Raw genomic sequence first — 57103 nt, forward strand, 5'->3', positions numbered from 1 at the left:
GTTCAGGGCTGGTTTTCAGCGACGCCGCCGGACGGCCCTCCACCTCTTTCACCATCGCAAACAGCACATCCCCCACCTTAACCTGCGTGGCTTTCCAGTCGCTATGGACGCTCTGCTCCGCGCCGGGCTTGCTCATGCAGTACTGAAGTATCTCCGAAATTGTCATCTTTATTCCCCTTGTAGCGTGGCGATAATTTTACGCGAACCACCGTGAATGCGATGCTCTCCCAGCCAGATCCCCTGCCACGTGCCCAGCAGCAGCCGCCCGTTGTGGACCGGCAGCATCAACGATACGCCCAGCAAAGAGGATTTAATATGCGAAGGCATATCGTCCGCCCCCTCATAGTCATGCTCGTAAGGGGCGTTGTCCGGGACGCTCTTCAGAAAATGCCGCTCCATGTCAGACCGGACGGTGGGATCGCAATTTTCATTCAGCGTCAGAGAGGCAGACGTATGCTGAAGCAGCAGATGCAGTAAACCCGTTCTGACGCGCGACAGGTCGCGGAGTTGCCCGATGACTTCATCCGTCACCAGGTGAAATCCGCGTGGCTTCGCGCTTAAGGTCAGGGTCTGTTGGTACCACATAGGCTGCTCCGTGATGAAAGATGAATCTTTCTAAGTGTGCAGCAAGAAGACGAAAGGTAAAACCCGCAGCAGCGAGATTTGATTAAAAAAGAGTCAAACTCGCTGCCAGGGACTCAGTACTCCGAGTTGACGATCACCTCTTCGCCAAACTTTCCGGCCATCGGCAGCGGTCGATAGGTAGAGTTAGACGCGCGTAACACCCTGATCCCTCTGGCTCCTGCATCCTGCGCGGCGGTAATGTCGTTATCCGAATCGCCATAAAACACTTTGATGTTTTTCTTTTCCAGCCACTGGATTTTGGTGTTTTGCCCCTCTTTGTCACCGGCAAAAATGACCGGGTTCATGTTGGCTGCCGGGATCTGGAAATCGTCCTGCAGTGTTCTGGAGACGGTTTCCGTTTTGGTCTGGCTACGACCGGTGACGAAATAAATACTGTCGCCACGCTTAACATGCATAGCAATTACCGCCCGGGCGACCTCTTTCGGAATGCTGTATTCGTCCCAGCCGTTATTCATTTTTTCCCAGAACTCCGGGTTCTTCAGATACGCTTCGCTGTCGGGAGAATACATTTTTTTGCCGCGCCAGAATCCTGGGCTTGAGAACAACACGGTATCGTCAATATCGAAGCCCACGGCCATTGGTGGGCGCCCCATCAGGCTGTTTTCGATTTGGGCCACGGAAACCCAGTGAATGGGTGCCTGCTCGGCGAGAATGGCGGCGGTAGTGCCGGTGTAAAGCGGCGTCGGGGCGGAAGCTCGCGCGACGACGGCGCTGTTAAGTGAGAACAATAAGCAGGCGGCGCTGAGCGCCAGTGTGATCTTGCGCATATTTTCCCCTGAATATTCAGCTTGTTATCGTTTTATTTTGAGTGAATGGTCAAAAAACTATCCGACCATAACCCCAGCGGGAGGTGAAGGGAAGGAGTTTTTGCTTATGAAGCGGAATAAAAAGAAGACGATCACAAAGCGCAGCGCCACCGGGCAATGACTGGCACCGGCGCGAACAAAAAAGCCGGGTGGCGGCTGCGCCTTACCCGGCCTACATATAGCATGCAAGTAAGTGAATACTTACATTACGGAGGCAAACGCCTGCGCCACGCGGTGAACGTTGCCGGCATTCAGGCCCGCCACGCACATACGGCCGCTGGCGATCAGGTAGACGCCGAACTCTTCGCGCAGGCGATCGACCTGCGCCGCGCTCAGTCCGGTATAGCTGAACATCCCGCGCTGCTTGAGCAGATAATCAAAGTTATGCCCAGGCACGGCCTCTTTCAGGACATTAACCAGCTCCTGACGCATCGACAGGATGCGCTTACGCATCGCCTCCACTTCGCCAAGCCAGGACGCTTTCAGCGTTTCGTCACCGAGAACCGTTGCCACCACCTGCGCACCAAAGTTTGGCGGGCTGGAGTAGATACGGCGCACCGTCGCTTTCAGCTGACCCAGCACGCGGCTGGCTGCTTCGGCGTCTTCACATACCACGGAAAGACCACCAACGCGTTCACCGTACAGGGAGAAGATTTTAGAGAAGGAGTTACTCACCAGAACAGGCAGCCCCGCGCTGGCAGCGGCGCGGATGGCATAGGCGTCTTCTTCCATACCCGCGCCAAAGCCCTGATAGGCAATATCGAGGAATGGGATCAGGTTACGGGCCTTCAGCACCTCGATCACCGCATCCCACTGGGTATTGGTGAGATCGGCACCGGTCGGGTTATGGCAGCACGGATGCAGCAGCACAATACTGCGCTCCGGCAGGGTGTTCAGTTTTTCCAGCAGCGCGTCAACGCGCACGCCGTTAGTTTCACTATCAAACCACGGATAGGTCGCCACCTTAAAGCCCGCGCCCTCGAAGATCGCAACGTGGTTTTCCCACGTCGGGTCGCTGACCCACACACCTGAATCCGGGAAATATTTTTTCAGGAAGTCTGCGCCCACTTTCAGCGCACCCGAGCCGCCCAGCGTCTGGATGGTCGCCACGCGTTTTTGCGCGAGCACCGCGTGATCGGCGCCGAACAGCAGCGGTGCGATGGTGTTGCGATAAGCGTTTAGCCCTTCCATCGGCAGATACAGAGAAGCGCCGTGTGGAACAGCGTTCAGACGCGTTTCGGCTTCAGCTACGGCTTTTAATTGAGGGATAATGCCATCCTCGTTGTAATACAGACCGATGCTGAGGTTCACTTTGTCGCTGCGAGGATCTTCTTTGAAACGCTCCATTAAGGAGAGGATAGGGTCGCCGGCATAGGCGTCAACTTTCTGAAACACGCGATGGTTCTCCGGAATTCGATGAGGCAGGGATTTCAACAATAAACCGGAAGCAGGTGAAGGTCGAGTGCGATATCAGGCCAGACACTCGATATATCGGCAAATGCAATCGATTCGCTCAGGCACCGAGCCCTGCACGCGCAGAAAAGGAATGTTTCGTTGTGATAGCTCTGCTTCATACCATACCTGCTGTCTGTGGCGAAACGCCTCCCCCTGCCGGGTGCCATCCTGCACAAACGGAAAATCATCTCCGCAAAGCACGACCAGTGCATAGTCTCGTTCAGCAAGCGCCATTAACGCCTGCGGCGCGCTGCCAAACTGATCGAGCGCGTAAAACAGGGTCGTTAAAGGTGACGTATCACAGACCAGATAAGGCGCCGTGCAGGCTGATTCTTCCCGACGCACCTGCTCGCGGGCAATATGCAGCAAATCCTCCAGATCAAGGATGCCGTTCTTCTTTTCCCAGTGTTCACGACCATACTCTGCAACGAACGGAACGTTTAGCGTTTGCGCCAGTGCCTTTGCAAGCGTGCTTTTGCCCGTCGATTCTCCACCTAATAAGCAGATACGAAAAACAAAGCTGCGATACACCTCAGGGGACATCATCTTGCGATAACGATGAACATCAGAACGGATGAGCGTTCCCGATGGAGCCTCTGGTCCCTGTTGACGCTGGAGACGCACGTGCGCAACCGGTCGTCCGAAACGCTGGCTCAGGACAGTGGCAAACCCGTCTCCATAGTCTTCGGCAGTAAATACCGCCTCTGGCTGACAATGCAGAATGTCCTCACATAGCGTTGCAACATAATGCCGGTGAAGATCGTCATCAGCGTCATTCGGTGGCGGTGGCGCAAGGCCATATGAAGCCAACACTTGCGGCGAAAGCACGAGGTGGCGACATTGTGGGAAGCGCGTTATTAACCAGTTAAGCCGCTTTTCAGGTTCGTAACCGCGTATTTCCGGCGACGAATAGCTGATGATACAGACCGTCTCGCACTGCTCAAGTGCCGTATTGATGAGCGCTTCATGGCCCGCATGTAATGGTGCGAATTTGCCGACCACCAGACCGTTGGCATACAGCGTCATTGCGCACGGATCTCCTTGCGCCACTGATACAGTCCGTGCCACGCATTAAACCAAAACACCAGATATAAACCGGCGGTCAGATACAGTTCTCTCGTCGCGTACAGCGGTACTGCCAGCGTGTTAACGGCAAGCCAGATGTACCAGTTTTCCAGACGCCGTCCCATCAACATAAACTGAGCAAGAATGCTGAATGTCAAAATGATGGAGTCCAGCCAGGGGGCCCATGCATTGGTATAGAGATGCAATATCCACCCGTACGCCGCTGCTACGCTTACGGCGCAGGCTAAAAGCATAAAAAAATGTCCCGGTCTGGTACGACGAACAGGCAAGACCTCTCCATGATTGCCTTTAAGCCAATGCAGCCAACCGGTTATGCTCGTTATGATGAAAAAGAACTGAAGGGTAACGTCAGCATAAAGCTGCACAGAATAGAAGACCCAGGCATAAAGCCCGCTACCAATGATACCTATCCACCACGTATGGATATTGTTTCTGGCGGCCAGCCAGACGGAGAGAGCATAGGCCAGACACGCAGCGATTTCTGAAGGGGACATTATCCTTCCCTGGAATAAAATGTTAGTCGACGTACTTCATCGCCACCCGAGACGTCAGGCGGGTAATAAGTTCGTAAGCACTCACTTTCGTGATTTCAGCAATACGTTCAACGGGTAAACCTTCCCCCCACATCACCACATCGTCGCCGGGTTTATCCTGGGCTTCAGGACCCAGATCGACACAAATCATGTCCATCGCCACGCGGCCAACGATCTTTACTTCGCGACCGTTGACCAGCACCGGCGTACCCGTGGGTGCAGCGCGCGGATAACCGTCGCCATAGCCCATCGCCACGACGCCGAGACGGGTATCACGCTCGCTGATCCAGGTGCCGCCGTAGCCCACCGGCTCACCGGCTTTGTGTTCGCGCACGGCAATCAGAGTAGACACCAGAGACATGACCGGCTGAAAACCCATGTCCGGCCCCCAGGGTTTATTCTCCAGCGGCGACACGCCGTAAAGAATGATGCCCGGTCGCGCCCAGTCGAAATGCGACTGCGGCCACAGCAGGATCCCGCCGGATGCGGCGATCGAGCGCATCCCCGGCTTGCCTTCGCAGAAGGTATTAAAGATATCCAGCTGCCGCTCGGTCGCCCCGCACTCAGGCTCATCGGCACGGGCGAAGTGGCTGACAATATTCACCGGCTGGCGCACGTTTTTACACCGGCATAAACGCTGATAAAACGCTTCCGCGCTTTCCGGACGCACGCCCAAACGATGCATGCCCGTATCAAGCTTCATCCACACGGTCACCGGCTCGCTCAGCTCAGCGGTTTCCAGTGCGGCCAGCTGTTCTTCGTTGTGTACCGCCGTGTGCAGATGCTGATCCGCGATAGTTGGCAGATCGGCGGCTTCGAAAAAGCCTTCGAGGAGCAGAATCGGTTGGGTAATCCCCCCCGCGCGCAGGCGGAGAGCTTCTTCAAGACGGGCGACGCCAAAGGCGTCGGCATCGGGGAGCGTTCGCGCGGTCTCAAGAAGACCGTGTCCGTAAGCGTTCGCTTTCACGACTGCAACGAGCTTGCTGGCGGGGGCCAGTTCACGCAGACGTTGCAGGTTGTGTCGCAGAGCGCGGCGGTTAATCACAACAGTTGCCGCTTGCATTTGAATTCCTTAGAAATTACTCATCATCATATTGAGGACCGGCATAGTTGTCGAAACGCGACCACTGTCCGTTAAAGGTCAGACGTACCGTCCCGATTGGGCCGTTACGTTGTTTACCAATAATAATTTCGGCGATCCCTTTCAGGTCGCTGTTCTCGTGATAAACCTCATCACGGTAGATAAACATGATTAAGTCGGCATCCTGCTCGATGGAGCCGGATTCACGCAGGTCGGAGTTGACCGGGCGCTTGTCGGCACGTTGTTCCAGAGAGCGGTTAAGCTGCGACAGCGCCACCACCGGCACGTGCAGCTCTTTAGCTAACGCCTTGAGCGAGCGGGAAATTTCGGCGATCTCCAGCGTACGGTTGTCGGAGAGCGACGGGACGCGCATCAGCTGAAGGTAGTCGATCATGATAAGGCCGATACCGCCGTGTTCACGGGCGATACGACGCGCGCGGGAACGGACTTCCGTCGGCGTCAGGCCGGAAGAGTCATCAATATAGATGTTACGTTTTTCCAGCAGAATGCCCATGGTGCCGGAGATGCGCGCCCAGTCCTCATCGTCGAGCTGGCCGGTACGGATGCGGGTCTGGTCCACGCGCGACAGCGATGCCAGAGAACGCATCATGATCTGCTCAGAGGGCATCTCAAGACTGAAAATGAGTACCGGCTTATCCTGCAACATCGCCGCGTTTTCGACGAGGTTCATCGCAAAGGTCGTTTTACCCATCGACGGACGCGCCGCGACGATAATCAAATCCGACGGCTGCAGACCGGCGGTTTTCTTGTTGAGATCGTCATAACCGGTGTTCACCCCAGTCACACCGTCGTGCGGCTGCTGGAACAGCTGTTCGATACGGGCAACGGTGGCGTCGAGGACGTCGGCGATATTTTTGGGGCCTTCGTCTTTGTTGGCGCGGCTTTCAGCGATTTTGAAGACGCGGGACTCGGCAAGGTCGAGCAGGTCTTCACTGGTGCGACCCTGCGGATCAAAACCGGCTTCGGCGATCTCATTCGCCACCGAGATCATCTCGCGGACAACGGCACGTTCACGCACGATGTCGGCATAAGCGCTGATGTTTGCCGCACTTGGCGTGTTTTTTGACAGTTCTGCCAGATAGGCAAACCCGCCGACGCTGTCCAGCTGTCCCTGACGCTCCAGCGATTCCGCGAGCGTGATCAGGTCAATTGGGCTACCCGACTCCTGCAGGCGCGCCATTTCGGTAAAGATATGACGGTGCGGACGGGTGTAGAAATCCTCAGACACCACGCGCTCGGCGACGTCGTCCCAGCGTTCGTTATCCAGCATTAAACCGCCCAACACCGACTGTTCCGCTTCAATCGAGTGCGGCGGGACTTTTAACCCTGCGACCTGGAAATCACGCTCGCGAGGTTCAGTCTGTTTGTTGAAGGGTTTGTTTCCTGCCATAGTGAATGGAGTTACCGAGATCGAATAATTAAATAAATATTTAATTATATATTAGGGACCACAAAGGTTACCACAACTCTGCCTCGGAGGAATCATGGCATTACGAATAGAATTTGCTAAGCACGGCGGTCCAGAAGTACTCAACGCGGTGGAGTTCACCCCCACCGCGCCTGGCGAAAACGAAGTGCAGGTTGAAAACAAAGCCATCGGCATAAACTACATCGACACCTATATTCGCGGCGGGCTCTACCCGCCTCCGTCGATGCCGAGCGGACTGGGCACCGAGGCAGCCGGTCTCGTCATCAAAGTGGGCAGCGCGGTTAAGCATCTTAAAGAGGGCGACCGCGTGGTGTATGCACAATCTGCGCTGGGCGCTTACAGCTCCGTCCACAACGTCCCGGCGGATAAAGCCGCCCTGCTGCCTAATGCCATCTCCTTTGAGCAGGCGGCAGCCTCCTTCCTGAAAGGGTTAACCGTTTACTACCTGCTGCGTAAAACCTATGAAATTAAACCCGATGAGCAGTTCCTGTTTCATGCCGCGGCGGGTGGTGTCGGGCTCATCGCCTGTCAGTGGGCAAAAGCGCTGGGCGCAAAACTGATCGGCACCGTGGGCAATGCCCAAAAAGCGCAGCGCGCACTGCAGGCGGGCGCCTGGCAGGTGATTAACTACCGTGAAGAGAGCATTGTCGAACGGCTGAAGGAGATCACCAGCGGCAAAAAGGTGCGTGTCGTGTATGACTCGGTTGGGAAAGACACCTGGGAGGCATCGCTGGACTGCCTGCAGCGTCGTGGGCTGATGGTGAGCTTCGGAAACGCCTCAGGTGCTGTCACCGGCGTGAATCTCGGCATCCTGAACCAGAAAGGCTCGCTGTACGTCACGCGCCCTTCCCTGCAGGGTTACATCACCAACCGGGAAGAACTTGAGGAAGCCAGCAATGAGCTGTTCTCTCTGATCGCCAGCGGCGTCATTAAGGTGGATGTGGCAGAAGCGCAGAAATACCCGCTAGCCGATGCGCAGCGTGCGCATGAGGTGCTGGAGAGCCGGGCAACGCAGGGGTCGAGTTTGTTGATTCCCTGAGCCCCAAAAAGAAATTGGGCTTCCCGTGGGAAGCCCTTTCTTTTTTTAGTTCGGCTGTATGTAGGGTACAGCGCGATGAATTCTTTAACGGCAGTCATAGTGACAGATTCGATAAGTAAATCCTATTCTGTTCTAAGCCATGCTGCCGGAAAAGTTACAACTCTGTGACGAACCCCTCAATACCTTAGTAACGGAAGCGGTTATTGCTCTGATAACTGGGCACTTTTGGCGATTTAATCGCCCGTATCACCCACACCACCGCCACGGCCAGCAGTAGCCACGGCAGCAGTTTGATCGTCAGCGCAAACAATCCGCCAATAAACATGACGACCGTCGCCACCACGATAGCCGCCAGAATGCCGAGCAGCGAAATGCCCGTTGCTAACAGCATGACAAAAAAGCCAATCACAAAAAGTAGTTCCAGCATGGTGCTCTCCCACGAGTTCCCGAATGATACTGCAAACATTACAAGAATCATGCCAGACATAACGTGTTGTTCTTAAAGCAAAACGCCCCGCGAGAATTCGCAGGGCGTGGTGAATTTGACGAACTTTTAGCGAAAGTTATCGCCTGTCTGCCACCAGTCGCAGCGCATGTTCCAGCACCTCGATATCGGCACCGGCTTTATGCGCGTTTTCGCTCAGGTAGCGACGCCACTGACGCGCGCCCGGAATGCCCTGGAACAGCCCAAGCATATGGCGGGTGATATGGCCGAGATACGTACCGTTGCTCAGCTCGCGCTCAATGTAAGGATACATCGCCCGCACGACGGCAACCGGATCGGTGTCTGCACCTTCGATGCCAAAGATTTCGCGATCGACCGTCGCCAGAATGCCCGGATTCTGATACGCCTCGCGCCCAACCATCACCCCATCCATATGTTCAAGGTGCGCTTTGGCCTCTTCCAGCGACTTGATGCCGCCGTTAATGGACATGGTCAGGTGCGGGAAGTCACGCTTCAGCTGATACACGCGCGGGTAGTCCAGCGGCGGGATTTCACGGTTCTCTTTCGGGCTCAGGCCGGAGAGCCAGGCCTTTCGCGCATGGATGATGAATATCTCGCATTCACCCTTTCCGGAGACCGTATTGATGAAATCGCACAGGAATTCGTAGCTGTCCTGGTCGTCAATCCCGATACGGGTTTTGACCGTCACCGGAATGGAAACGACATCACGCATCGCCTTGATACAGTCCGCCACCAACTGGGCATTCCCCATCAGGCAGGCACCGAACATACCGTTTTGCACACGGTCGGACGGACAGCCAACGTTCAGGTTGATCTCGTCGTAGCCGCGCGCTTCTGCCAGCTTCGCACACTGCGCCAGCGCGGCCGGATCGCTGCCGCCCAGCTGCAGGGCAACCGGATGCTCTTCTTCGCTATAGGCCAGATAGTCGCCCTTCCCGTGGATGATTGCGCCCGTGGTCACCATTTCGGTGTACAGCAGCGTATGGCGGGAGAGCTGGCGCAGGAAATAGCGGCAGTGTCTGTCCGTCCAGTCGAGCATCGGCGCAATGGAAAAACGGTGTGCAGGGAAAGCGGTCTGTAATTCTGACGACATGGCGAAGTTTTAAGCATCTGGTGGAAAAGGGGCGCTACTATAGCACAAAGAAAAGCCGGAGGCGCAGCGCCTCCGGTTGACTTTAGAACGTCATGCTCAGCTGAGCCCCTGCGCCCCAGGTTTCGTCTTCACCGTACAGGCCCATCAGGTCAACATGCACGGTGCTAAACGGCGCGAAACCGACACCGCCGGTAAAGACATTACTGTCGTTACCCTTCACGTCGGCACGATAACCCGCACGCACCGCCAGCCAGCTCAGCGGTGTCACCTCGGCACCGACACCCACGTACTGCGACGTATCTTCACTCTTGAAGCCTTTGGTTTCCGTCAGATCGCCATCGGCGGTCAGCGTCACCAGATCGTTGTGCCAGGCGGCACCGGCGGTCACCAGCGGACGGATCTGGTAGGTGTCTTTATAGCTCACCACTTCTCCCGTACGGCCATTGCGGATACGGATATCTTTGGTGTCGATATCACGCGACATCAGGTTTTGTCCGCTTACGCCAACGGTCCAGTTTTCGCCGAAATCGGCCGCAATACCGGCATCCACGTTGAAGCCCGTATCGTCAGTACGGTAGCGGCTGTCGTTCCACTTGTTACTGTCGTAATCGTAGATTGACGTGGTGTAGTTATAGACCCAGGTTTTTTGCAGTTTTGGTGTTACGCCCACGGAAACCGGGACGCCGCCGAGATCAAACTGACGGGCAACGGCAACACCGTAGTCGGAGACAATCGCCGCCCGGCCGGACGCCGTTGAGTTGAGGTTCTTAGTGATCTGATCCGTACCGTTCAGCGCAGCATCCAGCGCAACACCGGCCGCCACCACATTACTTCGTTGAATACCACGCAGATAATCAATGTCTTGCTGATCGATAGACGAGCTCACCCGGCCATGTGCATAACCTTTCGCCATGAAGGCGACGGAAAGGACATCGTTAGGGATACTCACCGCAAGCCCTGCACCAGCCGTTGCGCGTGCGGTTTTGCCTTTGAGATAGTCCAGCTCATCGGCCAGATCTTTGGCCGCGCCCTGGAATTGATTAATGGAACCTAACGGATTGGTGATAATTTCTCGTGGCGTGAGATTATCAACCACATCCTTGTAGTGATTGATTTTGTCATTGATGTTATCAATCTCGTCCTGAAGATTGTCTTCATCCGTCACCTGCACCCCAACGGCTGGCAAGATGACCGTCACATCATCGTCCGGTTTTGCCTTTGCCAGCAGCGCCGGGTTGATTAACGCCCCACTGCCATAGCTTCCCGACGCCACGCCGGTGCCACCCATGGCGTCGCTGCGTGATTCTGTCCAGGTATTGGCTGCTCCCGCCTGATTTGCCATAAACAAGGAGACAGCAATGCTAACCACCGAAAATTTAAAATTTTTTTTCACAGTATGCCCGTTATAGTCTGTTATGAAATAACCCCTGTCTGTTATCACCCAAACAGGAACGAACTATTGCTGTGAATAAGTAGTAAAAGACCCGCTATTTCTTTCCCTAAGTAAAACTCCCTTACGGCCTGTTATATTTTGTGACGGCCCTCAATATTTATAGAAGAGGAAATTATTTTTTCCCAGGTTTTCCATCATGCGGCCCAAAAAACTGTGGGGGATGGTCTACCCAGCGATCTTCCCGCGTGGCGGCATACTCAGGGTTGAGCGGATAGTAGATGCGGTTGTGCTTCTTGTTGGCCTCGCCAACGACCAGTAACCGAACCTCGTCGTCCGTGTTGTTGATAAAGGTATGACAGATGCCGGTTCCGGCGGGAAAACCTACACTGTCGCCAGGCTCCAGCTTCCACAAGTAGCCGTTAATCCAGGCTTCAGGGTAACCTTCGAGCACGTAAATAAACTCTTCTTCGTCGCTCTCCGCATGCGGATAGGACGTTCTGCGCCCCGGCGGCAGGCGCTCATGATGGATGCCAATACGCCCGAGCCCAAGCCTGCGAGCCAGCGGTGCGCCGATAGAGAACAGCTCATCGCTGTCGGGGTAGGTCGAGTCATCCGCGCCTTCCACGTCGCGCCAGTGCCGAATACAGTCAGGTCTTTTCATTTTGGTTCTCCCGGTTTTCGATGGGTCAGGTATAGCACAGACTGGCGGATCTCGGTGTTTTTAGCAGAACATGATAAAGTGGGGGTTTTCCGTCCTATAACATCCGGGGTGCTACATGGATAAGTCCACAAAAGAGCTGTTAGCGCAGGCCGAAAAGCTGTGTGCGCAACGCAATGTGCGCCTGACTCCGCAGCGCCTTGAAGTCTTACGCCTGATGAGCCTGCAGCAGGGTGCCATCAGCGCCTACGATCTGCTGGATCTGCTGCGCGAAAGCGAGCCGCAGGCAAAGCCGCCGACGGTCTATCGCGCACTGGATTTCCTGCTTGAACAAGGGTTTGTGCACAAGGTGGAATCCACTAACAGCTATGTGCTGTGCCATCTGTTCGATCAGCCCACCCACACATCGGCGATGTTTATCTGTGACCGCTGCGGCGTGGTGAAAGAAGAGGCTGCGGAAGGCGTGGAAGATATTATGCATACGCTGGCAGCGAAAATGGGTTTTGCCCTGCGTCATAACGTGATTGAGGCGCACGGGCTCTGTTCCGCGTGCGTGGAGGTGGAAGCCTGTCGTCATCAGGACGCGTGTCAGCACGACCACTCTATTCTGGTGAAGAAAAAGCCGCGTTAACGGCAAAAGAAAAGGCGGCTTAGAGCCGCCCTGTGGGTTATTCAGCGTTACCAGCGGTAGTCGTTGCGTTTTTCCCAGTCGCCCACTTCTTTTTCCGCCTGGTCTTTTGCGTAGCCGTAACGTTCCTGAATTTTACCGACAAGCTGATCGCGTTTACCTTCGATGACGGTCATGTCGTCATCCGTCAGCTTACCCCACTGTTCTTTCGCTTTACCTTTGAACTGCTTCCAGTTGCCGCCGATTTCGTCTTTATTCATCATCGTGTCCTCTTCGTTAAGCGTCGGGTCGTAACGTCCGTTACGTTCTTTTCTGCTGGACGTGATAATTATTGTAGTTAAGGATTCCGTGGTTAATTTCATATTCGGAATCTTTAACCGTCACGATATATCGGAGCGCGAGGGAAACCAGGTATTGTTTTGCCAGTGTCGATGCCAGATAAACGCCAGCGATAACCCGCGCAGTGAGAGGAAGACGGCCAGGGCCAGCCACAAACCATGATTACCCAGCCAGGGGAGCGTCAGCAGCGTCAGACCAAACCCAGCCGCCGCGACGGCCATGCTGTTGCGCATTTCGGCCCCGCGCGTCGCACCAATAAACATGCCGTCCAGCAGATAACACCAGACGCCAACCACCGGTAAGACGACTTGCCAGATGAGATAGTGGCTCGCCAGCTCGCGCAGCGCAGGGAGAGAGGTAAGCAATGCAACGATCTGCTCACCAAAGCAGGCGTAAACCAGGCCAAATGCCAGCGCCACCAGTCCCGACTGACGGCAGGCAGCCCGCCAGACATCCCGTAGCTGACCGCTTTCGCGCGCCCCGTACGCCTGCCCGGAATGCGCTTCAACCGCATAGGCAAAACCGTCCAGCGCGTAGGCGGTAAACGTCAGCAACGTCATCAATACTGCGTTGACCGCGACGATTTCTGGCCCCAGTCGAGCTCCGAAAACCGTCAGTGCCCCGAAGCAAAGCTGGAGAAGAAGCGAGCGCAGCATGATGTCACGGTTGAGGGCCAGCAGCTTACGGATATTGCCGCGCCATGCGGTTTTGAGCAGCGCCAGGGAGATCCCGCGCATGGCCAGTACACGCCAGACCATCCATAAGCCAATGATAAAGGTCCCGTATTCGGCAATCGCCGTCGCCAGCGCCGCGCCCCGCACGTTCATATGCAGACCCATGACCAGCCAGATATCCAGAACAATGTTGAGCAGGTTACCCACCACCAGCAAAATCACGGGTGCACGGGCGTACTGCACGCCCAGTAGCCACCCCAGCAGAACCAGGTTAGCCAGCGACGCGGGCGCGCTGAGCCAGCGGATTTCAAGGAAACGTCGCGCCTGCTCTAATACCGCCTCGCTGCCGCCAACAATATGAAGCGCAAGATCGATCAGGGGTGCCCGCAATAAAACGATGAACGCACCCGCGCCAAGCGCGAGGATCAGCGGCTGCACCAGCGCGCGCGCCAGACGCAGCGGATCTTTCGCGCCATAAGCCTGTGCGGTAAGACCGGTGGTGCTCATGCGCAAAAAGAGCAGCAGCATAAACAGGAAGCTGGTTGCCGTCGCGCCAATCGCCACGCCGCCAAGATAAACCGGTGAATCAAGATGGCCTATAACGGCAGTATCGACCAGCCCCAGCAAGGGTACGGTAATATTGGAGAAAATCATCGGCAGAGCAAGACGCCACAATGCCTTATCGGATGCCGTCAGCAGTGACATGAAAGATACCGGGAGTGGGGAATGAATCAGGCTACAGCGGTGCCATAGCCTGTCAGGAAGAGGTTACAGCCATTCACCGTTGCGAATCACGCCTACCGCCAGACCTTCAATAGAGAAGCTCTGTTCGCGGAGATCGACCACAATGGGTGAAAACTCGCTGTTTTCAGGCAGCAACTGTACGCTGTTACCCTGTTTTTTCAGACGCTTAACGGTCACTTCGTCATCAATGCGCGCCACCACCACCTGGCCGTTTCGCACATCCTGTGTTTTATGCACCGCAAGCAGATCGCCATCAAGAATACCGATGTCTTTCATCGACATGCCGCTGACGCGCAGCAGGAAGTCAGCGCTCGGTTTGAACATGCCAGGATCGACCTGGTAGTGACCTTCAATATGCTGCTGAGCCAGTAAAGGCTCACCGGCAGCAACACGCCCTATCAGCGGAATGCCCGTCTCTTCTTCCACCAGCAGGCGGATACCCCGTGACGCGCCCGAGACAATCTCAATCACGCCCTTACGCGCCAGCGCTTTCAGGTGTTCTTCGGCAGCATTTGGAGAACGGAAACCCAGACGCTGCGCGATTTCCGCACGCGTGGGTGGCATACCCGTCTGGCCGATATGATCCCGGATGAGATCAAACACCTCTTGCTGCCTGGTCGTTAACGCTTTCATTCCGCCCCCTGGGTGTATATACAGTTATGCTGTGAGTATATACAGTCAAAGGCGATTTTGGAACCAAAAACTGCACAAAAAACCAGGGACTTAATTATTCCTCGAGGCTCATCGGAAATGTGACCAAAGCAGCGTGACCCAGGTGATAACGGCAGTGATAATCGCCAGCAACACGGCAGCAGAGCCCATGTCTTTTGCACGGCCAGAAAGCTCATGGAAATCGGAACCAATGCGATCCACAACGGCCTCAATAGCGCTATTAAGAATTTCCACTATCATCACCAGAAGAACGGAACCGATAAGCAGTACGCGGGTAATCGCATCAACATCAAGGAAACAGGCGACGATCACCGCGATGATAGCGGCGACGCCCTCCTGGCGAAAGGCGGCTTCGTTGACCCATGCGGCACGGAAACCTTTCCATGAATAGCCGGCGGCTTTGATGATACGTGTTAACCCAGTGGTATTATTGGCCATTAAAAGAACCTTTTTTAAAAAAGAGCGTCAGTAACAGGAGCCGTAGCGCGTTTCGCTACAGCCTGAAGTATGACGGGTAACAACAGAAATTTTGCGCGCTTTCTGTTATCCTTGCGCCGCAATTGCATTATTAACCAGAGGCTTTACATCGTTTATGTCCGGCTGGCCACGAATTTACTACAAATTACTTAATTTACCATTAAGCATCCTGGTAAAAAGCAAGTCTATCCCAGCAGAACCCGCGCTGGAATTGGGGCTTGATACGTCACGCCCCATTATGTACGTTTTGCCTTATAACTCGAAGGCTGACTTACTGACGCTTCGCGCCCAATGTCTGGCGCATGACTTACCTGACCCGCTTGAACCGCTGGAAGTTGACGGTACGCTGCTGCCGCGCTACGTGTTCATTCACGGTGGACCGCGCGTGTTTACCTATTACACGCCAAAAGAAGAGTCCATCAAGCTGTTCCATGACTATCTCGACCTGCACCGCAGCAATCCCGATCTGGATGTGCAGATGGTGCCGGTATCGGTGATGTTTGGTCGTCGTCCGGGCCGTGAAAAAGGCGAAGAGAATCCGCCGCTGCGCATGCTTAACGGCATCCAGAAGTTCTTCGCGGTCTCCTGGCTGGGACGCGACAGCTTTGTGCGTTTCTCCCCTTCCGTTTCGCTGCGTCGCATGGCGGACGAGCACGGCACCGACAAGATCATCGCGCAAAAACTGGCGCGCGTGGCGCGTATGCACTTCGCCCGTCAGCGCCTGGCTGCCGTAGGACCACGCCTCCCGGCGCGTCAGGATCTGTTCAACAAGCTGTTGGCCTCCAAAGCGATTGCCCGCGCCGTTGAAGATGAAGCGCGCAGCAAGAAAATTTCGCATGAGAAAGCCCAGCAGAACGCCATTGCGCTGATGGAAGAGATTGCAGCGAACTTCTCTTACGAGATGATTCGCCTGTCCGACCGTATTCTCGGCTTTACGTGGAACCGCCTCTATCAGGGCATCAACGTCCATAACGCCGAGCGTGTGCGTCAGCTGGCGCATGATGGCCATGAGATTGTCTATGTCCCCTGCCACCGCAGCCACATGGACTACCTGCTCCTTTCCTACGTGCTCTATCATCAGGGGCTGGTACCACCGCACATCGCAGCCGGTATCAACCTGAACTTCTGGCCAGCAGGTCCGATTTTCCGCCGCCTGGGCGCGTTCTTTATTCGTCGTACCTTCAAGGGCAACAAGCTCTACTCCACTGTGTTCCGCGAGTATCTGGGCGAGCTGTTCAGCCGCGGCTATTCCGTGGAGTACTTCGTGGAGGGCGGTCGTTCCCGTACCGGACGTCTGCTCGATCCGAAGACCGGCACGCTATCGATGACCATCCAGGCGATGTTGCGCGGAGGTACCCGTCCGATCACGCTGGTGCCTATCTACATCGGCTACGAGCACGTGATGGAAGTGGGCACATACGCGAAAGAGCTGCGTGGTGCGACCAAAGAGAAAGAGAGCCTGCCGCAGATGCTGCGCGGCTTGAGCAAGCTGCGTAATCTCGGTCAGGGCTACGTGAACTTCGGTGAGCCGATGCCGCTGATGACGTACCTGAACCATCACGTTCCGGAGTGGCGCGAGTCCATCGATCCTATCGAAGCGGTGCGTCCGGCCTGGCTGACGCCAACGGTTAACGGCATCGCATCCGAGCTGATGGTGCGCATTAACAACGCCGGTGCGGCTAACGCCATGAACCTGTGCTGTACGGCACTTCTGGCTTCACGTCAGCGCTCGCTGACCCGTGAACAGCTCACGGAGCAGCTGGATTGCTATCTGGATATGATGCGTAACGTGCCGTACTCGGTTGATTCGACCGTGCCTTCTGCAACCGCCAGTGAACTTATCGATCACGCGTTGCAGATGAACAAGTTTGAAGTGGAGAAGGACACGATCGGCGACATCATCATTCTGCCGCGCGAGCAGGCAGTGCTGATGACCTACTACCGCAACAACATCACGCATATGCTGATGCTGCCGTCGCTCATGGCCGCCATTATTACCCAGCATCGTCATATCTCCCGTCAGGAGCTATTGCGCCATCTTGAGACCATCTATCCGATGCTGAAAGCGGAGCTGTTCCTGCGCTGGAGTAAGGATGAGCTGGCGACAGAACTGGATAAGATGATGGAAGAGATGCGTCGCCAGGGGCTGATTACCCTGAACAACGACGAGCTGCACATCAATCCGTCACGCTCCCGCACCCTGCAGCTGCTGGCGGCCGGTGCGCGCGAAACGCTGCAGCGCTACGCCATTACGTTCTGGCTGCTGAGCGCGAATCCGTCTATCAACCGCGGTACGCTGGAGAAAGAGAGCCGGACGCTGGCCCAGCGCCTGTCCGTTCTGCACGGCATTAACGCCCCTGAATTCTTCGACAAAGCGGTCTTCAGTTCCCTGGTGCTGACGCTTCGCGATGAAGGCTTCATCAGTGATACGGGTGATGCCGAGCCGGAAGAGACGCTGAAGGTGTACCAGATGCTGGCAGAGCTGATTACCTCGGACGTGCGCTTGACGATTGAGAGCGCCACGCAGGGCGAGTAACACAATGCCGGGTTATGGCCCGGCCTGACGCCCTGGATAATAAAAAGGCCCGGTAAGCGCTGACGCTACCGGGCCTTATTTTTAGCCTTGTTAAATCACCGCATTTAGCTGAGCAGCGTAAAGGCAATCATCCCGACAATTGCACCCGTCGTGCCGAGAATGGTTTCCATCAGCGTCCAGGTTTTCAGGGTTTGCGCTTCGGTGGCGCCGGTAAACTTACCGAACAGCCAGAAGCCGGCGTCGTTAACGTGAGAGACCACAATCGAACCACCCGCGATACAAATAGAAAGCGCAGCCATCTGGGCACCGGAGTAGTTCAGCTGTTCAATCACCGGCATCACCAGACCCACGGCGGTTAAACACGCCACGGTAGCAGAACCCTGGATGATACGTACCGCCGCAGCCAGCACAAAGCAGGTCACCGCAATCGGCAGGCCCATCCCGGTCAGCGCTTCACCCAGAGCCGGGCCCACGCCGGAATCCACCAGCACCTGCTTGAACACGCCGCCTGCACCGATCACCAGCAGGATAATCCCCGCAGGCTGCAGCGCCGCACCGCAGATCTCCATCACCCGGTCTTTTGGCATCCCCTGACGCATCGCCAGGCCGTAAATCGCCACCAGACACGCCACCAGGATCGCCGTGAACGGGTGACCGATGAACTCAAACCACTCGTAGGCAGTGGACCCCACCGGCACAAAGCGCGCAGCGATGGTTTTCAGACCCACCAGCACCAGCGGCAGCAGGATCAGCGACAGGCTGAAGCCGAAGGATGGCATTTTGCCCTCGCCCAGGTGCGGCTCGGTGATGTCATCCGGAATATGCAGCTCAACGTAACGGCTGATGAAGTTGCCCCACAGCGGGCCGGCGATAATCATCCCCGGGATTGCCGCGCACAGGCCAATCAGAATCATCCAGCCAAAGTCGGCGTGCATCTGGGAGGCCAGTAGCATCGGGGCGGGTCCCGGCAGCAGAAACGCCGCAGCCGCCGCCACGCCCGCAAACAGCGGAATGACCAGCTTCACGAGGTTAGTACCGGTATGGCGCGCCATGGAGAATGCGACGCTTATCAGCAGCACAACGGCCACTTCGAAGAACAGCGGCAGCGCGCAAATCAGACCGGCCAGACCAATCGCGTAATGCGCACGGCTGTGGCCGAAGGATTTCAGCATCTTGACGGCAATCTGGTCGACCGCGCCCGTCTCGTGCAAAATCTTGCCAAACATCGCGCCCAGCGCGACCACAATCGCCAGGAAGCCCAGCGTACCACCCATCCCTTTTTCCATCGTCGCGGCGATCTTGTCGAGCGGCATACCGGAAAAGAGACCAGCACCAATAGAAACCACCATCAAAGCAACAAAGGCGTGCATACGCGCCTTCATCACTAAAAACAGCAGCAGCAATACCGAACCCACTGCTGTCAAAACTAGCGTTAATGTACTCAAAACTTACTGCCTTTTATTAATGACCTCGATGGTGCTGGCAACAACACCCTCCAGTGACTGATCGATATCAACCACTAAGACGTCTTTCTCGTCTTCACCCGGCTCCTGCAGCGCTTCGAACTGCGTTACCAGCATCTGGGTTTTGAAGAAGTGACCTTTGCGCGCCTTCAGGCGGCTTTCAATCACCTCGAAATCCCCTTTCAGGTAGATGAAAGAGAGGTTTGGGTTGCCGTCGCGCAGCAGGTCGCGATAGGTTTTTTTCAGCGCGGAGCAGACGATCAGGGAGACTTTGTTGGTGCGCTGCATCGCGAACGCGGCGTCATTCAGCGCCTGCAACCACGGTTTGCGGTCGTCATCGTTCAGCGGCTCGCCGGAGGCCATTTTCATGATGTTGCTGCGCGGATGGAGGAAGTCGCCATCAAGAAACGCAGCCTGGAGTTGATGCGCCACTTCGCTGGCCACGGCTGATTTCCCGCTACCGGAAACGCCCATCAGGACGTAGACGTGGTGATCGTGATTAGTCGTGCTCAAAGGGTGTCCCTCAGTCAATTGTTACGGGTAACAGTTATCGGTAACATTGTCCTGCTGGGGCAAAAGAGAAGCAATATCCAAACGTGCGCGAAGTGAATAAGTGTGAGCTACTTCAAATTTGTCAGTTCAAATAGATCCACCCGGTGACAAGGTGAAACCTAAATCTAACATTTTCGGGGTCACCGTCTCGCCACGAATGCGCGCCAGCAGGCGTTCTGCGCCAATTCGGCCCATACGTTCACGCGGCGTCAGGACGCTCGCCAGACGCGGCTCCATCACCTGGCCAATATCGTGGCCGTGGAAACCGGCGATCGCCATATCATCAGGGATCTTCAGCCCCAGACGCTGACACTCAAATGCTGCGCCGACCGCAAGGTCATCGTTGGTACAGAAAATACCGTCCAGTTGCGGATACTCGCGTCGCGCCTGACGCATCAGCTCAATACCCGACGTATAGGAAGAGGACTGCTCCACCATCACGCTGTACGGGGTTAAGTTCGCGTCGAGCATCGCCTGCTCGTATCCCTTCTGTTTGATGATAGTACGTTCATCAAGACGCGCACCCAGATAGGCGATATGACGATGCCCGCGGGCGATAATGGCCGCCGTCATCTGGCGCGCCGCTTCGAAGTTATCAAAGCCGACGGCGATGTCGAGGCACGGCGACTGGCTGTCCATCAGCTCCACGACCGGAATACCGGCCACTTCAATCATTTTGAGCGTGCGGGCAGTGTGGGTTCGTTCGGTTAAAATCAGGCCGTCAATGTTCCAGGAAAGCATCGATTCAAGACGTTCCTCTTCGAGTTCCGGCTTGTACCCGTAGTGGGCGAGCATGGTCTGGTAGCCAAACGCATCGGTAACGCTTTCGATTCCACGTAATACTTCGGCGAAAACCTGGTTGGTCAAAGAAGGAAGCAGAACGCCCACCGCGCGGCTGGTCGCATTGGAGAGAATATCGGGCGCGCGGTTGGGGATGTAACCCAGTTCATCAAGGGCAGCGGCAATCTTGCCACGTAACGCCACGGAAACCTGTTCCGGGTTACGTAAAAAACGGCTGACCGTCATTTTGGTCACACCGACGCGATCGGCGACATCCTGAAGTACGGGGCGTTTCTTTTTCATCGTCCTGAGAAATCTTGAAGTGAGAGATTTGCTCAGTTTACCACGGACAAAGCCCATCCTTCCCCTGTCAAAGGGAAGGATGGGGATTTATTTATGTTTTATTACACCGGCGGCAGGTCAAAGAGCAGAATTTCGCTTTCGCTGTCGGCGTGCACGGAGATCGCCTGCTCGTCCCAGATGGCCAGACCATCGGCGGTTGTCGCTTTGGTCCCGTTGATGGACACGTCACCTTTCACCACCTGGATCCAGACGCGGCGGTTAGCGGCAATCTGATGCACGGACTGTTCATCTTTCGCCAGCGCCCAGCGGTACAGCTCCATATCCTGATGCACTTTCAGGGAGCCTTCACGCGCATCCGGGGAGAGCACCAGCTGTTTACCCTGTTTCGCGTCGAAGCGGCGCTGCTCGTAGCGCGGCGTGATGCCGGTCTCTTCTGGAATGATCCAGATTTGATACAGGTGCAGTTTTTCCGTTTTGCTTGGGTTGTACTCAGAGTGACGCACCCCGGTACCCGCGCTCATAATCTGGAACTCGCCCGCCGGAACCTGCTCTTTGTTGCCCATGCTGTCCTGGTGCTCAACCGCGCCTTCCAGCACATAGGTCAGGATTTCCATGTCCTTGTGCGGGTGGGTACCAAAGCCCTGGCCTGCATCAATCACGTCGTCGTTAATCACGCGCAGTGCTGAGAAGCCCATGAAGTTCGGGTCGTAGTAGTCGGCAAACGAGAATGAATGCCATGAGTCCAGCCAGCCATGATTCGCGTGACCACGTTCGTTTGCTTTGCGTAAGTAGATCATTGTTTTCACCCTCAGTTCGTTTCGATGGAGTAAGTGTGGACGCAAACGGCCTGGGATCATAGAGGGTGAAAATTGACTCCTCTGTTCAAAAATTGTGAACAAGTGCAGAGGAGCCGTTTTTGCTTATTTTGCGAGGGTTATCGTGGCAGGAGAAGCCTGTTCGAAGGCCCGTTCAAGGATTTCGAGGTTGGTCAGAACGTCAGATTCCTTGACGTAATTCGCCGTGCCGTTTGTGAGGGTCTCAAACAGCGCATCATAGACGCGGCCATAGTCGCCGGTTTCCGGCTTCAGCGTTTCTTTGACCGTCACGCCCTCGTCGTTCACATACTCCAGCACGCCCACGGAATCGTCCGCGGCAAAGCCTGGCTCACCCGGCATGATATTGGCCTTCAGGCTGGTCTCCTGCTGGTCGATACCGTATTTGATAAACGAACCTTTAGTGCCGTGAACGATAAATTTCGGGTAGTCGATTTTCACCAGATGGCTGGTTTTGACGATGGCCTTCAGGTCGCCGTAGAACAGCTGGGCTTCGAAGGTATCGTCCGGGTTGGCTTTGCTGCGCAGGCTGCGAATGTCATACGCCACGTGGTCCGGGCGGCCAAACAGGGAGATGATCTGGTCCATGGTGTGCACGCCCAGACCATAGAACGAACCATCCTGAGGCAGTCCGGGTTGCGTTTCCGCCACCGGACGGTAGTAATCGAAGTGGCTTTCGATTTCCACGATGTTGCCGAGCTTGCCGCTTTCAATCGCTTTTTTCGCCGTCAGGAAGCAGCTGTCAAAGCGACGGTTCTGATACGGCGTGACGGTCAGGCCTTTGCTTTTCGCCAGCGCGAACAGCTCTTTCGCTTCGGCAATAGTCGGGGTGAACGGCTTTTCTACCAGCACGTTTTTACCCGCATTGAGCGCGCGTTTGGCATAGTCAAAATGGCTGTCGGCGTGGGTGCAGACAACCACCAGCTTCACCTGTGGGTCGTTAAGCACCTCATCGAGATCGCTGGTGAAGTGGATGTGGGAATACTGCGGAGATTGCTCTTCCGGCTTCGCGCGGCGGCGGTAGATATGGGCCACATGCCAGCTGTCTTTGCGGTTAAGAACATACGGCAGGTGATAGCGGGTCGTACTTTTACCAAATCCAATAAATGCGCAATGTAGTGTCATAGCTCAGTCCTTTTGGAAGGTTACTGAGTCTAACCATAACAAAAAAAAAGCCAGCTAAAAGCTGGCTAAAGTAATACTGGAAGCAATGTGAGCAATGTCGTGCTTTCAGGTTCCCGTAGGGGTCTTCCTGAATGCAGAGCAATAATAATCATTCTCATTCGCACTTGTCCAATACTTTTTGCAAAAAATAGCGGTTGACTCAAATTTTAAAGTCATTGATGTTGGAAGGGACGTTTAACTGACTGAGGAACAAGGAATGAGTGAGATAGTGATACGCCACATCGAACCCAGCGATGCAGAAGCTTTACGTGACATCATGTCGCATCCTGATGTGTATCACGACACGCTACAGCTCCCTCATCCTTCTATGGAAATGTGGCACGAACGCGTTGCGACAAAACCAGGCCGGCGCCATCTCGTTGCCTGTCTGGACCAGCGCGTTATTGGACATATGGCGCTGGACGTAATGGAAAACCCGCGTCGCAGCCATGTTGCCACATTCGGCATCAGCGTGGCTGCGGATATGCAGGGACGCGGCGTAGGCCGCAGGCTCATGAGCGAGATGATCAACCTGTGTGACAACTGGTTGCGCATTGAACGTATCGAACTGACGGTCTTTGCCGATAACCCCGCGGCAGTTGCCCTCTATAAAAATTTTGGTTTTGAAATCGAAGGGACCGGCAAGAAATTTGCCCTGCGCAACGGCGAATATGTGGACGCGTATTATATGGCGAGAATGAAGTGACACACTCCCCTCATCCCGGACTGTACACCCCATAGGGGCGAGGGAGAAAAGACCGCACCGTGCAATCCCCTCTCCCCTATGGGGAGAGGGTTAGGGTGAGGGGAATAATCAATACCCCGCCGTCAAATCATCCACCGAACGCGGATCTGATGCGCCAAACAGCGCCCCGTCCGGCCCCACCATAATGCTCTGGGTGCTGCCCATCGCCTCTTTCACCACCACCTTCTGCCCACGCTGCTCAAGCAGTTTAATGGTGTCCGGGCTAAAGCCCTTCTCGACGCGCAGCTCGTCCGGCAGCCACTGATGGTGGAAACGCGGGGCGTTGGTGGCTTCGGCGACGTTCATCCCAAAGTCGATGCTGTTCACCACCATCTGCAATACGGTGGTGATAATCCGGCTGCCGCCCGGGCTACCGGTTACCAGCCAGGTTTTGCCCTCTTTCACCACGATGGTGGGCGACATGGACGACAGCGGACGTTTCTTCGGCCCTACCGCGTTCGCATCGCCGCCGACCAGCCCGTAGACGTTCGGCACGCCCGGCTTGGCAGAGAAGTCATCCATCTCGTTATTCAGCAAAATGCCGCTGTTACCCGCCACAATCCCGGTGCCGAAGGTCGTGTTGAGCGTATAGGTCACCGCCACTGCGTTACCGTCTTTATCCACCACCGAGAAGTGGGTGGTCTGGTTGCTTTCATACGGCGCCAGCTTGCCGGGGCGGATCTCGCTCGACGGCTTAGCCTTGTTGATGTCGATCTGATCGGCAATGGATTTGGCATACGCCTTGTTGGTCAGCGCCTGCCACGGCACCTTCACGAAGTCCGGGTCGCCGAGATATTCCGAGCGGTCGGCGTAGGCGCGTTTTTCCGCTTCCGCCATCACCTGCATGGCATCCGCGCTGCCGAAGCCGAACTTGTGCATATCGAAGTTTTCAAGAATGTTGAGGATCTGCACGATGTGAATGCCCCCGGAAGAAGGTGGCGGCATAGAGAAGACCTCGTACCCGCGGTAGGTGCCGCTAATCGGCTCGCGCTCTACCGCCTTGTAGTCCGCCAGATCCGCTTTGGTGATGAGTCCGCCGTTCTTCTGCATCTCTTGTGCAATCTGGTCGGCAATCGCCCCTTTGTAGAAGGCGTCAGGACCGTGCTCCGCAATCAACTCCAGGCTTTTAGCGAGGTTCTTCTGCACCAGCTTATCGCCCTTCTTCAGCGGTTCACCGTCTTTCCAGAAGATGGCCTTGCTGTTTTCGTGATTCGGAATCACTTCGCTGCCGTAGGTTTTGAGGTCGTCTGCCAGCGCGTCATTCACCACAAAGCCCTCCCGCGCCAGCTTGATAGCAGGCTGTACCACCTTATTCAGCGGCATCGTGCCGTATTTTTCCAGCGCCAGCGAGAAGCCCGCAACGGTACCCGGCGTGCCGGACGCGAGATGCGAGGTCAGGGATTTTTTACTGTCCGGGTTCCCCTGGTCATCAAGGAACATGTCCCGTGACGCCTGAGAAGGTGCCATTTCACGGAAGTCGATGGCGGTGGTTTTACCGTCTTTGGCACGCAGCATCATAAAGCCACCGCCGCCCAGATTCCCCGCCTGCGGGTGCGTCACCGCCAGCGCGTAGCCGACGGCGACCGCCGCATCCACCGCGTTACCGCCCTGCCTGAGAATATCGACGCCCACGCGGGTCGCCAGCGCATCCACGGATGCCACCATGCCGTGGGTTGCCCGCACGGGATGAAAAACATCTTCCTCCACGCCGTAAGAGACCGGAGGCGCCGCGGGCGGGTTGGCCGCCACGCTAAATGTACCGCCTGCCATCAGCGCGGCGAGGGCGACCCAGCGCAAAAACGTTGGTTTCATCATTATTGTTCTCCAGGTGAAGGGATCCATATTCCCCGCTTAAGCCTGGTTCACAACTCCTAAAAAATCATCGTCATGGTGAAATCAGGGTAAACTTAAGAGAGACCTCAAAAGGAGGAAATGACAATGAAACGCTTATTGATTCTTACGGCGCTGATCCCCTTTGCCGCGCTCGCACAGCCACTCAACACCATGAATAACCCGAACCAGCAGGGGTATGTCATCCCGAGCCAGCAGCGTATGCAGACCGAGATGATGAGCCAGCAACAGCAGCAAAAAGGGATGCTGAATCAGCAACTGAGAACGCAGACCCAGATGCAGCAGCAAAGCCTGCAAAATCAGATGAACGCCAACACCCAGCGCGTGCAGCAGGGGCAGGTGCGCGAGCAGCCGTTGCCGAACAAAAACGGCGGAATGTTAGGTGGGATGACCTCGTCAGGCAGCGGACAGCAGCATATGCTGCCGCCGCAGTCGAATGGCAGTATGCTTAATCCGCAGAACTAAAGTCCGGGCCGATCAGGTCAATCGCATCGGTACAGATGCTGTCCACGCCCCAGCGCAGCAGTTCGGCCGCACGCTGGGGTTTATTGACGGTGTAAACCAGAATACGCAGGCCCGCGTCTTTCAGCATCTTCACCCGCGCCTCATCCAGCAGCTTGTGATTAAGATGAATAGAGACACACGCTAAGCGCGTCGTCAGCTCGCGCCAGTCCTCGCGCCACTCGTCCAGCAGCAGTCCGCGCGGCAGTTCCGGCGCTGCGGCCTGTGCGGCCTCCAGCGCATCGATTTCAAATGATGACAGCAGCGGTGCGGTCATCCCCTCCCACAGCTCACGCGCGGCAAGGGCAATGACTTTGCCCGTCAGCGGCCCGGTGCCGGTGGTCGGTTTAATTTCGATATTGGCCATCATGCCATGCTGGCGACAGCGATCGGCCACTTCCGCCAGCAGCGGCAGCGGTTCGCCTTTGAATTCGCCGCTGTACCAGCTTCCGGCATCGACTTTCAGCAGATCGCGCCACGGCAGCTCGCCCGCGACGCCCCAGCCGTTGCTGGTGCGTTCGAGGTTATCGTCATGCAGCAGGAAAATCTCGCCGTCTTTCGACAGCTTGGCGTCGAACTCGATCATCGTGTGGCCGTAGCGCGCGCCAACGTCAATCGCCGCCAGGGTATTCTCCGGCGCCAGCTTACCGCCGCCCCGGTGGGCGACGACATGGGGATAAGGCCAGTTGCTCATACTCGTTGTCCTGTTTCACCGTCAAACAGGTGCAGATGATTTTCCGGCAGGTGTAGCCACAGCGTACTGCCTGCTTTAGGGCGCTCCTGATGTGCCAGACGCACCACCATTTTTTGTTCGCCCCAGCGCCCGTGCGCCAGGTTATCTGCACCCAACATCTCCAGCGTGTCCATCACCAGCGGCACGCCGCCTTCCGCCTGAGTGATTAAACCGATATGTTCCGGGCGGATACCGAGCGTCATCTTACGCCCGGCGTAGCCACGATAGTACCAGTTGATCGGCAATGCCATCCCGCTTTCCAGCTCAAAGTGCGAGCCCGCGCTGCTGATGCGCCCTTCCAGCAGGTTCATCGCCGGGCTGCCGATAAAGCTCGCCACGAAACGGGTGGCCGGTTTCTCGTAGACTTCCACGGGGGTGCCAATCTGCTCGGCAACGCCTTTGTTCATCACCATCACGCGCTGGGCGAGGGTCATGGCTTCGACCTGATCGTGGGTAACGTACAGCGATGTGGTTTTCAGACGACGGTGCAATTGCTGCAGCTCAAGACGCATCTGCACGCGCAGCTTGGCGTCGAGGTTAGAAAGCGGCTCGTCGAACAGGAATACCGCCGGGTCGCGCACGATGGCGCGCCCCATCGCTACGCGCTGGCGCTGGCCGCCGGAAAGCTCGCGCGGGCGGCGCTTCAGCAGGCCGTCCAGCTCCAGAATGCGGGCGGCTTCTTTCACGCGCTCCTCGATATGGCCTTTGCCCATGCCGCGTATTTTCAGCCCCCAGGCCATGTTCTCTTCCACGCTCATGTGCGGATAGAGAGCGTAGTTCTGGAAGACCATCGCGATGCCTCTGTCTTTCGGCTCCATCTCGGTGACGCGCTGGCGGTCAATCCAGATATCCCCGGAGGTCACGCGCTCCAGCCCCGCCACCATGCGCAGCAGGGTGGATTTGCCACAGCCGGATGGGCCGACCATCACGATAAACTCCCCGTCCGCCACGTCGAGCGTGAGCGGCTGAATCACCTGGGTTTTGCCGTCCCAGCTTTTGGTTACTGCCTGAAGTTTTAAACCTGCCATCTTATTTCTCGCTATCGACCAGGCCGCGGACAAACGCGCGCTGCATGGCTAAAACAATGACTACGGGTGGGATAAGGGTAAGCAGCATCGCCGCCATCACCTGGTTCCAGAGGGTGGTGCCTTCGCCGGTGGCAATCATGCCTTTGATGCCCGCCACGGCGGTGCCGAGATTGACGTCCTGAATAATCAGCAGCGGCCACAGGTACTGGTTCCAGCCGTAGATAAAGGTGATCACAAACAGCGCCGCAAGGTTGGTTTTCGACAGCGGCAGCACGATGTCGCGGAAGAAGCGCATCGGCGAGGCGCCATCAATGCGCGCCGCTTCAGTCAGCTCGTCCGGCAGGGTCATAAAGAACTGGCGAAACAGGAAGGTGGCGGTCGCTGAGGCCATCAGCGGCAGGGTCAAGCCCGCGTAGCTGTCGAGCATCTTGAGGTTGGCGATCACTTCCACCGTCGGGAAGATACGCACCTCCACCGGCAACATCAGGGTGATAAAAATCATCCAGAAAAACAGGTTGCGCAGCGGAAAACGGAACCAGACGATGGCGAAGGCCGAGAGCATCGACACCGTAATTTTGCCGACCGTAATGCCGAACGCCATGATGAAGCTATTGAGCATCATCAGCCAGAACGGCGCGCTGTTGGCGCCCACGCCCTGAGTCCAGATGGTTTTCATGTTCTCGAACAGATGTGTGCCTGGGATCAGCGTCATCGGCGTGTCGAACACCGCTTTGGTGTCCAGCGTGGCGGCGACAAAGGCCACGTACAGCGGGAAGAGGATGACGATAATCCCCAGAATCAGCATGGTGTGGCTGAAAATCGTCAGCCCGCGACGGTTCTCAATCATTGGTAGCGCACCTTACTTTCGACATAGCGGAACTGCACCACCGTGAGGATGATGACGAGGAACATCAACACCACCGACTGCGCGGCGGAGGCGGAGAGATCCAGCCCGGCGAAGCCTTCGCGGTAGATCTTGTAGATAAGCGTCGTGGTCGCCTGCACCGGGCCGCCTGCGGTGGCCGCATCGATCACCGGGAAGGTGTCGAAGAAGGCGTACACGAGGTTAACCACCAGCAGGAAGAAGCTCACTGGGGCGATCAGCGGCAGCGACAGTCTGAAGAAACGACGAATTGGCCCTGCGCCATCAATCGCGGCGGCTTCCACCAGCGAACGGGGAATGGACTGCAGCGCGGCAAAGAAGAACAGGAAGTTATAGCTGATCTGCTTCCACATCGAGGCAAACACCACCAGGAACATGGCCTGACCGCTGTTCTGGGCGTGGTTCCAGTCGTAGCCGAACTCTGCCAGGAAATGGGTGATCAGCCCGCGACCGGGGTTAAACAGGAAAATCCACAGTACGGCAGCGACGGCGGGTGCCACGGCGTACGGCAGCAGCATCAGGGTCTGATAAATACGACTTCCGCGCACCACGTAGTCCACCAGCGCGGCGAAAAACAACGAGGCAACAAGGCCGCTGACGGTGACCAGCGCGCTGAACTTCATCGTCGTCCAGAAGGCGTCCAGGTAGTAGATGTCATGGAACAGCGCGGTAAAGTTGTCCAGCCCGACAAACTGGCTGGAGAGCCCAAACGGATCGACGCTTTGTACCGAGTACCACAGCGCTTCGCCCGCAGGCCAGATAAAGAAGATAACGGTGATGACCAGCTGAGGCGCGACCAACAGGTACGGCAGCCAGCGGGAACGGAACACCGGACGGGATGATGACATAGGTTAGCTCTGTAGGTATTCACCCCTCACCCTAACCCTCTCCCCAGAGGGGAGAGGGGACTGCACGGAGCCGTCTTTTCTCCCTCGCCCCTGTGGGGAGAGGGCCGGGGTGAGGGGCAGGTTTGAATTACGATTTCGTCGACTGCTCAAAGCGGCGCAGCAGCTGATTCCCGCGCTCTACTGCGGAATCCAGCGCCTGCTGTGGCGTTTTCTTCCCGGTCCACACGCTTTCCAGCTCTTCATCCACGATGGTGCGGATCTGCGGCATGTTGCCCAGGCGCAGGCCTTTGGTGAACGGCAACGGCGGCTTGTTCAGCATCTGACGCGTCGCGATATCCGCGCCCGGGTTCTTGCTGTAGAAGCCCTGCTCGCGGGTCAGGTCATACGCGGCTTTGGTGATCGGCAGGTAGCCGGTCTTCTGGTGCCATTCGGCAGCGTTTTCCGGCTTCGCCAGGAAGTCGAGGAACTCGGCCACGCCTTTATAGGTGCCCTTGTCTTTACCCTGCATCACCCACAGGCTCGCCCCGCCGATGATGGCGTTCTGTGGCGCGCCCTTCACATCAGCGTCGTACGGCATCATGCCCACGCCGTAGTTGAATTTGGCGTAGTGACGGATATCCGCCAGCGAGCCGGACGAGGCGGTGGTAATGGCGCAGTCGCCGTTGTAGAACTTCTCGGTGGATTCGTCTTTACGCCCGAAGTAGCTGAAGTCGCCCTTCTTGTTGAGTTCTTCCAGCAGCGCAATGTGCTTCACCTGCTCCGGCTTGTTGAACTCCAGTACCGCATCGGTGCCGTCGAAGCCGTTGTTTTTGGTCGCCACCGGCAGGCCGTGCCAGGCGCTGAAGTTTTCAATCTGGATCCAGCCCTGCCAGCCGCTGGCGTAGCCGCACTTCATCCCCGCCGCTTTCAGCTTCGCAGTGTATTCGGCCAGGTCCTGCCAGGTTTTTGGCGGCTGCTCCGGGTCTAAACCGGCTTTCCTGAAGGCGTCTTTGTTGTAGTACAGCACCGGCGTGGAGCTGTTAAACGGCTGAGACAGCAGATGTCCGGTTTTGGAATCGGTGTAGTAACCCGCTACGGTCGGCACAAACTGGGATTCATCAAAGTTGATACCCGCCTCTTTGAACACTTCATACACCGGCTTGATAGCTTTGGAGGCCATCATGGTGGCGGTGCCCACTTCATAAACCTGTAACAGTGCAGGCGCGTTGCCGGTACGGAAGGCGGCGATGCCCGCGCTCAGGCTCTGCTCGTAGTTACCTTTGTACACCGGCACAATTTTGTAATCCGGATGGGTGTCGTTGAAACGCTGCGCCAGGGAGTCAACTTCTTTACCCAACTCCCCTTCCATGGAATGCCAGAACGGAATGGTCGTCACAGCCATTGCGTTCGTCGCAAAAGCCAGACCCAGTGCCAGACCCAAAGCTGTGTGTCGTAACGATGTCATTGTCATCTCTCTTATTGTGCCGGATGCGCGATATCACGCGTTTTATGCTCGCGAGGTAACATGACATGCTCGAATGACAGAAAAATAACTGTTTGTTTACAGATAAGTGACAGTAAAGGGTCAGGGGGATGATGGTTGTGTGAAGGGGTGTAGCGGTTAAAAAAGCCGGGTGGCGGCTACGCCTTACCCGGCCTACTCGATCCCTGTAGGCCCGGTAAGCGCAGCGCCACCGGGCGATACAGACGGCTCAGCCGCCCAGGTAAGCGCTCCGCACCGCTTCGTTCGCCAGCAGCGCGTCTCCGGTATCCTCAAGCACCACGCGGCCGTTCTCCAGCACGTAGCCACGGTCAGCGAGCTTCAGCGCCTGGTTGGCGTTCTGCTCGACGAGGAAGATGGTCATCCCCTCTTTGCGCAGTTGCTCAATGGTGTCGAATATCTGCTGGATGATGATCGGCGCAAGACCGAGCGACGGCTCATCCAGCAGCAGGAGACGCGGCTGGCTCATCAGCGCGCGGCCAATTGCCAGCATCTGCTGTTCACCGCCGGACATGGTGCCCGCACGCTGAATGCGACGCTCCCACAGGCGCGGGAAGAGTTCGTACACCCACTTGATGCGGGTCTGGTATTCATCGCGATGGGCGAAGAAACCGCCCATCGCCAGGTTCTCTTCCACCGTCATACGCGAGAAGACGCGACGCCCTTCCGGGACAATCGCCACCGCCTCACGCATGATTCTGGCCGTCTGCCAGTCGGTAATGTCCTTACCATCGAACACAATCCGCCCGCTGGTGGCGCGCGGATCGCCGCACAAGGTGCCGAGCAGCGTGGTTTTGCCCGCGCCGTTGGCGCCAATCAGGGTAACGATTTCACCCTGATTGATATGCAGGCTGACATCGTGCAGCGCCTGGATCTTGCCGTAGTGCGCGTTGACCTTGTCGAACGTTAACATCGCTTTTTCCATCTTATGCCTCACCCAGGTATGCGCGGATCACGTCCGGGTTGTTGCGGATCTCTTCCGGCGTGCCGTTTGCCAGCGGCGTACCCTGGTTAACCACGTAGATACGGTCGGAAATGCCCATTACCAGCTTCATGTCGTGCTCAATCAGCAGAATGGTGGTGTCGTGGTGATCGCGCAGTTCGGCAATCAGCTCGTCCAGCTCTTTGGTCTCTTTTGGGTTGAGGCCCGCCGCCGGTTCGTCGAGCATCAGGATCTCCGGCTGGGTCACCATGCAGCGCACAATCTCCAGACGACGCTGGTCGCCGTAAGCCAGGTTACTCGCCTGACGGTTGGCGTGCTGCAGCAGGCCAATGCGGTCGAGCCAGGTGGCGGCGCGATCGAGCGCTTCATCCTGGGCGCGGCGGAAGGCCGGGGTTTTCAGCAGGCCGGAGAACAGCCCGGTTTTCAGCTGTTGATGCTGCGCGACCAGCAGGTTCTCAATCACCGTCATTTCGCGGAACAGACGTACGTGCTGGAAGGTACGCACCACGCCCATGCGGGCAATCTGCTGGCCAGGCAGCCCTTCAAGATGCTTGTCGCGCAGCATGATGGTGCCGCCCGTCGGCTTGTAAAAACCGGTCAGGCAGTTAAATACCGTGGTTTTCCCCGCGCCGTTCGGGCCAATCAGGGAGACAATCTCTTTCTTGTGCAGATCCAGTGACACATTGTTGACCGCCAGCAGGCCGCCAAAACGCATCATCAGACCGTTAACGGATAATAATGGCTGACTCATGCCTGCTCTCCTTTCGCTTGCCCGTTCTTCAGCTTCAGCTGTGGACGGGTCATCGGCAGCAAGCCCTGCGGACGCCAGATCATCATCAGCACCATCAAACCACCCAGCATTAACATGCTGTATTCGTTAAAGTCGCGCATCAGCTCGCGCGAGACCACCAGCAGGATGGCCGCGAGGATAACAGCAAACTGCGAGCCCATCCCGCCGAGCACCACAATCGCCAGCACAAAAGCGGATTCGGCAAAGGTGAACGATTCCGGGCTGACGAAGCCCTGACGCGCGGCAAACAGCGTCCCGGCGAAACCGGCAAACGCGGCGCTGATGGTGAACGCGGTCAGCTTGATGCGGGTCGGGTTCAGGCCCAGGGAACGGCAGGCAATCTCATCTTCGCGCAGCGCTTCCCACGCGCGGCCCAGCGGCATGCGCAGCAGGCGGTTAATCACGAACAGGGTGATCACTACCAGCAGCAACGCCACCAGATAGAGCCAGATGACGCGGTCGGACGGGTCATACTTCACGCCGAAGAAGTTACTGAAGGTGTCCCAGCCGCCTTCGCGGGCGGTACGGCTGAACTCCAGGCCGAAGAAGGTTGGTTTCGGGATCTGGCTGATGCCGTTCGGGCCGCCGGTCACTTCGGTGTTGTTCAGCAGCAGGATACGGACGATTTCACCAAAGCCTAAGGTTACAATCGCCAGGTAGTCACCGCGCAGGCGCAGTACCGGGAAACCGAGCAGGAAGCCTGCCGCGGCTGAGACCAGCCCCGCCAGCGGCAGGCAGGTCCAGAAGCCGAGCCCGTAATAGTGGTTCAGCAGCGCGAAGGTGTAGGCGCCGATGGCGTAGAAGCCGCCGTAGCCCAGCACCAGCAGGCCAGAGAGCCCCACCACCACGTTCAGACCGAGACCGAGGATCACGTAGATCATGGTCAGGGTAGCGATATCCACGGTGCCACGAGAGACCACAAACGGCCACGCCACGGCAGCCACCAGCAGCGCCACGAGGAACAGCTTCTGCTTAACGGTAGACCCGTCGATGGCCGGCAGAACGAATTTCGGCCCGGAGACGTTTTTCAGCGACTTCTGGAACAGCGGACGCAGCAGCTGGAACAGGAACACGACGGCAGTGCCGATAAATACCCACTGCCAGCGGATGTCGGGGGCGGTATCCACCACCAGCTTCGTCCCATCCAGACCTAACTGGACGCCCATAAAGACGCCTGCCAGCACGAAGAACATGGCGGCAGAGAGCAGCGCCATTGCAAAATGCATCGGTTTCATACTTTCTCTACCTCCGGACGGCCCAGAATGCCGGTAGGCATGACCAGCAGAACCAGAATCAGCAGGGCAAACGACACCACATCTTTATATTCCGTGCTCAGATACGCCGAGGAGAGCGCTTCCGCCACGCCCAGGATCAGGCCGCCAATCATCGCGCCCGGAATACTGCCGATACCGCCCAGCACCGCCGCGGTAAAGGCTTTCATCCCGGCCATAAAGCCGATGTACGGGTTGATCACGCCGTAGAACTGGCCGAGCAGGACACCTGCGACGGCCGCCATCGCGGCGCCAATCACGAAGGTCAGGGCAATCACGCGGTCGGTGTTGATGCCGAGCAGGCTCGCCATCTTCAGGTCTTCAGCGCAGGCGCGGCAGGCGCGTCCCATCCGCGAGTAGCGGATGAACAGCGTCAGGGCAAGCATCGCAATAAAGGTCACGACCCAGATAACCAGCTGCATGGTGGTGATAGAGGCCGCGAAGTTTTCACTGGCCCCCACAATCCACTGGCCGTTAAACAGGCTTGGCAGCGCCACGTCGCGCGAGCCTTCGGTCAGGCTGACGTAGTTTTGCAGGAAGATCGACATCCCGATGGCGGAAATCAGCGCAATCAGGCGTTTGGAGCTGCGCACCGGCCGGTAGGCCACGCGCTCAATGCTCCAGCCGTAGGCGCTGGCAATCACAATCGCGCCGACAAACCCGGCGGCGACCAGCAGCCAGCTGCTGTCGATGCCCATCATCATCAGGGCGGCGATAATCATAAAGGAGACATAGCTACCGATCATGTAGACCTCGCCGTGGGCGAAGTTAATCATGCCGATAATGCCGTAAACCATCGTATAGCCGATGGCAATCAGCGCGTAGGTGCTTCCCAGCGTGACGCCGTTAAACATCTGCTGCAGGAAATAGAGAAACTGCTCGGACATATGCAAACCTTTTTATACCCGCCCGTCAGTCCGGGCGGTGGGATAATTATTTGGCGGCCGAGGATGACCCGTCGGCGTGCCACTTAAAGACACCAAACTCAAATCCCTTCAGATCGCCTTTCTCATCCCAGTTCAGCGGCCCAATCACGGTGTTCGCCCCGTGTGCTTTTAAATCTTTCACCAGATCCAGCGGTTCTTTGCTGCCGGTACGATCCAGCGCGGTGGCCAGAGACTGCACGGCGGCGTAGGTGATCCAGACGTACGGACCACTCGGATCTTTCTTCTGCGCCTTGAGCGCGTCCACGATAGCCTTGTTGGCCGGATCCTGGTCATAGCGTTTTGGCATCGTCACCAGCATGCCTTCGGCAGAATCCCCGGCGATGTTTGACAGGGAGGCATTGCCCACACCCTCTGGCCCCATAAACTGGGTCTTCAGACCGGTGGCGCGCGCCTGACGCAGCATCTGCCCCATCTCCGGGTAGTAGCCGCCGTAGTAAACAAAGTCGATATTCTCTTTTTGCAGACGAGCGATCAGCGCGGAGAAGTCTTTCTCACCGGCGGTAATCCCGTCGAAGAAGACGATGTTTGCGCCGCCTTTTTTCAGGCCGTCCTGAACGGAGCGCGCCAGGCCTTCACCGTACTGCTGCTTGTCATGAATAATGGCGATACGCTGCGGCTTGACGGTTTCAAGGATGTATTTGGCTGCGGTTGGCCCCTGAGAGGAGTCCAGCCCGGCGGTACGCATGATGTGCTGATAGCCGCGCTGGGTCAGTTCCGGGTTGGTCGCACCGGGGGTGATCATCAGAATGCCTTCGTCTTCGTAGATATCAGACGCGGGCTGGGTGGACGACGAGCACAGGTGGCCGATCACATACTGGATGCCATCGTTGACGATTTTGTTAGCGACCGCGACGGCCTGTTTCGGATCGCAGGCGTCGTCATATTCTACGCCCACCAGCTTGTCGCCTTTGATGCCGCCCTTAGCGTTGATGTCTTTGATGGCCTGGCGCGCACCGTTGAACTCCATGTCACCCCACTGGGCAACAGGGCCGGACATCGCACCCACTACCGCAACTTTAATGTCCTCCGCCATGGCGGCATGCGAGATCGACAGTGCGACCATCCCCGCGATTAACGTCTTCGCGTTCCTTTTCATCTCTGAATCCCCATTCGTGATGTCGTGTTTATATTTTGTTTTATTATGGTTAAAAAGCATTCTGTACTTTTAATGAACAACGCTATTTTTACCAGTGCCTTTAATGGTTTAGCGCAGGTTTTTGTCAAAAACCAGACTAAAATCTCTATTTTTCAGGCGATTAAGCAAAGATAATATTCTGAAATCAGGCAGAGATAAACAACTAAAAGTGCAGTTTGCAGCATAAAATAACGGCATAAAGCGCCGAATAAATCACTACCCATCAGGTTAAAATTCTGCGTATTTTTCGATCCATGTGTTTTCAAACTGCCCAACGCGTTGCCAAAAAACTAATCACCTGGCGAATGAGAATAAAAAGAGGAAGCCCCTGAGTGAATAAATTGAGTACACTGCCTCTACTCAATTTGATTTGGACAAGTAGCTAATGAAACTGACTATCGTGCGTCTGGTGACCTTTAGCGACCAGGATCATATCGACCTGGGCAAGATCTGGCCGGAATATTCCCCTTCGTCGCTACGCGTGGATGAGACCCACCGCATTTATGCCGCGCGTTTTAACGAGCGCCTGCTGGCAGCGGTTCGCGTCACCCTGAGCGGTACAGAAGGGGCGCTGGACTCGCTGCGCGTACGTGACGTCACCCGTCGTCGCGGCGTGGGACAGTATTTAATTGAAGAAGTGATCCGCGAAAACCCGAGCGTGACCTCCTGGTGGATGGCCGACGTGGGCGTGGAAGACCGCGACGTGATGGCGGCGTTTATGCAGGCGTTAGGCTTTACGGCGCAGGAGAGCGGGTGGGAGAAGCGCTAAAAGAAAGCCGGGTGGCGGCTGCGCCTTACCCGGCCTACAATTTCTACCGCATTTTCCCAAGCATTTCGTGTTGCAGGAAGGCGGCAAGTTATGAAATCCCCGGGAGCTTACATAAGTAAGTGACCGGGGTTGAATAACGCAGCCAACGCACCTGCGGCGCGAAAGGCGACGGGAAAATTATTTGGCGTCTGTCGCCGTGCCATTGGCATGCCAGTCAAACACGCCGAACTCGAAGCCCTTCAGGTCGCCCTTCGCGTCCCAGGAAAGAGGCCCCATGACGGTCTCAACCGTGTTCGCTTTCAGCCAGGTGGCAATCTCAGCCGGATCGGCTGACTGGTTCAGGCCCGCCTGCAGAGACTGCAGCGCAGCATAGGTGGTCCAGACGAACGCGCCGCTTGGATCCTGTTTCTTCGCCTTGATGGCATCTACGATAGGTTTGTTCGCAGGAACCTGGTCGTAGTTCTTCGGTTTGGTCACCAGCAGGCCTTCAGCGGATTCACCTGCGATGTTAGACAGAGAAACGTTCGCCACCCCTTCCGGGCCCATGAACTGGGTTTTCAGACCCGCCGCGCGCGCCTGGCGCAGGATCTGGCCCATTTCCGGGTGGTAGCCGCCGTAGTATACGAAGTCAATATTCTCTTTCTTCAGACGCGCCACCAGGGTGGAGAAGTCTTTCTCACCGGCGGTGATCCCGTCGAAGAACACCACATCGGCATTGGCTTTCTTGAGGTTGTCCTGCACTGAACGCGCCAGACCTTCACCGTACTGCTGCTTGTCATGAACGATGGCAATGCGCTTCGGCTTCACTTTTTCAACGATGTACTTCGCCGCGGTTGGGCCCTGGTCAGAGTCCAGCCCGGTGGTACGCAGGGTCAGCTTGTAACCGCGTGCGGTCAGCTCCGGTGCGGTCGCAGCCGGGGTGATCATCAGGATACCTTCGTCTTCGTAGATGTCAGACGCGGGCTGAGTAGAAGAAGAGCACAGGTGACCGATAACGTATTTGATCCCGTCGTTCACCACTTTGTTCGCGACCGCGACCGCTTGTTTCGGGTCACAGGCATCATCATATTTTACGATCTGCAGTTTTTCGCCCTTAATACCGCCTTTGGCATTAATGTCTGCAACCGCCTGTTCTGCGCCGGTAAACTCCTGGTCGCCGTACTGCGCTACCGGTCCGGACATGGCGCCAACCACAGCCACTTTAATGTCTGCCTGCGCCATGGTGCTGAATGCCAACGCGATACATCCTGCCAGTAACGCTTTACCCTTCATGTTCATCCTGAGATTCCCCATTATTATGGTTATTACGATTGTTGTGATGTTGTTGTGCAGCGCTTTATGTCAGTTATAGGTGTGCTGTTCGCGCTTTTTCAGCATACTCTGCTAAAACATACCCGATTTTTATGATTTTGGAATAGCTAATTTGAAATGAATATATGATAGGCCCGGCAGAGGTTTTCGCCGGGCATATGGCTTTAACGTGTCAGCGAGGCGGAGATAATGTCCAGCGCTTTACGGAACTGCACTTCGGGAATCGTCAGCGGATACAGGAAACGAATGACGTTGCCGTAGACGCCGCAGCTCAGAAGAAGCAGCCCTTCCTGCAACGCCCGCTCCTGCACCTGGCGGGTAAATTCCGGCGAAGGCTGGCCCGTTTGCGGGTCGTTAAACTCAACCGCCACCATCGAGCCCTGGGCGCGAATATCCGCGATATACGGGCAGTGTTCCTTCGCTTTGTTCAGCACTTCCACCAGGTGATGGCCAAGATGCGCCGATCGCGTACAGAGATCTTCCTCATCAATCACGTCCAGTACGGCATGCGCCGCCGCAATCGCCAGCGGGTTACCTGCGTAGGTGCCACCCAGCCCGCCCGGCGCGGGCGCATCCATCACCTCAGCACGTCCCGACACCGCCGAGAGCGGCATCCCGCCCGCCAGGCTTTTCGCCATGGTGATCAGATCCGGTTTCACGCAGTGGTGTTCCATCGAGAACAGCTTGCCGGTGCGGGCGAAGCCGCTTTGCACCTCGTCGGCAATCAGCAAAATGCCGTGGGTATCGCACAGGGCGCGCAGCGCCTGCATAAAATCAGCAGGAGCGATGTTGAAGCCGCCCTCCCCCTGAACCGGTTCGAGAATTATCGCTGCGACCTGGTCAGGAGCAATATCCGCTTTAAAGATACGTTCCAGGCTTTTTAACGCCTCAGCGGTGCTGACGCCGTGCAGTTCATTCGGATACTGCGCGTGATACACCGAGCCGGGGAAGGGCCCAAAGCCGAGCTTGTACGGCGCAACCTTGCCGGTCAGCGCCATGGTCATAAAGGTGCGGCCGTGGAACGCGCCGCCGAAGGTGATAAGGCCAGGACGTCTGGTAAAGGCGCGGGCAATTTTTACGGCGTTTTCCACCGCTTCTGCGCCCGTCGAGAAGAACGCCGTTTTGGCAGGGCCGTCAATCGGCACCCGTGCGTTGATGCGCTCGGCAAGCGCCACGTAGCCTTCGTACGGCACGATCTGGTACGCCGTGTGGGTAAAGGCGTGGAGTTGTTTTTCGATGGCGGAAATGACTTTGGGATGGCGATGGCCGGTATTCAGCACCGCGATACCGGCGGCGAAGTCGATGTACTCATTGCCCTCGACATCCCACACCGTGGCGTTTTCTGCTTTATCGGCATAGAAGTTACACATCACGCCGATGCCACGCGGCGTCGCCTGTAAACGCCGGTCGTTCAGTTCGTTGTTTTTCACCCTGTCCCCCTGAGAAAGTCGCCTGCTTAGCGCATCAGTAAGTGTTTGCCAGGGGGAGGGAATTCGCCAGAGCGGGCGCTAAAAAAACAAAACCCCCAGACTCTCATCCAGGGGTTCTCGGTGTACTTCGCGGAAATTACGCTTCGATAGCGGCGCGAAGTTTTTTCATGGCGTTCTTTTCAAGCTGACGGACACGTTCCGCAGAGACGCCGTAGCGGTCGGCCAGCTCCTGCAGCGTGGACTTGTTGTCTTCGTCCAGCCAGCGGGCGCGGATAATATCCTGGCTACGCTCGTCGAGGCCTTCCATCGCATAGCTCAGCTTGTTCGCGGCCTGATCTTCCCAGTTGTCCTCTTCGATGCCGTCAGCAAAGTTAGAGGTTTTATCCTGCAGATACAGAACCGGTGCCATTGGCTGGCTGTCGGATGCGTCGTCGTCGGAGGACATATCAAAGGTCATGTCCTGCGCGGCCATACGGGATTCCATCTCACGCACGTCTTTGCTGGATACGCCCAGCTCGCGCGCCACCATTTCCACTTCATCCTGATTGAACCAGCCCAGACGCTGCTTGGTTTTACGCAGGTTGAAGAACAGTTTGCGTTGCGCTTTTGTCGTGGCGACTTTCACGATACGCCAGTTGCGCAGCACGTATTCATGAATTTCAGCTTTGATCCAGTGTACGGCGAAGGAGACAAGTCGCACACCCACTTCCGGGTTAAAGCGACGCACAGCCTTCATCAGGCCGATGTTACCTTCCTGAATCAAGTCCGCCTGCGGCAGGCCATAGCCCGCATAATTACGAGCAATGTGAACAACAAAGCGCAGGTGAGACAGGATCAGCTTTTTCGCTGCTTCCAGATCGCCCTGGTAATGCAGCTTTTCAGCAAGCTCCTTTTCTTCCTCGGCCGTTAACATCGGCCAGGTGTTCGCAGCCCGGATGTAAGATTCCAGGTTACCAACAGGGGCTAAAGCTAAAGTTTGCATTTCTTTGGTCATTCATTCCTCTCAGTGTTTCTTCTGGTCCAGGTTGTCCCCGTCAGGCAACAACCATGCCAAAGCGTTTGAGCAACGAGATTAGCATTCACTCTTTTATCAGACAGTGATTTTATCCACAAGTTCCAGGTGCAACGGTGAATAAATTACGCACAAAATGTGACATGGAGATGATAACAGGGGAAGAGACAACAGGGACGCTTTCCCTGCAGAGCGAACATCTCGGTGCAGGGAAAGATTATATCACGCTTTTATTAGTCGGGAGTAAAGTGACGTAAATGTTGAACGGTTGCCAGCCACGCTGCCACCCACCCAATCATCGAACACACCAGCAACAACAACAGGCACTCATCGAACCCTAACCCACTGATATCAAACTTGGTTCCGAAAACCTGCGCCACTTCAGTCACGGCAGAGGAAAGCCGCATCACCAAAATTTCTGACAATATCAGTGAAAGAAATGCGCCGGAAAAACCGAGCAGTGCGCCACCATAAAGGAACGGTCGGAGGATGAAGCCATCCGTCGCACCAATCAGTTTCTGCACGTTGATGGTGTCGCGACGGGCGAAGATGCTCAGGCGAACGCTGTTGCCGATGACGAGGAAGACCGCCGCCACCATCAGCACGCCAATCATCGCCGCGACGCGGCCTACGAGCCCGGTCAGAGCAGAGAGACGCGCAAACCAGCTGTCATCCATGCGCACTTCATCAATGCCCTTAATGCGCGTGATGCGATCGCGCAGGGTGTTAAGCGAATCGGTCCCCTGGAAGTCCAGCTTCGGGATCACCACCGCCACGGCGGGCAGCGGATTCTCTTCGAGCATATCCAGCGCGCCGCCAAAGCCAGACCAGTTCCTGAACTCGCCCAGCGCGTCTTCACGTGAGAGATAATTGACCTTCTCCACGCCCTGCTCGGCCTGAATTTGCCCAACCACCTGCGCCGCCGCGTTATCGTCGAGCGCTTTATCCAGATAGACCGTGATCTGCGGAGACGGATAATACTGCGACGCCGCCTGGTTGACGTTTTTATAGACCATATAGCAGACGCTTGGCAGCGTGAGGGAGATGGCGATCACCATCACCGTCAGGAACGTCGCCAGCGGTTTGCTTTTCAGGTCCTGCAGCGCGCCGTGGAACGCGTAGCGCACCTGCTCGTTAAACACGTTGGTTTTACGGGAGGCTGGCTTTGGCGCGGCCTTCTGGCGCTTCGGCGCATTACGATTGCCGTCACCCCCGCCCTGCGGCTTACGGAAACGGTCAAACCGGTTCCCGAACTGCCGAATCTGGTTTATTGCATCACGCTTATTCACCGTGGCCTCCGTGCAAATGACCGTCGCTCAGGGTCAGCATGCGGTACGAACGACGGGAAATCAGCCCGATGTCGTGCGTCGCCATCAATACGGTAACCCCCACGCGGTTAAACTCCTCAAACAGACGCAAAATCCCTTCTGACAGGGCATCGTCCAGGTTACCGGTCGGTTCATCCGCCAGCAACACCGCAGGCTTGTTCACCACCGCACGGGCGATACCCACGCGCTGCTGTTCACCGCCGGAGAGCTGGATCGGGAAGTTCTTCGCTTTGTCCAGCAGCCCGACCTTATCCAGCGCCGCGGAAACGCGACGGCGGATATCATCATAGCTGGCGCCGGCAATAATCAGCGGAATGGCCACGTTATCGAAAACGGTGCGATCCATCAGCAGGTGGTGATCCTGGAAAATCATGCCGATCTGACGACGCAGGAACGGCACTTCGCGGTTTTTCAGGCGGCTGATCTCATGGCCGCCGAAAAAGATTTTCCCGGCGCTTGGCCGCTCGATCCCACAGATAAGCTTGAGCAGGGTACTTTTCCCCGCGCCGGAATGGCCGGTCAGGAATGCCATCTCGCCCGGCTGCAGGTGGAATGTGACCCCCTGCAGCGCTTGTCTCCCACCGAGATAGGCCTTGCTGACGTGTTCAAAGCGAATCATTGTTAGTCCTCTCGGGCAAATAATGCCTCAATAAAGTCGTCCGCCTTAAACGGACGTAAATCCTCAATACGCTCGCCCACACCGATGTAACGGATAGGAATGCCGAACTGGTCGGCCACGGAGAAGATCACCCCGCCTTTCGCGGTGCCGTCCAGTTTGGTCAGCGTGATCCCCGTCAGTCCTACCGCTTCATGGAACAGTTTTGCCTGGCTGATGGCGTTCTGTCCGGTGCTGGCATCAATGGTCAGCATAATTTCATGCGGTGCGTCTTCGTCCAGCTTCTTCATGACGCGAACGATTTTCTTCAGCTCTTCCATCAGGTGCGATTTATTCTGCAAACGCCCTGCGGTATCGGCAATCAGCACGTCCACGTTGCGCGCCTTCGCTGCCTGGATGGCGTCAAAGATCACGGAAGCGGAATCCGCGCCGGTATGCTGAGCAATCACCGGAATGTTGTTGCGCTGGCCCCACACCTGCAGCTGCTCAACCGCCGCCGCACGGAAGGTGTCGCCCGCCGCCAGCATCACCGATTTACCCTGCTGCTCGAACTGACGCGCCAGCTTGCCGATGGTGGTGGTTTTACCCACGCCGTTCACGCCGACCATCAGAATAACAAATGGCGTTTTGCCTTCAATATTAAGCGGTTCGTCAACTTTTGCGAGAATTTCACCCATCTCGTCTTTCAGCAGGCCGTACAGCGCTTCGGCGTCACGCAGCTGTTTGCGGCTCGCCCCTTCGGTCAGATTAGTGATGATCTTACGGGTGGTTTCGACACCCACGTCCGCAATCAGCAGTTGCTCTTCCAGCTCTTCAAACAGATCGTCGTCGATCTTCTTGCCGCGGAACAGACTGATAAATCCGGAACCTAAGTTTTCTTTGGTTTTAAGCAGGCTGCGTTTCAGACGCGCGAAGAAACCCTCTTTGGTCGGTTTTTCCTGCTCCTGAACGGTCTCTTCTTCGGCCTGCTCTTCTACCGGCACAACGATGACCGCTTCTTCAGCGGCCTCGGCCGCCAGCGCCTGAGCTTCCAGCTCTTCGTCGGTCAGCTCTGGCTCAAGCGCCGCCTCTTCTTCCACCGCCTCAACGATTTCAACGGTTTCCGCTTCGGCCTGCCACTCTTCGGCAGACACCGCTTCGGCTTTCACTTCTTCCGGCAGCGGCAGCTCTTCGTATTCGATAGCAGCCTGTGGTGCTTCGATAGCGGCTTCTACGACAACCGGCTCTGGCTTCTCGCTTTCCTGAACCTGTTCAGTGACCTCAACCACCTCTTCAGCAAAGGTTTCAACCTCTTCTTTGCTGTGCGCCGTCTCTTCCGCGTCGACAACCGCGGCGGTTTCTACAGGCGTTTCAGGCTGCGACGGCTCTTCAACGGCATGTTGCTCTTCGGTTTTCTGTTCTGTTTCTTGCTCTTTTTCACCGAAGCCCAGCCAGGAAAAGAAGCCACGTTTTTTTTGTTTTGCCATCTGCGACTACACTCCTCGCGGCGCTATATACATGGAAGCTAAAAAAATGATGAAATAGTCTAACACTTTACTTAATTGACATCACCGCCCGCAATCGCAGGCCAATTGTTAACAGAGCTTTCCTGAGATGAAGAAACCCAACCGCGCCCCGGCCGGTCAAATTCGTATTATCGGCGGTCAGTGGCGAGGCCGGAAATTACCGGTGCCGGACAGCCCCGGTTTACGCCCTACTACCGACCGCGTGCGCGAGACGCTGTTTAACTGGCTGGCCCCGTCAATGGTAGACGCCCGCTGCCTGGACTGCTTCGCCGGAAGCGGTGCGCTCGGGCTGGAAGCGCTGTCGCGCTATGCTGCCAGCGCTACGCTGCTGGAGATGGAGCGCGGCGTGGCGCAGACGTTGCAGCAAAATCTGGCGACGCTGAAGGCGAGCAACGCGAAAGTGGTGAACACCAACACGCTGAGCTTCCTCGCACAAAAGGGCACGCCGCACACCGTGGTGTTTGTCGACCCGCCGTTCCGCAAGGGGTTGCTGGAAGAGACGTTATCCCTGCTGGAGCAAAACGGCTGGCTGGCGGATGACGCATTGATTTACGTGGAAAGCGAAGTGGAAAACGGTTTACCGCCGGTTCCCGCCCACTGGGATCTGCACCGTGAAAAAGTCGCAGGTCAGGTTGCTTATCGTCTGTATCACCGTCAGGCACAAGGAGGATCCGATGCCGGTACTGATTAATCTGGGACGCTTGCTGATGCTGGGCGTCTGGGCGTTTTTGCTGCTCAATCTGGTGCACCCGTTCCCGCGTCCGATGAATATTTTCGTTAACGTCGCGCTGATTTTCACCTCGTTCATGCACGCCCTGCAGATGGTGATGCTGAAAAACGGTCTGCCGAAAGACGGCCCGCAGATGACGGGCTGGCAGCAGCTGCGCGTGTTTATTTTCGGCGTGTTTGAGCTGCTGGTGTGGATGAAGAAGTTTAAGGCGCAGGTGAAGAAGTAAGGTGCGCGCTATCGCCCGGTGGCGCTTCGCTTACCGGGCCTACGAAACCCTGTAGGCCGGGCAAACGCAGTGCCGCCCGGCGTTACCGCTCCGGTGCAAACCCTTCGAATCGCGACCCTTTGTAGCTCAGCATTCCTTTCTCTCCCACCGTCAGCTGGTGGTACTGTTGCGCCTCCAGGCGGAAGGTCATCTCCAGGCCGCCCGTTTCCGGCTTAAAGCTCGCTTCATAGCGCATTGTTGTGCCCGCAGGCGTCACCTGCTGCTGGCGCGAGCGGCGGTCATTGAGCGGTTTTTCGCGTTTGTTCGTCACCACCACGCGCTTTTGCATCAGCGGTGCGGCATCGTTATCCGCCTTCTCGCGGCGCTGCTGCACGAAGCGGAACGAGGCGGCAATGACGATAATCGCCACCACGATAATAAAAAACAGCGGCATCTTGCTCATTCTACAATCCCATCAGATTATGCGGAATTCAGGATACCCTGCCTTCCCCGGCATTGCCAAACGCCCGCCCGCGTCACTACACTGGATCAGAAACTGATTATTCAGACTTAACAGATACAGGGAGTTAATATGCTTTGGTCATTTATCGCTGTCTGTTTTTCCGCATGGCTTTATGTCGATGCGTCGTACCGTGGTCCCACCTGGCAGCGCTGGCTGTTTAAACCCGTCACGCTGTTGCTCCTGTTGCTGCTGGCCTGGCAAGCGCCGATGTTCAACGCCGTCAGCTATCTGGTGCTCGCCGGGCTGTGCGCCTCTCTGATTGGCGACGCCCTGACCCTGCTGCCGCGCCAGCGCCTGCTGTATGCCGTAGGGGCATTTTTCCTGTCGCACCTGCTGTATACCATCTACTTCGCCAGCCAGATGACGCTCTCTTTCTTCTGGCCGCTGCCGCTGGTCCTGCTGGTGATTGGCGCCCTGCTGATCGCGGTGATCTGGTCGCGTCTGGAAGAGATGCGTTTGCCGGTCTGCACGTTTATCGCCATGACCCTGGTGATGGTATGGCTGGCAGGTGAACTGTGGTTCTTCCGTCCGACCGCTCCGGCAATGTCCGCATTCTTCGGCGCCGCGCTGCTGCTGATTGGGAATATCGTGTGGCTGGGCAGCCACTATCGCCGCCGTTTCCGGGCGGATAACGCGATTGCCGCCGCCTGTTACTTTGCCGGGCACTTCCTGATTGTGCGTTCGCTGTATATCTAAATAACGCTTGACTCTGGAGTCGACTCCAGAGTGTATGCTGCGGTTAATGAGAAAATTATCATTGCCGGAGACTGCCATGTCGACTCCAGAAACACCCAAAAAAGTTCCTCAATTCTCGGCGCTTAAGCTCAGTCCGGTTCCGCCTCAAGACGACTGCTGCTGCGAAGGCGCGTGCGAAACGCAAACGGAAATGCTGCCCGAAAGCGGCAACCGCTACAGCTGGGTCGTTAACGGCATGGACTGCGCCGCCTGCGCCCGTAAAGTAGAAAATGCGGTGAAACAGGTGCCGGGCGTCAGCCACGTTCAGGTGCTGTTCGCCACCGAAAAGCTGCTGGTTAGCGCCGAAAACGACGTCAGCAAACAGGTGGAAGCCGCGGTAAGCAAGGCGGGTTACAGCCTGCGTAGCGAAGCCGCGCCCGCGGAAAAAACGTCTTCCCTGCGGGAAAACCTGCCGCTCATCACCCTCATCATCATGATGGCACTGAGCTGGGGGCTGGAACAGATTAACCATCCGTTCGGCAACCTGGCGTTTATCGCCACCACGCTGGTCGGTCTGTTCCCGATTGCCCGTCAGGCGCTGCGCCTGATGAAAAGCGGCAGCTGGTTTGCCATCGAAACGCTGATGAGCGTGGCGGCCATCGGCGCGCTGTTTATTGGCGCGACGGCAGAAGCGGCGATGGTGCTGCTGCTGTTCTTAATCGGTGAACGCCTTGAGGGCTGGGCAGCCAGCCGGGCGCGCAAAGGGGTCAGCGCGCTGATGGCGCTGAAGCCGGAAACCGCCACGCGCGTGGTAAACGGCACGCGTGAAACGGTCGCCATCACGACCCTTCGTCCGGGCGACGTGATTGAAGTCGCGGCAGGCGGACGCTTGCCTGCAGACGGTGCGCTGCTTACCGCCACCGCGAGCTTTGATGAAAGCGCCCTGACCGGAGAATCCATTCCGGTCGAACGTGAGGCGGGTGAAAAAGTGCCAGCGGGCGCCACCAGCGTCGACCGTCTGGTGCAGCTCACCGTGCTTTCCGAGCCGGGTGACAGCGCCATCGACCGCATCCTGAAGCTGATTGAAGAGGCCGAAGAGCGCCGCGCGCCGGTCGAACGCTTTATCGACCGCTTCAGCCGGATCTACACGCCCGCCATTATGCTGGTTGCCCTGCTGGTTACCGTCGTTCCGCCGCTGTTCTTTGGCGCGCCGTGGGAGGGGTGGATTTATAAAGGGCTGACGCTATTGCTGATCGGCTGTCCGTGCGCGCTGGTGATTTCCACCCCGGCGGCCATTACGTCCGGGCTGGCGGCTGCGGCACGTCGCGGGGCGCTGATTAAGGGCGGCGCGGCGCTGGAGCAGCTAAGCCAGGTCCAGCATATCGCCTTTGATAAAACCGGTACGCTGACCGTGGGTAAGCCGCAGGTGACCGGCGTGTATCCGCAGGACATCAGTGCAGATGAACTGCTGACCCTGGCCGCCGCCGTTGAGCAGGGGTCCACTCACCCGCTGGCGCAGGCGATTGTGCGAGAAGCGCAGTCGCGCGGGCTGAACATCCCTCCGGCAACCGCCCAGCGGGCGCTGGTCGGGTCAGGGATTGAGGCCACCGTTGACGGTAAAAAGGTACTGATTGTCGCGGCGGGCAAGTCTTCTACGCCAGAGGTGGAGGCGTTAGAACAGACCGGACAAACTGTCGTGACCGTCATGCAGGACGGCACCGCAAAAGGGAGGCTGGCGCTGCGCGACACCCTGCGCGATGACGCAAAAGAGGCCGTGTCGGCGCTGCATCAGTTGGGCGTCCAGGGCGTGATTCTCACCGGCGATAACCCTCGCGCGGCGGCAGCGATTGCCAGTGAGCTGGGGCTGGCGTTTAAAGCAGGATTGCTGCCGGCGGATAAGGTCAGCGCGGTAACGGAACTGAATGCTCAGGCGCCGCTGGCGATGGTCGGTGACGGGATTAACGATGCCCCGGCGATGAAAGCGTCCACCATCGGTATTGCGATGGGCAGCGGTACCGACGTCGCACTGGAAACGGCTGACGCGGCGCTGACCCACAACCGCCTGACCGGACTGGCGCAGATGATCGATCTTGCGCGCGCGACGCGGGCCAATATCCGTCAGAACATCGGCATCGCGCTGGGGCTGAAGGGGATTTTCTTGGTGACCACGCTGCTGGGCATGACCGGGCTGTGGCTGGCGGTGCTGGCGGATACCGGCGCGACGGTGCTGGTGACGGCGAACGCGCTCCGGCTGTTGCGTCGCCGGTAAAAAAACGCCCGGTGGCGCTGACGCTTACCGGGCCTACATATCCTGCTAAATCGTAGGCCGGGTAAGGCGAAGCCGCCACCCGGCTTTTTTTATATGAAGTAGCTCATCGCCAGGCCTAAAAACAGCACCAGACCGACGTAGTTATTGTTCATAAACGCCTTGAAGCAGGCGTCGCGTTCGCGCTTCGCAATCAGCTTTTGCTGGTAGGCAAACAGCAGCCCCGCCACCAGCACGGACCAGTAAAACTCCCAGTTCAGCCCGTTCAGGCGCCCGATCGCCACCATCAGCGCCAGTACCGCGACCTGCAGGATACCGATAATCAGCTTGTCCTGACGGCCAAACAGAATGGCGGTGGATTTGATGCCAATTTTCAGGTCGTCATCGCGGTCAACCATCGCGTATTGCGTGTCGTAAGCCACGGCCCAAAGTATGTTCGCCAGGAACATCAGCCAGCAGCTGAGCGGTAAGGACTCACTAACCGCCGCAAACGCCATCGGAATCGACCAGCCAAACGCCGCCCCGAGCACCACCTGAGGCAGGTGGGTATAGCGCTTCATAAACGGATACACCCAGGCCAGGGCCAGGGCCGCGACGGAAAGCAAAATGGTCATGGTGTTCAGGGTTAACACCAGCAGGAAAGAGAGCAACACCAGAACGATGAACAGCACGCGGGCTTCTTTCCCGGTGACCTGCCCGCTGGGTAACGGACGACCGGCAGTACGCTTTACATGGCCGTCGAATTTACGGTCGGCATAATCATTGACCACGCAGCCCGCCGCGCGCATCAGCCAGACGCCAGCCACGAACACGCCAAGGATCCACAGCGGCGGCACGCCCGGCGTGGCAACCCACAGCGCCCATAGGGTCGGCCACAGCAGCAGCAATGCGCCAATCGGTTTATCGGTACGCATTAAGCGGTGATACGCCAACAGCTTATTCTGCGTCAGGCTCCACTCCATTTTTTCTTCCTCTTAGTACAACGGCGATGCCGGTAAAAAAAGCTCCGTCAGAATTAACGGCTTACCGCTCAGGCGAAGGCGGGAACGACGCCCCCACAGTTCGGCATCACGACCAATCTCAATAAAATCCCGGGTAAGCTCAGACGAGGTGAAAAGGTAACGCCCCAGCGGCGTTTTCCCCAGACGTTGCAGCGCCAGTTCTGGCCCGGAAAGGGTGGACTCGGGCACCACCGTCCGCCCGGCAAGCCACGGCTCGCCATCGGCACAAAGTAAAATTTCACGCAGCCAGTAACGTGGCTCGTGCGGCAGCAGCGGCAGCTCGTTGGCGATCTCATCGCCAGAGACAAACCCTTCCTGAATCAGGGTCACCGTGACCGTTTTTCCCTGCTGCTCAAAACGTTTCGTCATGGAATCTTCCAGCAGCAACCAGTCCAGTTGCTGGGGATCAAGCGCAGGTATTTGGTCGAAATAGCGCAGCGCACGCAGTTGCGTTAGCGCAGGGTGTGACATGCCAGACTCTCCGATACATAACGTAATGGCATTGTATCGCAGAAACACGGATTGAGGGGGGCCAAACGTTATTTAACGATCACGATCGCAACAAGAGTGCAACAGCCCGGCGGAGACGAAAAAAAGTGCGCCCACTCAGGCGCACCAAACGACTAACAAATCAGCACTGCGGGGAAACGGTTACCCCTTGCCTTTTACACTGCTGATAAAGGTGGAACGGGCAGTGGTTGAACCTAAACGTTCGGCTTCATCAAGCAGTTTCAGCGCTTTATCGACATCGCCGCGCTTCACCGCCTGCTTAATGGCGTTGTTGAAGTATTCTTCGGTGTCGTTCAGTACCGGCTCCGCTTTCTTCGCCGGGGCTGGCGCTGCGGTCGCTACCGGTGCGGCTGCGGTGGCAGCAGGTGCGGTATAGGCAGGCGCAGCGGTATTGCCTACAGTGACAGGGCCGGTACCGGAGGAGCCAAACAGCGGGCCGACCAGGACGCTGGATGCACTGCTGGTCGACACTTTCAGCTTCACAAGGCCGTCAGTGGTATGGCGGGCAATCGGGTCCGGGATATCCGGCACGGCGTTACCTACGCCTTTGGCATAGGCCTTAGCGGGATCAAGCAGCGTAGTGGTTTGCTGCAAATCTTTTTCCGTGGTGAAGACGAGTACATAAATTTTCTGCTGACCCAGCGCAGGCGTCAGTCGCATTACCCCTTCGAGGCGGTCTGCGCTCATGACGCCGGGTTCCTGATAGGTAAAGTATTCGCTCGGGAAGAACGCAGAAGGCGTCATGTTCTGGTCAAGGATCAGCACGTTCGGGGCAAAGACGCTGGTCTGTTTATTGACTTCACTGGAGAGCGTTAACGTCAGTTCGCCAATGTTAGCGGGCACGCTGTATGCGACCACCGGGCCACTGATGCCTGGAACATTAAGCGGTTGTCCCCCCGTCGAGAGCTGGGTCGTTTGGGCTTTAGATTGATCGACAGGCGTCCAGACCAGCTGTTGCAACGCTGCGGCCGGTATGGCCGGCGCGGATGTTGTGTTTTGCGGAACGAAATTCACATTAGCGAGCGTTACAGCAGGCGCGCTCGCCAGCAGCCCTGCGGATAAACAAAGGGCAAGGAGAGTTTTGTTCATTTTCATTGTTATCACCTCAAAATGCACAGGTCAGCGGTAGCCAGGCAATAGCGCGCCGTCCCAAGGATTGAGGGGCTTGCGCCCCTCAGTTTGGTCATTACGTCAGGTTAAGACGGTATTACCACCAGATTTCCATCTGGGCGCCGAAGGACCACTCGTCGTTGTCACCGCGGCTGTAGGTTGTGGCTTTGGTATCGCTTTTTGCAATGCCGTTGTCATAACCCCATTTCTCATCCCACTTCGCGTAAGTTGCGAAGACACGGATCGCTGGACGGGACCAGATGCTGTCACCGGCCTGCCATTGCTGTGCAAGGGTAATTTTGTACTGGTTGTTGGTATCGTCAGTTTTCTGCGACTTAACGTTGTCGTAGCCCACTTCAAGCAAGGTGCTCATGATTGGCGTCCATTTATACATTGGGCGCACACCCACGGTGTACCAGGTCGTACCGTTGTTGTCGTCACGATCGATATCCTGATACATACCGACGTACATCAGATCCCAGCTGTCACCCAGAGAGATCGCACCGTGGTCGAGAATACGAACCAGAGAGCCGTTGTTGTTGATCTTGTTGTCTACAACACCAATTTCAGCGTCTTTGTCATAGTTGTTGCCGGTGAAGGAACCCTGAGGAATACCTTTGCCCTGAGTGGTCATTGCATCGGTAGCGTACTGGACAACAAACTTGTTGTAGCCTTTCAGCATGCTCTGGGTATGTTCAGCGGTGAACATCCAGCCATCTTTAGATGCGCCGTCAGCGAAGCTGTAACCGTCAGTTTTGTTAGCTCGGCCATAGTCAACACCCAGCTCCAGCGTACCGCCCGGGTTGATTTCCATCTGCGCTAAACGCACATCGAAGACGTCGTTAGCGGTGTCTTTGAAGTTATGATAGATATCGTTGCTGGTGAAGATGTATGAACCGCCCGCTTCCTGAGAACGGGTCGCGGCCAGAGACAGTTTACCGAAGCCCAGATCGACGTTTTCGATACCCGCACCAGGACCTGAAATATCCCAGTAGTAGAAGTCGATCATGTGGACGTCATGACGCTGATAGAAGCGCTTACCGGCCCAGATGGTGGAACCTGGCAGCCACTCAATCAGGTTTTTACCCTGCACGTTGGCTTCACGGAACGCAGGATCAGTGGCTTCCCAGTCGTTCTGTTGCGCCACGGAGTACGCTACGTTGGTGTCGAAGTAGAAGCTCTTGTCGCCTTCTTTCCACACTTCCTGGCCCAGCTTCAGTTCCGCATAGGTTTCACATTCGTTACCCAGACGGTATTTACTTTGAGCACCGGTTGCCTGGAAGCACTGTTGTTCGCCGCCACTCCCCGTCCAGCCGATACCGGAACGAGCATAACCATGGAAATCCACGGCCATTGCCTGAGCAGACATTACGCCCGCTGCGACGGCAACTGCCAGAGGAAGTTTGCGCAGAGTAATCATCATTCTATCTCCTGAGATCATTGCTTTTCTTTGAACACTTCACCTGTCGGTTTCGTGTCTTCTTTTGGGATTGCTTAAACGCCTGGCTCTTTGTGCAACCGACGACATGCAGTGCCATCCTCACGGAACAGATGGCAGCGCTCTGGCGGCAAGCCGATAGCGAATGTGGCACCCTCTTCTACCAACACCACGTCGTTCTGGCGGTAGACCAGGTTCTGACGGATGGCGGGGATCTGGATATGAATCTGTGTTTCGTGACCAAGCTGTTCGACGACCTGAACCTCACCTTCCAGCGTCACATCGGCGATGTGGCTCGGCAGTAAATGCTCAGGACGAATACCGAGGGACATGTTTGCCCCCACCTGTACGTTGGCGCTGTCGACCGGCAGCCACACCTGCTGGCGGTTTGGCAGCTCCACCTGTACCTGTTCAATCGCGGTCGCGGTCACTTTGACGGGCAGGAAGTTCATCTTTGGCGAGCCAATAAAGCCCGCAACAAAGCGGTCTGCCGGGTAGTGATACAGCTCCAGCGGTTTGCCCACCTGCGCCACGCGGCCGGCATCCAGCACCACAATTTTGTCGGCGAGGGTCATCGCTTCGACCTGATCGTGGGTGACGTAAATCATCGTGCGGCCAAGACGCTTGTGCAGACGGGAGATTTCGATACGCATCTGGACGCGCAGGGCGGCATCCAGGTTGGAAAGCGGTTCATCGAGCAGGAAGACGCGCGGCTCGGCGACCAGGGTACGACCAATCGCCACACGCTGACGCTGACCGCCGGAAAGCGCTTTCGGCTTACGCTCCAGCAGGTGCGCCAGCTGTAACACTTCCGCCACCTGCGTCACGCGCTGGTTAATGACCTCTTTCTTCGCGCCAGCCAGCTTCAGACCAAAAGACATGTTCTCGGCGACGGAAAGATGGGGATAGAGAGCATAAGACTGGAACACCATGCCTACGCCACGTTCGGCAGGCGGGATGTCATTCATTCGGGTATCACCGATCAGCAGGTCGCCGCTGGTGATGGTTTCAAGACCGGCAATCATACGCAGCAGAGTTGATTTACCGCAGCCTGATGGGCCGACAAATACCACGAATTCACCTTCGTGGATGTCCAGATTGATGTCTTTCGACACCACAACGTCACCCCAGGCTTTCGTTACATTACGCAGCTGTACGCTCGCCATGCCCTTCTCCCTTCGTTACAACCTGTCACCGACAGAAACATTCAAGATAAGTTCACTATGGGGTATCCATTACTTTCCCGAATCCTCCACCCCCCGGCTTTTTTATGGGGGAGGAGGCGGGAGGATGAGAGAGCAGGCTCTGCGACCGGCACGGGCGGGCCAGGGCAAAATTCGTGAAGCCGCCTGCAAAATTCAGTGCGTTTTTATGTGCGCCAGCACTCATAACTTAAATTTATGCAACAGAGATCACACAAACGGGGGGTGGGGCGTAGGGGTTGGGAGGATGGAAAGAGGATGTCAAATAAGGAGACTGAGTCACGTTGAACCACTGAAGTCATACCACGAGACATCACCAAAAAGGATGGCAGATATGAATATCAAGACTGGCGCACGCGTTTTCGCATTGTCCGCCCTCGCAGCAATGATGATTTCCGCACCGGCGCTCGCCAAAATTGAAGAAGGCAAACTGGTTATCTGGATTAACGGCGACAAAGGCTATAACGGCCTGGCCGAAGTGGGCAAAAAATTCGAGAAAGACACCGGCATCAAAGTGACCGTAGAGCATCCGGACAAACTGGAAGAGAAATTCCCGCAGGTTGCGGCAACCGGCGACGGCCCGGACATCATCTTCTGGGCGCATGACCGTTTCGGCGGTTACGCGCAGTCTGGCCTGCTGGCTGAAGTCACCCCGGACAAAGCGTTCCAGGACAAACTGTTCCCGTTCACCTGGGATGCCGTTCGCTATAACGGCAAGCTGATCGCGTACCCTGTCGCGGTCGAAGCCCTGTCTCTGATTTACAACAAAGACCTGGTCCCTAACCCACCGAAAACCTGGGAAGAGATCCCGAAACTGGATAAAGAGCTGAAGGCGAAAGGTAAATCCGCCCTGATGTTCAACCTGCAAGAGCCGTACTTCACCTGGCCGCTGATTGCTGCCGACGGCGGTTACGCGTTCAAGTTTGAAAACGGCAAATACGACGTTAAAGACGTGGGCGTCGACAGCGCAGGTGCGAAAGCGGGTCTGACCTTCCTGGTTGACCTGATCAAGAACAAACACATGAACGCGGATACCGATTACTCCATCGCGGAAGCGGCGTTCAACAAAGGCGAAACCGCGATGACCATCAACGGTCCGTGGGCCTGGACCAACATCGATAAGAGCAAAATCAACTACGGCGTGACGCTGCTGCCAACCTTCAAAGGCAAGCCGTCTAAACCGTTCGTTGGCGTGCTGAGCGCAGGCATCAACGCTGCCAGCCCGAACAAAGAGCTGGCGAAAGAGTTCCTCGAAAACTACCTGCTGACCGATCAGGGTCTGGATGAAGTGAACAAGGACAAACCGCTGGGCGCCGTCGCGCTGAAATCTTTCCAGGATCAGCTGGCGAAAGACCCACGTATCGCGGCCACCATGGATAACGCCCAGAAAGGCGAAATCATGCCGAACATCCCACAGATGGCCGCATTCTGGTACGCCACCCGTACCGCGGTTATCAACGCTGCAAGCGGTCGCCAGACCGTTGATGCCGCGCTGAAAGATGCTCAGGGTCGTATTACTAAGTAAGCAGAAAAACGGCGGGTAGCGCGTGCGCTTACCCGCCCTACGACTACGGCACGATCCGTAGGTCAGGTAAGCGCAGCGCCACCTGACGATAAGATTCCACCGTTGTAGAGGAAGAACCCCATGGATGTCATTAAAAAGAAACGCTGGTGGCAAAGCGACGCGCTGAAGTGGTCAGCGATCGGTCTGCTGTGCCTGCTGGTGGGTTACCTTGTTGTTTTAATGTACGTACAAGGGGAATATCTGTTCGCCATCATGACGCTGATTTTAAGCTCTGCTGGCCTGTATATTTTCGCCAACCGTAAAGCCTACGCCTGGCGCTATGTCTACCCTGGCGTGGCCGGGATGGGGCTGTTTGTTCTGTTCCCGTTGATTTGTACCGTCGCCATTGCGTTTACCAACTACAGCAGCACCAACCAGCTTGCGCAGGAACGCGCGCAGCAGGTCCTGCTGGACCGCTCATACCAGGCAGGCAAGACCTTTAACTTCGGCCTCTATCCTGCAGGCAATGAGTGGAAGTTAGCGCTCACTGACGAAGCAAGCGGGAAATACTATGTCTCTGACGCCTTCAAATTTGGCGGCGAGCAGAAGCTGACCTTAAAAGAGGCGCAAGCCCTGCCGGAAGGTGAACGTGCCAACCTGCGCGTCATTACCCAGAACCGTCAGGCGCTGACCCAGCTCACCGCCGTGCTGCCGGACGAAAGCAAAGTGATCATGAGCTCGCTGCGCCAGTTCTCAGGCACCCAACCGCTCTATACCCTGGCGGATGACGGCACGCTGACCAACAACCAGAGCGGCGTGAAATATCGTCCGAATAATGACATTGGTTTCTATCAGTCCATTACTGCCGACGGCAAATGGGGTGATGACAAACTCAGCCCGGGCTACACCGTCACCATCGGCTGGGACAACTTTACCCGCGTGTTTACCGACGAAGGCATTCAGAAACCGTTCTTCGCCATCTTCGTCTGGACGGTGGTCTTCTCCGTACTGACCGTGATCCTCACCGTGGCCGTGGGCATGGTGCTGGCCTGTCTTGTCCAGTGGGAATCCCTGAAGGGCAAAGCGATCTACCGCGTGCTGCTGATTCTGCCGTATGCCGTGCCGTCGTTTATCTCAATTCTGATTTTCAAAGGGCTGTTTAACCAGAGCTTCGGTGAAATCAACATGATGCTGAGCGCCCTGTTCGGCATCAAACCGGCCTGGTTCAGCGACCCAACTACCGCCCGCTCGATGATCATCATCGTGAATACCTGGCTGGGCTATCCGTACATGATGATCCTGTGCATGGGGCTGCTGAAGGCCATCCCGGATGACCTGTACGAAGCTTCGGCGATGGACGGTGCGGGCCCGTTCCAGAACTTCTTTAAGATTACGCTGCCGCTGCTCATCAAGCCGCTCACCCCGCTGATGATTGCCAGCTTCGCCTTTAACTTTAACAACTTCGTGCTGATTCAGCTGTTGACCAACGGCGGCCCGGACCGCCTGGGCACCACCACGCCGGCAGGCTATACCGACCTGCTCGTGAGCTACACCTACCGTATCGCCTTCGAAGGCGGCGGCGGTCAGGACTTCGGTCTGGCGGCGGCGATTGCCACCCTGATCTTCCTGCTGGTAGGCGCACTGGCGATAGTGAACCTGAAAGCCACGCGTATGAAATTTGACTAAGGAGGGCACTGAACATGGCTATGGTACAACCCAAATCTCAGAAACTGCGCCTCCTGGCGACGCATTTAGGCCTGCTGATTTTTATCGCGGCGATCATGTTCCCGCTGCTGATGGTAATCGCCATCTCCCTGCGTTCGGGTAACTTTGCCACCGGGAGCCTGATCCCGGACGAAATCTCCTGGGAGCACTGGAAGCTCGCGCTGGGCTTCAGCGTGGAGCACGCGGATGGCCGCGTCACGCCACCGCCGTTCCCGGTG

The 57103-nt window shown here is 56.7% G+C and carries 57 protein-coding genes (2 of these 57 only partly in view); 13 read left to right on the forward strand and 44 right to left on the reverse strand.

Going from position 1 to position 57103, the window contains the following annotated elements:
* From LJA86_RS20715 to dnaB, 8 genes are all read right to left on the reverse strand, one after another.
* A protein-coding gene (locus LJA86_RS20715) for an MmcQ/YjbR family DNA-binding protein (RefSeq protein ID WP_008503382.1) crosses the window boundary here: on the reverse strand, positions 1-166 show its start. 188 nt of this gene lie to the left of the window's left edge; only the first 166 of its 354 coding nucleotides appear in the window; the start codon lies at positions 164-166; the stop codon falls past the left edge of the window.
* A gap of 2 nt (positions 167-168) precedes the next feature.
* Complete coding sequence (locus tag LJA86_RS20720; RefSeq protein ID WP_045909174.1) at positions 169-585, reverse strand: secondary thiamine-phosphate synthase enzyme YjbQ; 417 nt, start codon at positions 583-585, stop codon at positions 169-171.
* A gap of 113 nt (positions 586-698) precedes the next feature.
* On the reverse strand, positions 699-1412 hold the full coding sequence (gene aphA / locus LJA86_RS20725) for an acid phosphatase AphA (protein ID WP_045909173.1): 714 nt from the start codon (positions 1410-1412) through the stop codon (positions 699-701).
* A gap of 240 nt (positions 1413-1652) precedes the next feature.
* Entirely contained in the window at positions 1653-2846 is a 1194-nt protein-coding gene (gene tyrB / locus LJA86_RS20730; protein WP_229226671.1) for an aromatic amino acid transaminase, read from the reverse strand.
* Positions 2847-2921: 75 nt separating this feature from the next.
* A complete protein-coding gene (locus tag LJA86_RS20735; protein ID WP_229226672.1) occupies positions 2922-3932 on the reverse strand; it encodes an AAA family ATPase in 1011 nt (336 codons plus the stop codon).
* On the reverse strand, positions 3929-4486 hold the full coding sequence (pnuC, locus tag LJA86_RS20740; protein ID WP_023293520.1) for a nicotinamide riboside transporter PnuC: 558 nt from the start codon (positions 4484-4486) through the stop codon (positions 3929-3931). The genes LJA86_RS20735 and pnuC overlap by 4 nt, the downstream gene beginning before the upstream one ends.
* Before the next feature lie 22 nt (positions 4487-4508).
* Positions 4509-5588, reverse strand: coding sequence for an alanine racemase (gene alr, locus LJA86_RS20745; protein WP_229226673.1), 1080 nt, complete (start codon positions 5586-5588; stop codon positions 4509-4511).
* Between the two features lie 16 nt (positions 5589-5604).
* Positions 5605-7017, reverse strand: coding sequence for a replicative DNA helicase (gene dnaB / locus LJA86_RS20750; protein ID WP_008503375.1), 1413 nt, complete (start codon positions 7015-7017; stop codon positions 5605-5607).
* Positions 7018-7111: 94 nt separating this feature from the next.
* Here dnaB and LJA86_RS20755 point away from each other — a divergent pair, with 94 nt between their 5' ends.
* Positions 7112-8095 (forward strand): quinone oxidoreductase, encoded by a 984-nt coding sequence (locus LJA86_RS20755; protein WP_229226674.1) that lies wholly within the window; start codon positions 7112-7114, stop codon positions 8093-8095.
* Positions 8096-8279: 184 nt separating this feature from the next.
* On the opposite strand, the gene pspG is transcribed toward LJA86_RS20755, so the two are convergent.
* The 4 genes from pspG to LJA86_RS20775 form a co-directional block, all read right to left on the reverse strand.
* Positions 8280-8522: an envelope stress response protein PspG gene (gene pspG / locus LJA86_RS20760; protein WP_229226675.1), complete on the reverse strand. Its 243-nt coding sequence runs from the start codon at positions 8520-8522 to the stop codon at positions 8280-8282.
* A gap of 136 nt (positions 8523-8658) precedes the next feature.
* On the reverse strand, positions 8659-9654 hold the full coding sequence (dusA, locus tag LJA86_RS20765; protein ID WP_229226676.1) for a tRNA dihydrouridine(20/20a) synthase DusA: 996 nt from the start codon (positions 9652-9654) through the stop codon (positions 8659-8661).
* Positions 9655-9736: 82 nt separating this feature from the next.
* A complete protein-coding gene (locus tag LJA86_RS20770) occupies positions 9737-11047 on the reverse strand; it encodes a conjugal transfer protein TraF (protein ID WP_048030222.1) in 1311 nt (436 codons plus the stop codon).
* A gap of 172 nt (positions 11048-11219) precedes the next feature.
* On the reverse strand, positions 11220-11708 hold the full coding sequence (locus LJA86_RS20775) for a cupin domain-containing protein (RefSeq protein ID WP_048030220.1): 489 nt from the start codon (positions 11706-11708) through the stop codon (positions 11220-11222).
* A 115-nt stretch (positions 11709-11823) separates the two neighbouring features.
* Here LJA86_RS20775 and zur point away from each other — a divergent pair, with 115 nt between their 5' ends.
* Positions 11824-12336 (forward strand): zinc uptake transcriptional repressor Zur, encoded by a 513-nt coding sequence (gene zur / locus LJA86_RS20780; protein ID WP_008503369.1) that lies wholly within the window; start codon positions 11824-11826, stop codon positions 12334-12336.
* A gap of 47 nt (positions 12337-12383) precedes the next feature.
* On the opposite strand, the gene LJA86_RS20785 is transcribed toward zur, so the two are convergent.
* From LJA86_RS20785 to LJA86_RS20800, 4 genes are all read right to left on the reverse strand, one after another.
* On the reverse strand, positions 12384-12593 hold the full coding sequence (locus tag LJA86_RS20785) for a CsbD family protein (RefSeq protein ID WP_014830284.1): 210 nt from the start codon (positions 12591-12593) through the stop codon (positions 12384-12386).
* Positions 12594-12713: 120 nt separating this feature from the next.
* Positions 12714-14051 carry an MATE family efflux transporter DinF gene (gene dinF / locus LJA86_RS20790; RefSeq protein WP_196353078.1) on the reverse strand — a complete coding sequence of 446 codons (1338 nt, stop codon included), beginning with the start codon at positions 14049-14051 and terminating at the stop codon, positions 12714-12716.
* 63 nt (positions 14052-14114) lie between these two features.
* Complete coding sequence (lexA, locus tag LJA86_RS20795) at positions 14115-14723, reverse strand: transcriptional repressor LexA (RefSeq protein ID WP_048030217.1); 609 nt, start codon at positions 14721-14723, stop codon at positions 14115-14117.
* Between the two features lie 108 nt (positions 14724-14831).
* Positions 14832-15200: a diacylglycerol kinase gene (locus tag LJA86_RS20800; RefSeq protein ID WP_021242750.1), complete on the reverse strand. Its 369-nt coding sequence runs from the start codon at positions 15198-15200 to the stop codon at positions 14832-14834.
* Positions 15201-15354: 154 nt separating this feature from the next.
* On the opposite strand from LJA86_RS20800, the gene plsB reads away from it, so the two are divergent.
* A complete protein-coding gene (plsB, locus tag LJA86_RS20805; RefSeq protein ID WP_069719700.1) occupies positions 15355-17775 on the forward strand; it encodes a glycerol-3-phosphate 1-O-acyltransferase PlsB in 2421 nt (806 codons plus the stop codon).
* A 104-nt stretch (positions 17776-17879) separates the two neighbouring features.
* Here the strand turns inward: plsB and gntU are convergent, their stop codons facing one another.
* The 5 genes from gntU to LJA86_RS20830 all read right to left on the reverse strand — a co-directional run bounded on the left by gntU (position 17880) and on the right by LJA86_RS20830 (position 22831).
* Positions 17880-19220 (reverse strand): gluconate transporter, encoded by a 1341-nt coding sequence (gntU, locus tag LJA86_RS20810; protein WP_014833577.1) that lies wholly within the window; start codon positions 19218-19220, stop codon positions 17880-17882.
* 3 nt (positions 19221-19223) lie between these two features.
* Complete coding sequence (gene gntK, locus LJA86_RS20815) at positions 19224-19751, reverse strand: gluconokinase (protein WP_008503362.1); 528 nt, start codon at positions 19749-19751, stop codon at positions 19224-19226.
* A gap of 126 nt (positions 19752-19877) precedes the next feature.
* The gene (gene gntR, locus LJA86_RS20820; protein ID WP_021242747.1) at positions 19878-20873 is read right to left on the reverse strand and encodes a gluconate operon transcriptional repressor GntR; all 996 of its coding nucleotides are present in this window, start codon (positions 20871-20873) and stop codon (positions 19878-19880) included.
* 101 nt (positions 20874-20974) lie between these two features.
* Positions 20975-21670, reverse strand: coding sequence for a pirin family protein (locus tag LJA86_RS20825; protein ID WP_021242746.1), 696 nt, complete (start codon positions 21668-21670; stop codon positions 20975-20977).
* A 123-nt stretch (positions 21671-21793) separates the two neighbouring features.
* A complete protein-coding gene (locus LJA86_RS20830; protein ID WP_229226677.1) occupies positions 21794-22831 on the reverse strand; it encodes an oxidoreductase in 1038 nt (345 codons plus the stop codon).
* Positions 22832-23087: 256 nt separating this feature from the next.
* Between LJA86_RS20830 and yhhY the strand changes: the two genes are divergently transcribed.
* Complete coding sequence (gene yhhY, locus LJA86_RS20835; protein ID WP_021242744.1) at positions 23088-23576, forward strand: N-acetyltransferase; 489 nt, start codon at positions 23088-23090, stop codon at positions 23574-23576.
* A 108-nt stretch (positions 23577-23684) separates the two neighbouring features.
* Here yhhY and ggt read toward each other — a convergent pair whose 3' ends face one another.
* Positions 23685-25430: a gamma-glutamyltransferase gene (ggt, locus tag LJA86_RS20840; RefSeq protein WP_229226678.1), complete on the reverse strand. Its 1746-nt coding sequence runs from the start codon at positions 25428-25430 to the stop codon at positions 23685-23687.
* Between the two features lie 123 nt (positions 25431-25553).
* On the opposite strand from ggt, the gene LJA86_RS20845 reads away from it, so the two are divergent.
* Positions 25554-25931 (forward strand): DUF2756 family protein, encoded by a 378-nt coding sequence (locus LJA86_RS20845; RefSeq protein WP_045328887.1) that lies wholly within the window; start codon positions 25554-25556, stop codon positions 25929-25931.
* On the opposite strand, the gene ugpQ is transcribed toward LJA86_RS20845, so the two are convergent.
* The 10 genes from ugpQ to livK form a co-directional block, all read right to left on the reverse strand.
* Entirely contained in the window at positions 25915-26661 is a 747-nt protein-coding gene (gene ugpQ, locus LJA86_RS20850) for a glycerophosphodiester phosphodiesterase (RefSeq protein WP_045909163.1), read from the reverse strand. The two genes, LJA86_RS20845 and ugpQ, sit on opposite strands and share 17 nt — an antisense overlap.
* A complete protein-coding gene (locus LJA86_RS20855; RefSeq protein ID WP_229226679.1) occupies positions 26658-27728 on the reverse strand; it encodes a sn-glycerol-3-phosphate import ATP-binding protein UgpC in 1071 nt (356 codons plus the stop codon). Before LJA86_RS20855 ends, ugpQ begins: the two co-directional genes overlap by 4 nt.
* A gap of 1 nt (position 27729) precedes the next feature.
* Positions 27730-28575: a sn-glycerol-3-phosphate ABC transporter permease UgpE gene (gene ugpE, locus LJA86_RS20860; RefSeq protein ID WP_229226680.1), complete on the reverse strand. Its 846-nt coding sequence runs from the start codon at positions 28573-28575 to the stop codon at positions 27730-27732.
* Positions 28572-29459 (reverse strand): sn-glycerol-3-phosphate ABC transporter permease UgpA, encoded by an 888-nt coding sequence (gene ugpA, locus LJA86_RS20865; RefSeq protein WP_229226681.1) that lies wholly within the window; start codon positions 29457-29459, stop codon positions 28572-28574. Before ugpA ends, ugpE begins: the two co-directional genes overlap by 4 nt.
* A gap of 127 nt (positions 29460-29586) precedes the next feature.
* Positions 29587-30903, reverse strand: coding sequence for a sn-glycerol-3-phosphate ABC transporter substrate-binding protein UgpB (gene ugpB / locus LJA86_RS20870; protein WP_008500103.1), 1317 nt, complete (start codon positions 30901-30903; stop codon positions 29587-29589).
* 247 nt (positions 30904-31150) lie between these two features.
* Complete coding sequence (livF, locus tag LJA86_RS20875; RefSeq protein ID WP_008500102.1) at positions 31151-31864, reverse strand: high-affinity branched-chain amino acid ABC transporter ATP-binding protein LivF; 714 nt, start codon at positions 31862-31864, stop codon at positions 31151-31153.
* A gap of 1 nt (position 31865) precedes the next feature.
* Positions 31866-32633, reverse strand: coding sequence for a high-affinity branched-chain amino acid ABC transporter ATP-binding protein LivG (gene livG, locus LJA86_RS20880; protein ID WP_024906698.1), 768 nt, complete (start codon positions 32631-32633; stop codon positions 31866-31868).
* The gene (gene livM, locus LJA86_RS20885; RefSeq protein ID WP_045909161.1) at positions 32630-33907 is read right to left on the reverse strand and encodes a branched chain amino acid ABC transporter permease LivM; all 1278 of its coding nucleotides are present in this window, start codon (positions 33905-33907) and stop codon (positions 32630-32632) included. The genes livG and livM overlap by 4 nt, the downstream gene beginning before the upstream one ends.
* The gene (gene livH, locus LJA86_RS20890; RefSeq protein ID WP_008500099.1) at positions 33904-34830 is read right to left on the reverse strand and encodes a high-affinity branched-chain amino acid ABC transporter permease LivH; all 927 of its coding nucleotides are present in this window, start codon (positions 34828-34830) and stop codon (positions 33904-33906) included. The genes livM and livH overlap by 4 nt, the downstream gene beginning before the upstream one ends.
* 46 nt (positions 34831-34876) lie before the next feature.
* Positions 34877-35986 carry a high-affinity branched-chain amino acid ABC transporter substrate-binding protein LivK gene (livK, locus tag LJA86_RS20895; RefSeq protein WP_008500098.1) on the reverse strand — a complete coding sequence of 370 codons (1110 nt, stop codon included), beginning with the start codon at positions 35984-35986 and terminating at the stop codon, positions 34877-34879.
* A gap of 424 nt (positions 35987-36410) precedes the next feature.
* Here livK and panM point away from each other — a divergent pair, with 424 nt between their 5' ends.
* Positions 36411-36794 carry an aspartate 1-decarboxylase autocleavage activator PanM gene (gene panM / locus LJA86_RS20900; RefSeq protein ID WP_045909159.1) on the forward strand — a complete coding sequence of 128 codons (384 nt, stop codon included), beginning with the start codon at positions 36411-36413 and terminating at the stop codon, positions 36792-36794.
* 177 nt (positions 36795-36971) lie between these two features.
* Here the strand turns inward: panM and livJ are convergent, their stop codons facing one another.
* The 6 genes from livJ to ftsY form a co-directional block, all read right to left on the reverse strand.
* Positions 36972-38072, reverse strand: coding sequence for a branched chain amino acid ABC transporter substrate-binding protein LivJ (livJ, locus tag LJA86_RS20905; RefSeq protein WP_072163886.1), 1101 nt, complete (start codon positions 38070-38072; stop codon positions 36972-36974).
* A gap of 197 nt (positions 38073-38269) precedes the next feature.
* Complete coding sequence (locus LJA86_RS20910; protein WP_048030200.1) at positions 38270-39535, reverse strand: 4-aminobutyrate--2-oxoglutarate transaminase; 1266 nt, start codon at positions 39533-39535, stop codon at positions 38270-38272.
* Positions 39536-39671: 136 nt separating this feature from the next.
* Positions 39672-40529, reverse strand: coding sequence for an RNA polymerase sigma factor RpoH (rpoH, locus tag LJA86_RS20915; protein ID WP_008500093.1), 858 nt, complete (start codon positions 40527-40529; stop codon positions 39672-39674).
* Between the two features lie 251 nt (positions 40530-40780).
* Complete coding sequence (ftsX, locus tag LJA86_RS20920; protein WP_045909157.1) at positions 40781-41836, reverse strand: permease-like cell division protein FtsX; 1056 nt, start codon at positions 41834-41836, stop codon at positions 40781-40783.
* Positions 41829-42494: a cell division ATP-binding protein FtsE gene (ftsE, locus tag LJA86_RS20925; protein WP_025758973.1), complete on the reverse strand. Its 666-nt coding sequence runs from the start codon at positions 42492-42494 to the stop codon at positions 41829-41831. Before ftsE ends, ftsX begins: the two co-directional genes overlap by 8 nt.
* A gap of 2 nt (positions 42495-42496) precedes the next feature.
* Positions 42497-43957, reverse strand: a complete 1461-nt coding sequence (gene ftsY / locus LJA86_RS20930) for a signal recognition particle-docking protein FtsY (RefSeq protein WP_229226682.1) — start codon at positions 43955-43957, stop codon at positions 42497-42499.
* Positions 43958-44084: 127 nt separating this feature from the next.
* Between ftsY and rsmD the strand changes: the two genes are divergently transcribed.
* Positions 44085-44687 carry a 16S rRNA (guanine(966)-N(2))-methyltransferase gene (gene rsmD / locus LJA86_RS20935; protein WP_008500089.1) on the forward strand — a complete coding sequence of 201 codons (603 nt, stop codon included), beginning with the start codon at positions 44085-44087 and terminating at the stop codon, positions 44685-44687.
* Positions 44671-44952: a DUF1145 family protein gene (locus LJA86_RS20940; protein WP_008500088.1), complete on the forward strand. Its 282-nt coding sequence runs from the start codon at positions 44671-44673 to the stop codon at positions 44950-44952. Before rsmD ends, LJA86_RS20940 begins: the two co-directional genes overlap by 17 nt.
* 82 nt (positions 44953-45034) lie before the next feature.
* Here the strand turns inward: LJA86_RS20940 and LJA86_RS20945 are convergent, their stop codons facing one another.
* The gene (locus LJA86_RS20945) at positions 45035-45394 is read right to left on the reverse strand and encodes a DUF2500 domain-containing protein (protein ID WP_032650566.1); all 360 of its coding nucleotides are present in this window, start codon (positions 45392-45394) and stop codon (positions 45035-45037) included.
* A 129-nt stretch (positions 45395-45523) separates the two neighbouring features.
* On the opposite strand from LJA86_RS20945, the gene LJA86_RS20950 reads away from it, so the two are divergent.
* Entirely contained in the window at positions 45524-46150 is a 627-nt protein-coding gene (locus tag LJA86_RS20950; RefSeq protein ID WP_045909154.1) for a lysoplasmalogenase, read from the forward strand.
* A gap of 76 nt (positions 46151-46226) precedes the next feature.
* Entirely contained in the window at positions 46227-48398 is a 2172-nt protein-coding gene (gene zntA, locus LJA86_RS20955) for a Zn(II)/Cd(II)/Pb(II) translocating P-type ATPase ZntA (RefSeq protein WP_229226683.1), read from the forward strand.
* 89 nt (positions 48399-48487) lie between these two features.
* On the opposite strand, the gene ubiA is transcribed toward zntA, so the two are convergent.
* The 5 genes from ubiA to malK all read right to left on the reverse strand — a co-directional run bounded on the left by ubiA (position 48488) and on the right by malK (position 53620).
* Positions 48488-49357 carry a 4-hydroxybenzoate octaprenyltransferase gene (gene ubiA, locus LJA86_RS20960; RefSeq protein ID WP_048030191.1) on the reverse strand — a complete coding sequence of 290 codons (870 nt, stop codon included), beginning with the start codon at positions 49355-49357 and terminating at the stop codon, positions 48488-48490.
* A gap of 12 nt (positions 49358-49369) precedes the next feature.
* Complete coding sequence (ubiC, locus tag LJA86_RS20965; RefSeq protein ID WP_021242729.1) at positions 49370-49867, reverse strand: chorismate lyase; 498 nt, start codon at positions 49865-49867, stop codon at positions 49370-49372.
* 180 nt (positions 49868-50047) lie between these two features.
* Positions 50048-51001, reverse strand: a complete 954-nt coding sequence (gene malM, locus LJA86_RS20970) for a maltose operon protein MalM (RefSeq protein WP_048226423.1) — start codon at positions 50999-51001, stop codon at positions 50048-50050.
* A 112-nt stretch (positions 51002-51113) separates the two neighbouring features.
* Positions 51114-52439 (reverse strand): maltoporin, encoded by a 1326-nt coding sequence (locus tag LJA86_RS20975; RefSeq protein ID WP_074168353.1) that lies wholly within the window; start codon positions 52437-52439, stop codon positions 51114-51116.
* Positions 52440-52510: 71 nt separating this feature from the next.
* Entirely contained in the window at positions 52511-53620 is a 1110-nt protein-coding gene (malK, locus tag LJA86_RS20980; RefSeq protein ID WP_008500080.1) for a maltose/maltodextrin ABC transporter ATP-binding protein MalK, read from the reverse strand.
* Positions 53621-53990: 370 nt separating this feature from the next.
* Here malK and malE point away from each other — a divergent pair, with 370 nt between their 5' ends.
* The 3 genes from malE to malG form a co-directional block, all read left to right on the forward strand.
* Positions 53991-55181 (forward strand): maltose/maltodextrin ABC transporter substrate-binding protein MalE, encoded by a 1191-nt coding sequence (gene malE, locus LJA86_RS20985; RefSeq protein WP_045909150.1) that lies wholly within the window; start codon positions 53991-53993, stop codon positions 55179-55181.
* Positions 55182-55301: 120 nt separating this feature from the next.
* On the forward strand, positions 55302-56846 hold the full coding sequence (malF, locus tag LJA86_RS20990) for a maltose ABC transporter permease MalF (RefSeq protein WP_229226684.1): 1545 nt from the start codon (positions 55302-55304) through the stop codon (positions 56844-56846).
* A gap of 14 nt (positions 56847-56860) precedes the next feature.
* Positions 56861-57103: the 5' portion of a maltose ABC transporter permease MalG gene (gene malG, locus LJA86_RS20995; RefSeq protein WP_008500077.1), read on the forward strand. 648 nt of this gene lie beyond the right edge of the window; the window shows 243 of its 891 coding nt (coding positions 1-243); its start codon is at positions 56861-56863; the stop codon falls past the right edge of the window.

This window comes from Enterobacter sp. TCD1-1 (genome assembly GCF_020567405.1).
Taxonomy (GTDB): domain Bacteria; phylum Pseudomonadota; class Gammaproteobacteria; order Enterobacterales; family Enterobacteriaceae; genus Enterobacter; species Enterobacter quasiroggenkampii.

Coding starts and splice junctions, on each gene's coding strand:
- LJA86_RS20720 (WP_045909174.1), bottom strand. CDS start 585: ATGTGGTACCAACAGACCCTGACCTTAAGCGCGAAGCCACGCGGATTT.
- aphA (WP_045909173.1), bottom strand. CDS start 1,412: ATGCGCAAGATCACACTGGCGCTCAGCGCCGCCTGCTTATTGTTCTCA.
- LJA86_RS20735 (WP_229226672.1), bottom strand. CDS start 3,932: ATGACGCTGTATGCCAACGGTCTGGTGGTCGGCAAATTCGCACCATTA.
- pnuC (WP_023293520.1), bottom strand. CDS start 4,486: ATGTCCCCTTCAGAAATCGCTGCGTGTCTGGCCTATGCTCTCTCCGTC.
- alr (WP_229226673.1), bottom strand. CDS start 5,588: ATGCAAGCGGCAACTGTTGTGATTAACCGCCGCGCTCTGCGACACAAC.
- dnaB (WP_008503375.1), bottom strand. CDS start 7,017: ATGGCAGGAAACAAACCCTTCAACAAACAGACTGAACCTCGCGAGCGT.
- LJA86_RS20755 (WP_229226674.1), top strand. CDS start 7,112: ATGGCATTACGAATAGAATTTGCTAAGCACGGCGGTCCAGAAGTACTC.
- pspG (WP_229226675.1), bottom strand. CDS start 8,522: ATGCTGGAACTACTTTTTGTGATTGGCTTTTTTGTCATGCTGTTAGCA.
- dusA (WP_229226676.1), bottom strand. CDS start 9,654: ATGTCGTCAGAATTACAGACCGCTTTCCCTGCACACCGTTTTTCCATT.
- LJA86_RS20775 (WP_048030220.1), bottom strand. CDS start 11,708: ATGAAAAGACCTGACTGTATTCGGCACTGGCGCGACGTGGAAGGCGCG.
- zur (WP_008503369.1), top strand. CDS start 11,824: ATGGATAAGTCCACAAAAGAGCTGTTAGCGCAGGCCGAAAAGCTGTGT.
- LJA86_RS20785 (WP_014830284.1), bottom strand. CDS start 12,593: ATGAATAAAGACGAAATCGGCGGCAACTGGAAGCAGTTCAAAGGTAAA.
- dinF (WP_196353078.1), bottom strand. CDS start 14,051: ATGTCACTGCTGACGGCATCCGATAAGGCATTGTGGCGTCTTGCTCTG.
- lexA (WP_048030217.1), bottom strand. CDS start 14,723: ATGAAAGCGTTAACGACCAGGCAGCAAGAGGTGTTTGATCTCATCCGG.
- LJA86_RS20800 (WP_021242750.1), bottom strand. CDS start 15,200: ATGGCCAATAATACCACTGGGTTAACACGTATCATCAAAGCCGCCGGC.
- plsB (WP_069719700.1), top strand. CDS start 15,355: ATGTCCGGCTGGCCACGAATTTACTACAAATTACTTAATTTACCATTA.
- gntR (WP_021242747.1), bottom strand. CDS start 20,873: ATGAAAAAGAAACGCCCCGTACTTCAGGATGTCGCCGATCGCGTCGGT.
- LJA86_RS20825 (WP_021242746.1), bottom strand. CDS start 21,670: ATGATCTACTTACGCAAAGCAAACGAACGTGGTCACGCGAATCATGGC.
- LJA86_RS20830 (WP_229226677.1), bottom strand. CDS start 22,831: ATGACACTACATTGCGCATTTATTGGATTTGGTAAAAGTACGACCCGC.
- yhhY (WP_021242744.1), top strand. CDS start 23,088: ATGAGTGAGATAGTGATACGCCACATCGAACCCAGCGATGCAGAAGCT.
- ggt (WP_229226678.1), bottom strand. CDS start 25,430: ATGATGAAACCAACGTTTTTGCGCTGGGTCGCCCTCGCCGCGCTGATG.
- LJA86_RS20845 (WP_045328887.1), top strand. CDS start 25,554: ATGAAACGCTTATTGATTCTTACGGCGCTGATCCCCTTTGCCGCGCTC.
- ugpQ (WP_045909163.1), bottom strand. CDS start 26,661: ATGAGCAACTGGCCTTATCCCCATGTCGTCGCCCACCGGGGCGGCGGT.
- LJA86_RS20855 (WP_229226679.1), bottom strand. CDS start 27,728: ATGGCAGGTTTAAAACTTCAGGCAGTAACCAAAAGCTGGGACGGCAAA.
- ugpE (WP_229226680.1), bottom strand. CDS start 28,575: ATGATTGAGAACCGTCGCGGGCTGACGATTTTCAGCCACACCATGCTG.
- ugpA (WP_229226681.1), bottom strand. CDS start 29,459: ATGTCATCATCCCGTCCGGTGTTCCGTTCCCGCTGGCTGCCGTACCTG.
- ugpB (WP_008500103.1), bottom strand. CDS start 30,903: ATGACATCGTTACGACACACAGCTTTGGGTCTGGCACTGGGTCTGGCT.
- livF (WP_008500102.1), bottom strand. CDS start 31,864: ATGGAAAAAGCGATGTTAACGTTCGACAAGGTCAACGCGCACTACGGC.
- livG (WP_024906698.1), bottom strand. CDS start 32,633: ATGAGTCAGCCATTATTATCCGTTAACGGTCTGATGATGCGTTTTGGC.
- livM (WP_045909161.1), bottom strand. CDS start 33,907: ATGAAACCGATGCATTTTGCAATGGCGCTGCTCTCTGCCGCCATGTTC.
- livH (WP_008500099.1), bottom strand. CDS start 34,830: ATGTCCGAGCAGTTTCTCTATTTCCTGCAGCAGATGTTTAACGGCGTC.
- livK (WP_008500098.1), bottom strand. CDS start 35,986: ATGAAAAGGAACGCGAAGACGTTAATCGCGGGGATGGTCGCACTGTCG.
- panM (WP_045909159.1), top strand. CDS start 36,411: ATGAAACTGACTATCGTGCGTCTGGTGACCTTTAGCGACCAGGATCAT.
- livJ (WP_072163886.1), bottom strand. CDS start 38,072: ATGAACATGAAGGGTAAAGCGTTACTGGCAGGATGTATCGCGTTGGCA.
- rpoH (WP_008500093.1), bottom strand. CDS start 40,529: ATGACCAAAGAAATGCAAACTTTAGCTTTAGCCCCTGTTGGTAACCTG.
- ftsE (WP_025758973.1), bottom strand. CDS start 42,494: ATGATTCGCTTTGAACACGTCAGCAAGGCCTATCTCGGTGGGAGACAA.
- ftsY (WP_229226682.1), bottom strand. CDS start 43,957: ATGGCAAAACAAAAAAAACGTGGCTTCTTTTCCTGGCTGGGCTTCGGT.
- rsmD (WP_008500089.1), top strand. CDS start 44,085: ATGAAGAAACCCAACCGCGCCCCGGCCGGTCAAATTCGTATTATCGGC.
- LJA86_RS20940 (WP_008500088.1), top strand. CDS start 44,671: ATGCCGGTACTGATTAATCTGGGACGCTTGCTGATGCTGGGCGTCTGG.
- LJA86_RS20945 (WP_032650566.1), bottom strand. CDS start 45,394: ATGAGCAAGATGCCGCTGTTTTTTATTATCGTGGTGGCGATTATCGTC.
- LJA86_RS20950 (WP_045909154.1), top strand. CDS start 45,524: ATGCTTTGGTCATTTATCGCTGTCTGTTTTTCCGCATGGCTTTATGTC.
- zntA (WP_229226683.1), top strand. CDS start 46,227: ATGTCGACTCCAGAAACACCCAAAAAAGTTCCTCAATTCTCGGCGCTT.
- ubiA (WP_048030191.1), bottom strand. CDS start 49,357: ATGGAGTGGAGCCTGACGCAGAATAAGCTGTTGGCGTATCACCGCTTA.
- ubiC (WP_021242729.1), bottom strand. CDS start 49,867: ATGTCACACCCTGCGCTAACGCAACTGCGTGCGCTGCGCTATTTCGAC.
- malM (WP_048226423.1), bottom strand. CDS start 51,001: ATGAAAATGAACAAAACTCTCCTTGCCCTTTGTTTATCCGCAGGGCTG.
- LJA86_RS20975 (WP_074168353.1), bottom strand. CDS start 52,439: ATGATGATTACTCTGCGCAAACTTCCTCTGGCAGTTGCCGTCGCAGCG.
- malK (WP_008500080.1), bottom strand. CDS start 53,620: ATGGCGAGCGTACAGCTGCGTAATGTAACGAAAGCCTGGGGTGACGTT.
- malE (WP_045909150.1), top strand. CDS start 53,991: ATGAATATCAAGACTGGCGCACGCGTTTTCGCATTGTCCGCCCTCGCA.
- malF (WP_229226684.1), top strand. CDS start 55,302: ATGGATGTCATTAAAAAGAAACGCTGGTGGCAAAGCGACGCGCTGAAG.